This window comes from Marivivens sp. JLT3646 (assembly GCF_001908835.1).
Classification (GTDB): domain Bacteria; phylum Pseudomonadota; class Alphaproteobacteria; order Rhodobacterales; family Rhodobacteraceae; genus Marivivens; species Marivivens geojensis.
Window position 1 is genome coordinate 1,075,524 of record NZ_CP018572.1, and the last position, 54,883, is coordinate 1,130,406.

A 54,883-nucleotide genomic window follows, 5' to 3' on the forward strand; every position below is an offset into this window, starting at 1 on the left:
GAACGTCCTGTTCGTTTTTCAGCAAAGCACCGTGCAATTTAGGGAGCGCATTGCCCGAATCCTTTCGCAAATCTTCGGCGCTGAGGTCTTCGGCGAGGAGGAGCTTCAGCCAGTCGAGCACTTCAGAGGTCGAGGGTTTCTTTTTCAGACCCGGCGTTTCGCGCACCTCAAAGAAACGGGTGAGGGCGGTCGACAAAAGATCAGCTTTGATGTCGGGGTGATGGACGCTGATGATCTGGCGCAGCGTATCGGCATCGGGGAAACGAATGTAGTGAAAGAAACAGCGGCGCAGGAAGGCGTCGGGCAGTTCTTTTTCGTTATTTGACGTAATGATAACGATCGGGCGATTGGTGGCGCGGATCGTTTCGCCTGTTTCGTAGACGTGGAACTCCATCCGGTCGAGTTCTTGCAAGAGGTCGTTCGGAAACTCAATGTCAGCCTTATCGACCTCATCGATCAAAAGGACGACTTTCTCGTCGGCCTCAAACGCCTGCCAGAGCTTACCTTTTTTAATATAGTTCTTTACGTCATGGACGCGTTCGTCGCCCAACTGGCTGTCCCTAAGACGGCTCACCGCGTCGTATTCATAAAGACCCTGTTGCGCTTTTGTGGTCGATTTGATGTTCCATTCGATCATCCGTAGGCCAAGGGCCGCAGCGACCTGACGGGCCAGTTCTGTCTTACCCGTTCCCGGCTCTCCCTTGACCAAGAGCGGACGTTCCAGAGTAACAGCGGCATTCACCGCAACCTTAAGATCGTCGCCAGCCACATAAGAATCGGTTCCGTTGAACTGCATTGTCGTCCGTCCCTTCAAAGTCGTGTGACAGTATCACGACGAAAACGACCTGCAACCATTGAAGAAATTACCATTTTCGGGCGTGACACTCCTGTGCTGAAAGAGTAAAGGAGGGCGCGAGTTAGAGGGAGTGGCTGATGGCCGATGAACCCAACATGACGGCCGACAGCGCGATTAAGGGTAGTTCGATGAAAGCCGAGAATTTTCTTCCGGAAGATTACCGTCCCGCCGAGGACGAACCGTTTATGAACGAGCGTCAGCTCGAGTATTTTCGTCGCAAATTGATTGCTTGGAAAAACGACATCCTTGAAGAAAGCCGTGACACCATCACTGGCATGAAAGAGGGCACACGGAACATTCCAGATATCGCAGACCGCGCGTCCGAGGAAACCGACCGTGCGCTGGAACTGCGTACCCGTGACCGTGAGCGTAAGCTGGTGTCGAAAATTGACGCTGCGATCCGTCGGATCGACAACGGCGAGTACGGCTATTGCGAAATGACCGGCGAACCGATCAGCCTCAAACGTCTAGACGCGCGTCCGATCGCGACCATGACGCTCGAAGCACAGGAACGCCACGAGCGCCGCGAAAAAGTTCACCGCGACGACTAAGGCATGACCACCGGCGCAAATTCCGGCCGGCGGGTCGTTATCATTGGGGGCGGCATCGCGGGTCTCGCGGCCGCCCTTTGCTTTGCCCGAATGGGGGCAGACGTCCAAGTTTTCGAACAGGCCGACGAACTGCGCGAAGTGGGCGCAGGATTGCAGATCACGCCCAATGGTGGTGCTGTTCTGGCGGCGTTGGGGCTGGGAGCGATTGCCGATCAACGCAGTATTTCCGCCTCTGCCTTGGTGCCGGTCGATGCAATGACGGGCGAGACGATTGGGCGGTTCGATCTATCGCGGCTCCCCGGTCAGCCCTATCGATTTTTCCACCGCGCTGATTTGCTCGACTTGCTGGCAGAGGGCTGCGAACGGGCGAAGGTTACGATCACCTTAGGCGCAAAGGCGGTCGAGGTCGGAGAGACGCATGTTCGGTTTTCCAACGGCGATACGGCAGAGGGCGATCTGATCGTCGGTGCCGATGGTCTTCATTCTGTGGTGCGCCCTATCCTGAACGGTGATGATAAGCCGTTTTTCACAGGGCAGGTGGCGTGGCGGTCAGTGGTTAAGGTGCCGTCTTCCCAGCCCGAAGTGAAGATCTGGATGGGCGCTGGAAAACACGTCGTGACTTACCCGCTGGTGGGCGGGCGGATGAATATCGTCGCCGTGCAAGAGCGCAAGGAATGGGCCGCTGAGGGCTGGAACTTCTTTGATGAACCTGACGTGCTGCGCGAAGTGTTCTCTGACTGTCATCAGAGCCTGTTTGACCTCTTTGATCAGATGCAGACCGTCCGTCGCTGGGGCCTGTTCCGTCATCCCGTGGCCAAGGTCTGGCATGACCACAGTCGTGCGATCTTAGGCGATGCGGCGCATCCGACATTGCCGTTTATGGCGCAGGGGGCCAACCTCGCGCTTGAGGATGCCTTTGTTATGGCGCGCTGTCTGGATGATGACCCGTCGGTTCATTTCGGCCTCAAAGCGTATCAAGCGGCGCGGCGGTCGCGGGTCAATCGTGCGATTGAGGCAGCGAACCGCAATGCAGTGAACTATCACCTCACAGGGATCAAACGCCGCGTGGCTCATGCGGGTCTGCGGACCATGGCGCAACTCACGCCGAACCTGTTTTTGGGACGGTATGACTGGCTCTATAACTACGATGTGACGGCTTAGGCGTCCAATTCGAGCCAAACAGGAACGTGGTCGCTGGGTTTATCCTTGGCCCGTTCGTCTTTCTGAATGTAGCAATCGACCATGAGGTCGGCGCACTGCGGTGTCAGCAGGAAGTGGTCGATGCGGATGCCGTCATCACGGTTCCATGCGCCCGCCTGATAATCCCAGAAACTATAGTGACCGCCCCCGACGGTGCGGGCGCGGAAGGCTTCGGTAAAACCGAGGTTCAGGATGCGGCGGAACGCGGCGCGGCTCTCGGGTCGGTAGAGCGCGTCTTCGGTCCAAGCCTCTGGTCGCTTTGCGTCCTCTGCCTGCGGGATAATATTGTAATCGCCTGCCATGAACGCGGGCATTTCATCCGCCATCAGCGCTTGCGCACGTGCGTATAGGCGCTCCATCCACGCCAATTTGTAGTCGAATTTCGGACCAGGTGCAGGGTTGCCGTTGGGCAGATAGAGGCCACAAATGCGGACGGCCTCTTTGTCACCGATCACGGTCGCCTCGATCCAGCGGGCCTGTTCATCACTGTCATCGCCAGGCAGGCCGCGGGTCACATCTTCGAGCGGGAGGCGGGACAAGATCGAGACGCCGTTAAAGCTCTTTTGACCATGGGTTTCAACGCGGTAGCCCATATCCTCAAAATGTTCGCGAGGAAAATTTTCGTCGACCGATTTAATCTCTTGGAGGATGGCAACGTCAGGTTTGCTCTCTTCCAGCCATTCGGTCAGTCGTTCAAAACGCGCTTTGATCCCGTTGATATTGAACGTCGCGATTTTCATGGGCTGCCTCCTGCGTTGCGCCTGTTGTCCCCGTTAGAGCCATCAGGCGCAAGGGCTTTGTCACATGGAAAACGACGTTCCGCAGCCGCAAGAAGACGCCGCGTTTGGGTTGTCGATAGCAAAGCGGGCACCGATCAGTTCTTCGGTAAAGTCGATGGTGGCCCCAGCGAGGAACGGCAGCGATGTCGGGTCGATCACGACCTTTTCACCAGCACCTTCAAGGATCAGGTCATCCGCCGCAGGCTCATCCAATTCGATCTGGTACTGAAACCCAGAACAGCCGCCGCCCTCAACCGCGATGCGGAGGGCTTTGCCTTGATCAGCCGCGCCGATTTCGGCCAGTCGTTCAAAGGCACGTTGGGTCACGTTGGGCGGGAGGTTGAGCATTTTCGGGCCTATAAGTTGCAGCGTGTTTCAAATATAGAGGTCATAGGCAGACACAACAAGGCAGGGCAGATCACATGAGTGCGCCTTTTGCGACCGATCCGACGAAAACACGCGGACGTCTTTACCCCGAAGAAGAGAGCCATTTCCGGTCCCCGTTCCAACGGGACCGCGACCGCATCATCCATGCGAGCGCGTTTCGGCGGCTGAAACATAAGACGCAGGTCTTTATCGAACACGAAGGTGATTATTTCCGCACTCGTTTAACACATTCCATCGAAGTTGGGCAGGTTGGTCGAACGATTGCTGGGACTTTGGGTCTGAACCAAGAGCTGACAGAGGCGGTCGCGCTCGCGCATGACCTCGGTCATCCACCGTTTGGCCACACGGGCGAAGACGCGCTACACGAACTTATGGCGCCTTATGGTGGGTTTGACCACAACGCGCAGGCCATTCGGATCGTCACCAATCTGGAACGGCATTACGCAGAATGGGACGGGCTGAACCTGACGTGGGAAACGCTCGAGGGGATTGCAAAACACAACGGGCCTGTTGAAGGCGATATTCCGTGGGCGCTGCAGCAGTATAACGCGCTGCATGATCTCGAACTCCACACCCATGCGAGCGCAGAGGCGCAGGTTGCGGCGCTGTCCGATGATATCGCCTATAACAACCATGACTTGCATGACGGTTTGCGGGCAGAGCTGTTCAGCACCGATGAATTGGCGGACTTGCCGATCCTTCATGACTGCTGGGCAGAGGTCGATAAAAAGTATCCGGGCCTCAACTACTACCGCCGCCGGCACGAAGCCCTGCGCCGTTTCTTTGGCATTTTGGTCGAGGATGTGATCGCGGTGAGCCAGCGCAATTTGGCAGACCTCGACGCCCACGCGGTCGAGGATGTGCGCCACGCTGGACGGATGATGGTTCAGTTCTCTCCCGCTCTGTGGGAAGATTTAAAAGTGATCCGTAAGTTCTTGTTTACGCGTATGTATCGACACCCTAATGTGGTGGAGATGCGCCGCCACGTGACGGCTGCGGTAAAGGATTTGTTCCCGCTCTTTATGGCGGATCCGACCCATCTGCCAAAGCAATGGCGTAAGGATTTAGAGAACGTCAGTTCAGAGACGGACCTTGCCCGCATTGTCTGCGACTATATCTCGGGGATGACAGACCGCTTTGCCATTCAGGAACATGCGCGTCTGACCGGATCGGATATAATCGAGAGGACGCGCATTACAAATGTCGGTTGAAGGGACAGTAGGGCAGATGGCCCCAGTGATGGCGTTCGCACTCGTTGGCGCCTTGGGGGTCGGATCACAATGGTTGGCGTGGCGGCTACGAATGCCCGCAATTGTTCTGATGCTGCTCGCTGGGATCATCGTCGGCCCTGTGCTGGGCGTTTTTGATCCTTCCCGCGATATCGGTGCGCTCTTGTCTCCAATGATCGCGATTGCGGTTGCGATTATTCTATTTGAGGGCGGTCTGACGTTGGAACGTCATTCCCTGTCGGACGCGGCCAAGGGTGTGCGGAGACTGGTCTTTGTCGGGGCGCCAATGGGCTGGATCACCTCTGCGGCGGCATTGCACTACGCGGCGGGACTGTCGTGGGAAACCTCTGCCGTTTTTGGCGGTATTATGATCGTCACTGGCCCCACTGTGATCGCGCCCTTGCTGCGGCAGGCACGATTGTCGAAACGGCCTGCGAACCTCCTTCAATGGGAAGCCATCCTGAACGACCCCATCGGTGCGCTGGCCGCCGTCCTCGCGTTCGAGGTTGTGGTGGTTGCGCGGACCGCATCAGATGGTGGAGCCGCGACGTTCGAATTCATCACAGGCATCGGGATCGCCACGGCCTTGGGCCTTTTGGCGGGGTGGGGGGTGTCAAAGTCGTTCAAGCGGGCATGGGTGCCCGAATACATGAAGGTCCCCGTGATCTTTACTGTTCTGTTAACCGTCTTTGCGCTGGCCGATACCGTTCTGCATGAAAGCGGGCTTTTGACGGTCACGATCATGGGGATTTGGATCGCCAACGCCAAACTGCCGTCCTACGTCGAGCTGCGCCGTTTTAAAGAACACGCGACGGTTCTGTTGGTCTCTGGCGTCTTTATCTTGCTCGCGGCCAACCTCGATTTCGCGGCACTTGGGCGGCTGGATTGGCACGCGGGTTTGTTCGTGGTCGCCGTCATCTTGATTGCGCGACCTGTGGCCGTGTTCACCTCGTTGGCGTTTACGGATGTGCCGTGGCGGGAACGTATCTTGGTCGCTTTCACGGGGCCGCGGGGCGTTGTGCTGGTCGCGGTGGCGGGGCTTTTTGGGGAACGGCTTGCGCAGATAGGGGTCGAAGATGGGGCCGTTGTGGCACCGCTCGCCTTTGTCCTTGTCGCGACGAGCGTGGTTCTTCACGGATTTACGCTTGCGCCCTTTGCGCGGTTCCTTGGCCTGACAGGCGGGGAGCGTCCGGGGGTTATTATCGCGGGTGGGTCACGGTGGGCGACGGCTCTTGCCGAGGCGCTGAAAAAGGCTGATGTTCGCGCATTGATCACAGATCCAAACCATATCCACCTACGTCATGCGCGTGCCGCTGGGGTGCCAACCTTTACGGGTGATATTCTTTCGGAGGCGGCAGAGGACCGACTGGAATGGGTGGGCTATCAGACCATCATCGCGGCGACTGACAATGATGCCTACAACACGCTGGTCGCGACCGACCTTGGCCCCGAATTCGGGCGGGATCGAGTCTATCAGGTACAGCGCGAAAAAAGTGATAGCTCCCGTCATGCCTTGCCCAATAGCTTGGGCGGGAAACCCTTTGGTCCCGAAAAGACAATGCGCGATCTAGAGGCGATGATGCGTGAAGGATGGCTGTTCCGTGTCACGCGATTGACCGAAGAATTCACCGCCGATCATTGGCGCGAAAAGCGGCCAGATGCGGTATTGATCGCGCGGGTTAGTGCCTCGGCTGATATTCGTTTTATTCGCCGCGATGATCAGATTAAGGGCGCGCCTGATGTTCAGATCATCTCTATGTTGCCACCCGGTAGCCTAGAGAGCGAAGCGTCCAAAGTGCGCCCGAACCTGCCAGGCGATTTACCTGCGTGAACTAAAAAGGCGCGGAGCAAAAAGGCCCAAGAGGATTACCACGACCAGAACCGCGGCCCCGATGCTCGACATGAGGTGGAGAACGGGGAACTCATTGGTGGAGTCTGGCATATGCCGCATACCGCCCCGTTGCCCGATGGTCATCATCGGGATGTAAGTCAGCAAAAGTGCCAAAGCGAGTGCGCCAGAGTGGACCCAGAGACACCACTGCGGACCCATCGGCAATTTCCATCGGAACCAAGCGGCGAAAAACGCAAAGAGCATCAAGCCGTGCTGCGCAAGGTGGTTGTTTGCGATGAAATAATAGCTGCGTCCGAGGTACATATCGTCGGCCAGCGTCGACACAAGGTCAAAGGCCATGCCCGTGATCAGAACCAACCCGATGCCGACCGTTAGGTGCGGCTCATCGGGACGCATCGGGTCGATCATGACAATCGCGAGGATCGCCAAAAGGATGACCTCGGGCACGATAAAGAGCGACAATCCGATGTCAGCGCCCGTGTGCAGGCGGAAGAAGTTAAAGAGACCGAAGGTCATCAAGGTGATGACCGCAAGGAGGGCAGACCCTAGCTTGTAGGGTTTCGACGTGCAGACGTGCGATGCGCTCGCGAGGATGGTGAGTGTAAGAGCGGTCATCCGAAAATAGTCTTCGGAGAGGAACATGGCACCTGCAGAGAAGTCTTTGATCTCTGCGTAGTTTTCCAGACGAAGTGGATAAGTCGGGAAACTCGCTGGCCAGAGCATCGCGCCTGTTTCCCACAGCGCAAGCAGCAATTGAATGGACGCAATAATCAGCGCCGTATTGCCCCAAAGTTTGCCGAGCGGTGCGCCGCGCATGCCAGCGGTGAACCCAAGGAATGAGGCTGACAGGAGAAACAGCGTTGTCGCGAAAAGCCCGTGGACGTGGCTGATATTCTCATAGGCCGCTTTTACATCGGGTTCGCCAATCCAACGGGTGAGGGCCATAATTCCGGGGAACGCGAGTTCGATCCTAATGTAGGACACTAACCCGAGCGTGATTAAACCAACAAAAGCAATGAGCGAAACAGTAAAGCGTATCATGCTGAATCATCGCTCTACTGGATAGGGTTGGCAAGTGGTAAGATCGCTTGACCGTTGACCTTAGCGCATTGCGTGGTAAACCCGCCTCGAACCCGAGAAAGACGATAAAATGAACCTGTTTTCCGATATCCGTGCGCTTGTCATTAATTGCCTCGACACCCTCGTAACCGAAGGCGTGCTGCCTGCTGGTCTCGACTTTGCCAACGTTGCGGTCGAACCACCACGCGACGCGCTGCATGGGGACATGGCGACGAACGCTGCGATGGTATTGGCAAAGCCCGCGGGCAAGAACCCGCGCGAAATCGCAACGGCTCTCGTTGAAAAGCTGCTTGCGGATCCGCGGATCGACAGCGCTGATGTGGCGGGGCCGGGGTTCCTCAATATGCGTCTGGCGGGTGCCGTTTGGCCGCAGATCGTGTCGGCGGCTCTGACCGATGCGACCTATGGTCAGTCGTCTTTGGGCAAGGGCATTAAGGTAAACGTCGAATACGTGTCGGCCAACCCGACAGGCCCGATGCACGTAGGTCACACTCGTGGCGCGGTGTTCGGTGACGCGCTGGCATCGCTCTTGGCCTATGCAGGCTACGACGTGACCCGTGAATATTACATTAACGACGGTGGTGCGCAGGTCGATGTTCTGGCGCGCTCTGCCTTTGAACGTTACCGCGAGGCGAACGGCCAAGAGCCGCATATCGCCGAAGGACTATACCCCGGTGACTACCTGATCCCCGTTGGTCAGGCGCTGAAAGAGAAATACGGCGATAGCCTTCTAGGTCAGCCTGAAGAGGTGTGGCTCGCCGATATCCGTGAAATCGCGACCGCTGCGATGATGGACATGATCCGTGATGACCTTGCACTGCTTGGCGTCAAAATGGATGTGTTCTCGTCTGAAAAGGCGCTCTATGGCACGGGTAAAATCGAAGGCGCGATTGATCAGTTGCGCGGCGATGGCCTGATTTACGAAGGCGTTCTGGAACCACCCAAGGGCAAACTGCCTGAGGATTGGGAACCGCGCGAACAGACTTTGTTCAAGTCTTCCGATTTTGGCGATGATGTCGATCGTCCGGTCAAGAAATCGGACGGCGCGTGGACCTATTTCGCCCCCGATATCGCTTATCACTTCGACAAGGTTCAGCGCGGCTTTGATCAGTTGATTGACGTCTTCGGTGCCGACCACGGTGGTTATGTGAAACGGATGAAGGCAGCTGTTGCCGCGCTCTCTGGCAATCGCGTTCCTCTGGACATCAAACTCATCCAGTTGGTGAAGCTTTTCAAAAACGGTGAGCCGTTCAAAATGTCGAAACGGGCAGGGACCTTTGTGACCCTGCGCGATGTGGTCGAACAAGCGGGCGCTGACGTGACCCGTTTCCACATGCTGACCCGTAAAAATGACGCGCCGTTGGACTTTGACTTTGATAAGGTGCTGGAGCAGTCGAAAGACAACCCAGTGTTTTACGTCCAATATGCCAACGCGCGGATCAATTCTGTCGTGCGTAAGGCGACTGAGGCGGGCGTGGATGTATCGGACGCGGCGCTTCGGTCTGCCGATCTGACCAAGATCGGCCATGAAGCCGAGGTGACCTTGATCAAGAAGCTGGCTGAATGGCCGCGTCTGGTTGAAATCGCCGCGAAAGGCCATGAACCGCACCGGATTGCGTTCTACCTCTATGAATTGGCCTCTGACTTCCATGGTCTCTGGAATAAGGGCAACGATGATACGTCGTTGCGGTTCCTCCAAGAGGGCGATGTTGCAACATCTCAAGCGAAAATCGCACTGATCAAGTCCGTGGCGGTTGTCATATCGCACGGATTGGGTATTTTGGGCGTCAAACCGGCAGAAGAGATGCGCTAAAGCGTCCGATTGTCGGCAAAGCAGGCAACCAAAATGGATCGTCGGGGCAGACGGAAACCCGACGGCGATGAGGCAACGATGGCAGCGTACTCAGACATGAACGCCCGGCAAAACGGGCGTGCACTCGATACGGGTAAACTCGTGAACGTCGCTGGGGGATTGGTGTCCCTCGGTCTCGTGATTGGGATTGGCGTATGGGGCTATAAGCTCGTGATGCGCGATGTCACTGGCGTACCTGTGGTACGGGCGATGGAAGGTGCTATGCGCACTGCGCCCAGCAATCCCGGTGGCGATATTGCCGATCACGTAGGACTGTCGGTGAATGAAGTGGCCGCATTGGGCGGTGCTGCTGCGCCCGAAGATGCAGAAACGCTCTTACTTGCACCTCAGATGGTGGCTCTCCCTGCGGAAGATTTGGTGATCATGCCCACCGCAGAAGCGGGTGAAGTGATCCCCGAAGGTGTCGATACGCGCGCACCTGCGCCCGAGGCTGACGCCGTTGGCGTGCCGAGCGTTGCTGTGACCGACCTCTCTGCCAGCGGCATCCAACCGATGAGCGCTGATGATATCCTCGCGATGGCCGATCAATTGGCAGCGGGCGCAACACGCCTCGAAGACTTGGATACCACTGCCGTGCCGCCTGTTGAAACCGCGATCAATGGTGTGTCCTCTGCGGTGATCGCCGATATTATTCCTGCCTCTGTTCCCGGTGTGTCGCGGTCCCCGCGTCCGATGGCGCGTCCCGAAGGTCTGAACCCGATTGCGGCGGCTTTGGCGGCTGCTGCGGCGGCTCCCGCAGCCGCGCCGCGCACTGTGGCGACCGATGCGACCGTGACCACGACCGCGATCCCCGTTGGCACGAACCTCGTCCAGCTCGGCGCCTATGACTCGGTCGAGATTGCAGCCCGCGAGTGGGTCCGTTTTAACGACCGTTTCCCTGATTTTATGGCGAACAAAGACCGCGTGATCCAGCAGGCTGAACGCGGTGGCCGTACGTTCTTCCGACTGCGCGCAATGAACTTTGCTGATCTGTCGGATGCTCGTCGGTTCTGCGCGGCTCTGACGGCTGAAGGCACAGACTGCGTTCCTGTCGTGGTGCGCTAAGTGGCGCATGGGGCGTTTATCCTTGCACCTAAAGGGAGCGAAGTAACTGACTGGGAACGCGGGTTTTTCAAGGATGCTGACCCTTGGGCCTTCATCCTCTTTGCCCGCAATATCGATACGCCCGACCAGCTGCGCCGTTTGACGAATGACCTGCGGGATACCGTAGGGCGCGATGCGCTTGTCCTGATTGATCAGGAGGGCGGACGTGTTCAGCGGATGCGCAGCCCGTACTGGCGCGAATGGTTGCCGCCATTGGATCAAGCAGAAACAGCGCAGGATGCGGCGCGAGCGTTTTGGCTGCGCTATCGGATCATCGCTGATGAACTGCGCTCCGTCGGGATCGACGCGAACTGTGCGCCAACTTGTGACGTAGCCCAACCTGATACTCATCCGTTCTTGCGCAATCGCTGCCTTGGCACGGATGCCGCCACGGTCATTGCCAATGCGCGGGCCAGTGCAGAGGGGCATCTGGCAGGAGGCGTTCTGCCGATCCTAAAACACATGCCCGGACATGGCCGTGGAAAGGTGGACAGCCACCTTGGTCTACCTGTGGCTGATGTTACGTTGGTTGAGGCCTCCGTCACTGACTTTGCCCCATTTCGGGCCTTGAACGATCTGCCTTTGGGGATGTCCGCGCATATCGTTTACCCTGCAATGGGCGACCGTCCCGCGACGCAGAACCCCGATATGATCCGCCTCATCCGCGAGGATATAGGGTTCAACGGCCTTCTCATGACGGACGATATTTCGATGGAGGCCCTCAACGGCACCGTCGATCAGCGCGGTCTGGTGTCGCTGCAGGCAGGCTGCGACGTGGTGCTGCACTGTAACGGTGAGGCCGCAGAGATGGAGGCAATTGCCAAGACCTGCGGTCAAATGTCAGAGGCGGCAATGACCCGCGCAGAGGCGGCGGCGGCCTGTCGGAAAACGCCGGAACCCGTTGACATCGAAGCGATTGAAGCCGAACTTAACGCGCTATTAGCGTAGGGACGGCATGGCCGAACAACAGCAGTTATTCAACACCGACCGCGTGAGCGTATCAGAGCGCCTAGCTGCCGAGGCGCTGGTGGTTGACGTGGGCGCGTTTGAGGGGCCGCTCGACCTCTTGCTGACGCTGGCGCGGACTCAAAAGGTCGACCTTCTGCAGATTTCGATGGTTGCGCTGGCAGAGCAGTATCTGGCCTTCGTCGAAAAAGCCAAGGAACTGCGGCTCGAACTGGCGGCGGATTATTTGGTGATGGCAGCGTGGCTTGCGTTTCTAAAGTCGCGCCTCTTGCTGCCTCCTGATCCGACCGAAGAAGGCCCATCGGGTGAAGAGCTTGCCGCGCACCTCGCGTTCCAACTTGAACGGCTAGAGGCGATGCGAACCGCTGCCGCTAACCTGATGGCGCGGGACCAAAAGGGCCGTGATTTCTTTGCCCGCGGTATCCCAGAAGATGTCGAACGTGTGCGGTCGGTGCGTTATACCGCGACGCTGTTGGACCTCATGCAGGGCTATGCGCGGATCAGAACCAAGGACGAATTCCGTCCCTTTGTCTTTGACCGCGAACATATTGACACAATGGAGCGTGCGCTAGAGCGGATGAAACCGCTGATTGGGTACGCGAAAGAATGGACCGATCTGGTGATGTATATGCCGGATGGCTGGCAGGGCGACAGCATGCGGACACGATCCGCTACGGCTGCGACCTTTGCCGCAACGCTGGAATTGGTCAAAGAAGGCAAGATCGAATTGCGGCAAGGCGAAACCTTTGCCCCAATCCAGATCCGTAGGAGAGCGCCACGCGATGGTTGACGAGACTGAAGCCACACCCAGCGATATCGAGAGCCAAGAGGCAGAGATCAGCCTCTTTGACGCGCCGCCGATTGGTGAACAAGAGCGCATGGTCGAAGCGATCCTTTTCGCCAGCTCCGAACCCGTCACGATCCGCGAGCTGGAGGGACGTATGCCGCATGGGTGTGATCCAGCCGAGGCCATTGCCCACCTACGCAAACGCTATGAGGGACGGGGTGTTCGTCTTGTGCGGGTTGGGGAGGCATGGGCGCTCCGCACGGCGCCTGATCTGGGCTATCTGATGCAGAAAGAAACGATCGAAGTGCGGAAAATGTCCCGCGCAGCGATCGAAACGCTGGCGATCATTGCCTACCACCAGCCTGTCACACGGGCCGAGATTGAAGAAATCCGTGGCGTGTCCGTATCGCGCGGCACCATCGATCAGTTGATCGAGATGGAGTGGATCCGCTTTGGTCGTCGTAAAATGACACCGGGTCGTCCTGTGACATTCGTGGTGACACAAGAGTTCCTTGACCACTTCGGACTAGAGAGTGCGCGCGACCTGCCAGGTCTCAAAGAACTGCGGTCGGCGGGTCTGTTGGATAACCGTCCACCGCCAGGAATGGGGCAACTGTCTGGTGAAGACGACGATGATGATGATCAGGGCGATCTGTTCATCGAAGAGTGATGTTGTGCGCGTTGGGGTTGTGCTAAACTGTCCATGAGGCAGTAAAGGATCAGCAATGAACCAAGACCAAATGATGCGGACGGTGATGCGCCTGTTGATGCGTGTCCTACGACAACGCGGCGTGTTTCAACGGCTTTGGGCAAAGGTTACGGGCAACCGTAGTGACACGCCAGAGGCGCGGGCACGGTCCCGTCAGATCGGTGAAATGACAGGGCGAATAGGCAAAGCAACGCGAGTTCTGCGCGGTATTTCACGGTTCCGCTAAAAGGGTGAGGTCGCGGGGCGCTGCCCCGCACCCCGAGATATTTTCAGCACAAAGGCATTAGTCCTCTTCGTGCAATTTTTTCCATGCGTTCAAGCCGCCGCCGATAAATTTGGCATTGGCATATCCCATGTCGCGTAGGCTTGCCGCGGAGAGAGCGCCACGGTTGTAGGCGTTGCAGTAGCAAAGAATGGTGGCGTCGAGATCGGTGATGATGCCTTCGACGTTCATTTCCAGCTTGCCTCGGCTGATGTTGAGCGAGCCGGGGATATGGGTTTTCGCGTGTTCGTCGGGATCGCGGATATCGAGCGCGATGGCACCGCCAGCGATCAGGGCATCAACGTCTTCGGGGGCGACTTCATCGACGCGGGCGCGGGCGGCGTCGGACATGGCTTGGAATTTTTCGGTATAGGCCATTAGGGGCTCCTTTGATTGCAGCCCCTTATACATATATTTAAATTATAATGTGTAAATATGTGGTTTATCGGGAGCCACTTTGCCGCAGCCCCCTACGTATCAAGCGCGGAAGTGTTTGGAGAGTTTCAAACCCTGTCCCTGATAGTTGGATTTGATTTCGCGTCCGTAAAGCTGATCGGGCAGGGCTTCCATTTGTTCGTAAACGAGGCGACCGACGACTTGACCGTGCTCGAGGACAAAAGGGGCCTCGTGGCAGCGGACCTCTAGCACCCCGCGCGAGCCTTGGCCGCCTGCATCTGCATGGCCGAAACCTGGGTCAAAGAAGCCAGCGTAGTGGACACGGAATTCGCCGACCATTGCCAAATAGGGCGCCATTTCAGCGGCTTGCATCGGTGGGATTGTAACGGCCTCTCGGCTGACTAGAATGTAGAAGGCACCCGGATCGAGGATAATCTTACGGTCTTTTGTGTGCACTTCTTCCCAGTATTCGCTGGGGTCGTAGTGGTTCAAAAGATCCAGATCGATCACGCCCGTATGAGGCTTTGCACGGTATCCGACGAGGGTGCCAGAGGCAGGGGCGAGGTCGACCGAGAAGCCCAGACCGTCGTCAATTACCGCCTCACCGTTCACCAGCGGGGTTTCAGAGTGCAGCGTGCGAAGTTCGTCGTCCGACAGCACGGCTTGACCTGCGCGGAAGCGGATTTGGTTCAGGCGCATTCCAGGCCGTACGAGGACCGAGAATGAGCGCGGGCAAATTTCAGCGTAGAGAGGGCCAGTATAGCCAAGCGCGATGCGGTCAAATTCCACACCGCCATCAGTGATCGTGCGGGTCAAGAGATCCAGACGGCCGGTGGAGGATTTCGCATTAGCAACAGCCTGAATGCCGTCGGGGAGAGCGAGGCTCTCCATCAACGGGACAACATAGACGCAGCCTTTTTCCAGAACAGCGCCATTCGTGAGGTCCACGCGGTGCATTTCGAATTCAGAGAGGCGGTCCGCGACGGTGCGGCCTTCGCCCGCAAGGAACGAGGCACGAACGCGGTAAGCCACGGTGCCGAGGCGCAGATCGAGGCTCGCAGGTTGGATTTGTCCGTCTACGTAGTCAGTCGTCGCCGTGATCGCGCCCGATTGCATCAGGTCACGGATACGTTGGCTGGGCAGTACACCGGTCATTTTTGCCTCCCATAGCAAAACGCCCGCCCAGAGCGGGCGGGCGATTTTGTTGGTCGGGCTAGCAGGACTCGAACCTGCGACCTTCCGTCCCCCAGACGGACGCGCTACCAGGCTGCGCTATAGCCCGACGTGGAGGCCTAAATACCCGATTTGCCGATAAGGGCAAGGGGCAAGGCCACGAATTATTGCAGCGAGGCAATGATTTCCGGCAAGGCGCGAAAATCGTCAAATGTCGCCGCGTGGGTGAGGTCGGAAATGGGCGCTTTGCGGTAGCCTTCGGTAAAGAGGACAAAGGGCACCTCTGCCGCAGTTGCCGTTTCGGCGTCCACCTCGCTGTCGCCAATATAGATGTGGTTTGCGCGTCCCATTACCTCGAAAGTCGCTCGGAGCGGCGCGGGGTGCGGCTTGCGTTGGGGCAGGCTATCGCCTGAGATCACAACGTCAAAGAGGTCAGTCAGACCGAGGTGATCCAGAACGGCCTGTGTCGCGGAGCTCGGTTTGTTCGTGCAGAGACCCAAGGCATATCCCGCAGCGCGAAGGCCCTCCAGCGTGTCGACCATGTGGTCAAATGGGATATTGCCGTCATGCGCCGCCGCGTAATGACCCATCATCGTGGAAAGTGCGTTATCGAAGGTATCGTCGGGCAGTCCTGCCGCCGCAATCGACAGTTTGACGAGGTTCGGAGCGCCCTTGCCGATGAAACCGCGAATCTTTGTAACGGGCAGAGGGGCACATCCCATATCGGCGAGCATGGCATTCACAGAGCCAGAGATCGCGGGCAGGCTGTCGATCAGCGTGCCGTCGAGGTCAAAGACGAGAGCAGTATTGTGAGGCAAGGATCAGTCCTTCAGCATCCGCGCATGGACGTCAGAGAGACGGGCCAAGAGCGGCGCGATTTTGGCGCTCTTGTTGGCGACTTTGGCGGCGTCTGCACGGGCAATCGCGCTCAGGATCGACGCGGAACCAACTGACATCGGGGTCGGTGCGATAGGCTGCTGCGGGGCGTGCAGAGGCACAACATTTGACGACGGATCAAGCGCGCCAAAGAGGTCGCCGATCGCGGCGGTCTCATCGCGCTTGCTCTGCTCGATCTCTTTCTTAGACGTCTTTTTCGCGGGCTTCGCATGCTCGGATGCATCCGCCACTGGCTTTGCCACGGGGGCCTCGATCACAGAGGTTGACACAGGGGCAACAACGGGACCTTCGGCCTCGGCAGTTGCTTCGCTGCCGATGCTGACAACATGCTTAATGCCTTGTTCCCGCAGCAATTTCTGCGCTTCTTTGATCGACAGGCCATCACCGTGCAAAAGCTGTTTCAGCCCCGCAATCAGCTGGATGTCTTGGGGGCGATAGTAGCGGCGACCGCCCGCACGTTTCACGGGCTTGATCTGGGAAAACTTGCTTTCCCAGAACCGCAGGACATGCGCGGGCGTGTCTAAAAGCTCTGACACCTCGCTGATGGTGCGAAAGGCGTCATGCGACTTCTTCATCGGAAATTAGCCTTTGTTGCCAGCCGCAATGCGGTCTTTCATCAAGTGGCTCGGACGGAAGGTCAGCACACGACGCGGAGAGATCGGCACTTCTTCACCCGTTTTGGGGTTACGACCAACGCGAGCCGCTTTTTCGCGGACCGAGAAGGTGCCAAACGAACTGATTTTCACGGTCTCATTCTGGACCAATGCGTCGGAAATATGGGTCAGCACGCTTTCGACCAGATCGGCGCTATCGTTGCGCGACAGGCCCACTTCAGCGTGGACAGCTTCAGCCAAATCCATACGTGTCAGTGTTTTTTCAGACATCTCATCCCCCTGAGGTTTTCAGAAGCTTAGGCAGAGCGCAATTTAGGAGTCAATAACAACGACTTGCAGATCGCAGTTTCAGCGGCTCTTTACCACCGTACGACGACTGAACCCCAAGCGAGTCCGCCGCCGATGGCTTCGGTCACGACCAGATCGCCTTGTTTGATCTGCCCATTGGCCACGCCAACCGACAGAGCGAGAGGAATCGAGGCGGCCGACGTGTTGCCGTGGTCCTGAACGGTCACTACAACGCGGTCCATGCCAACGCCCAGCTTTTTCGCGGTCGATTGGATGATACGGATGTTCGCCTGATGCGGCACAACCCAATCCACGTCGTCAGAGCCGAGGCCGACCTTGTCCAAGGCGGTATGCGCGGTCTGAGCGAGTTTTTCGACGGCATGGCGGAAGACTTCTTTGCCTTCCATGCGCAGAACGCCTGTCGATTGGGTCGACACGCCACCATCCACATAGAGAAGGTCACGATAGCTGCCGTCAGAATTCAAATCAGTCGAAAGGATGCCACGATCATCGGTCGAACCTGTGCCCTCTTGGGCCTCAAGGATCAGCGCGCCAGCACCGTCGCCAAACAGGACGCAGGTGCCGCGGTCTTGCCAGTCCATGATACGGCTAAATGTTTCTGCACCGATCACCAGAACGCGTTTTGCAGAGCCAGCCTGAATCAGCGCGTTCGCATTGGTCAGGGCAAAGACAAAGCCCGCGCAGACCGCTTGAAGGTCAAAGGCAAAGCCACGGGTGTTACCGATATTGTGCTGAACCATCGTCGCGGCCGACGGAAAGGTCAGATCAGCGGTCGAGGTCGCTAGAACAATAGCATCGATGTCGTTGCCCGTCAGACCAGCGTTTTCCAGCGCGGCTTTGGCGGCATTGGTGGCTAGGTCGGATGTTGTCTGGCCTTCGGCGGCAAAATGACGGCGTTCGATGCCAGAGCGCGAGACGATCCAATCACTGGACGTGTCGAGTTTGTCTTCGAAGTAGCTGTTGGGGACAACGTTCTCGGGCAGGTAGTGCCCGACACCTTTTACAACAGCACGTATCGTCATTTAGTTTTGCTCGCCTTCTTGGCCGGAGGTCGGGACCGGCTCACCCTCGTGGAGGATATCTTGGGGGAGGGTGGCCGCAGATGCAACCCGTGCCGCGAGTTTGTCGGCAAATCGGTTCTGACCCAGCGTGTAGGCCAGTTTAAATGCGGCTGCGTTGCCTTTGGCATCTGCGCCACCGTGGCTTTTGACCACAGTGCCGTTCAGGCCGAGGAAAACGCCACCGTTCACATTGCGCGGGTCGATCTTTTTCTTCAAACGGCTCAGCGATGTGTAGGCAAAGGCTGCGGCCAATTTGGACCAGATCGAATAGGTGAACGATTCTTTCAGGGCGTCTGAAATCAGGCGGGCTGTGCCTTCGCCGGTTTTCAGCGCGACGTTGCCGGTAAAGCCATCGGTCACGATCACATCAACGCGGTCAGATGGCAGATCGCCACCTTCAACAAAACCGATGTATTCGAATTCGCCTTTTTCAGCGGCGGCGCCGATCAGTTCATGCGCGACCTTCAGTTCGGCACGACCCTTATGTTCTTCGGTTCCGACGTTCAGCAGACCAACGCGGGGACGGGTCAGGCCCATACCGTTACGGGCATAAGAGGTGCCCATCAGCGCGTAGGTCAATAGGTCGTCTTCATCGGCCCGAATGTCGGCACCCGCATCGAGCATCACATTGAACCCGTTGGGGTTCCGCGAAGGCCAGAGGCAAGCGATGGCCGGGCGGTTCACACCTTCGGCCTTGCGTAGACGCAACATCGACAATGCCATCAGCGCGCCAGTGTTGCCGCAAGACACGGCCGCATCGGCCTCGCCACTGCGCACCGCGTCAACGGTGGCAAGCATAGAGGTGCCTTTGGAGTTACGCAGAACCTGTGCGGGTTTGTCATCCATGGTCACGGCCCGCTCCGCATGGCGGATGGTGACACGTTTAGACAGGCGACGCTTTTCAACGAGCGGCGCAAGCACGGCTTCATCACCGTGAAGAATGACTTTGGCGAGCGGTTCTTCTTCGAAGAAATACGCAAGGCCCGCAACAACAGCTGCAGGCCCTTTATCGCCACCCATGGCGTCGATTGACAGCACTACGGATTTCGAGGCGGTTTTGGACGTATCCATCCCGTCAATTCCCCACCCGTAATGGCAAGCCCTTAGGCTGCGTCTTCGTCCAGATCGACGTCGTTCGCTTGAGCGATGACTTCGCGGTCAGCGTACGAGCCACAGGACGGGCATACGTGGTGCGGACGGCGCAGTTCGCCACAGGACGGGCATTCGTTCGGGTTTGCTGCAACCAGAGCGTCGTGTGCACGGCGCATGTTGCGGCGCGATTTGGAGACTTTGTTCTGCTGAACGGCCATGTCTCTACCTATTATCTAAGGGGCACAGGGCCCGTTGTTTCGTTATCTCGGTGAAGTTCGTGGGCGTCATAGATGATATGGCGCGGCCTGTCGACCCTCGTTCGAAAGAGGTCGCGAACATACTGCGAATCCGCAAATGTTCAACCCCATTTGATGTGGGGGCTTATGCGCCAGATTCGTCCTTCTTTTCAAGCGCATCTTTTAGCGAAGATAGACCTGCGAACGGACGGGTGTCTTCGTCGCGCATCGGGGCCACGCCTGGCTCTGTGAAAATCGCTTCGCCCAGCTCTGCGCCATCGGCCCGCGGGAAGTCGGGCAGGGCGAGCGCGAGCGCTTCGGTCATGACATCAACGAGGTTCAGCGTCGTTGGAAGTTCCTCAACTGTGTCGTCTTCGGGCATCTCTACTTCACCGATCAGCGGATCTTCGATGTCGCTGAGGTAGGTGCGCTTGATCTTCTGGTCGATCCGTGTGGTCACAGGTTCGAGAGTGATCACGCAATCCTGAACAACTGTCGCACCCAGATCAGCGAACAAAACCCAGTCATGTTTTCCCTCAGCGCGGATCAAACCATTGAACCGCAGCTTGCGAATGGCAGGGATTCCTAGGCTTTCGGCGATTTCCGCACGCTGCGCTGCATCGGGTTCAATCGCAAAAGTCGTATCGGCGCGATTGGGAAGATCGGCGAACCGTAATGTGGTCTTAGAGGTCTCCATGGCGCTTCAATCCTTGAACATTGGGTCTGTGGTGATGTAAGCGGATTAAAAGGCTCGGGCAGGCGATACAAGGGGGCAGCTATGTTCAAATCAGGTCGCATCATCCGCAAAGGTGTTTTCGTGGTCGCAACAATGGCTGCGGTCGCCGGTCTGTCGGGCTGTGTTGAGCGGGTCGCCAACCACGGCTTTGCGCCGAAGGCAGAGGCCATCGCCACGGTCACCCTTGGCAGCGACACCCGCGAATCTGTCATTGAAAAGCTGGGCCGCCCGACGATGGGTGGTGTGCTAGAGGATGGCGGGCTTTATTATGTGTCTTATCAGATGCGCCACTACGGTGCGATGCCCCCCAAAGAGATCGACCGCACTGTCGTCGCTGTGACCTTTGATGCAGGCGGCATTGCGCGCAACATCGAAACCTTTGGCCTTGCCGACGGTCAGGTGGTGTCTCTGTCGCGCCGTGTGACCGACGATAACCTGCGCGACAATGTGTTCCTGCGTCAGTTGCTTGGCTCTATCGGTCGCTTCAACGCCGCTGATATCTTTGGCTCTGATTAAAATCGCTTTGCGGCGTTGCCGTTCAGGATCAATATACCTGTTACATCCCGCGCCTATGGTGGCGGGAGCATGAGTGCAGAGGGTGATCCCATGCGGGTGATGTTGCGTAAGGGACGCTATGCGGCCCGATTGGCAGAAACTGATCAAGACCTAAAGGCAGCGCAACGCCTGCGCTATGCCTGTTTCATTGCAGACGGTGGGCAAGACGACGGGATCGAGGCGGATGATTTTGATGCCCGCTGCCAGCACATGCTCGTTGAGGATACGCGCTCAGGCGATCTCGTCTGCTGTTTTCGCCTTATGCCGCTCTCTGGTGGCGCAGAAATCGGTCAGAGCTATTCCGCGCAATATTATGAACTTTCCGCGCTAAAGGCCTTTGACGGGCCGATGGTCGAGATGGGGCGGTTCTGTATCCACCCTGATCACAAAGATCCCGACATCCTGCGTGTCGCTTGGGGTGCCATGACCCGATTTGTCGATGACAATGGTGTTGAGATGCTGTTCGGCTGTTCGTCCTTCTGGGGCACCGAAGCCGAAACCTATCTGGATGCCTTTGACATGCTAGCCGAAAAGCACCTTGCGCCAATACGCTGGTTGCCCAAAGTCAAAGCGCCCAAGGTGATCCGTTTCGCCGCTGAACGTCTACGCAGGCCCCTTGACCGCAAGAGGGCGATGCTGGGAATGCCGCCCTTGCTCAAGACCTATCTGCTGATGGGCGGTTGGGTGAGCGATCATGCTGTGGTTGATAATGACCTGAATACGCTGCATGTTTTCACGGGCCTCGAGATCCGCGCGATCCCGCCTGCACGGGCAAAGGCACTGCGGATGGTGGCGGGGTAAGGGGGCTTTGCCCCCTGCACCCCCGGGATATTTAAGGCACAAAGGCAGGGGCGATGGACCTAGGCGTGATGCGTCATTATATCGGGGCTAAGTCGAGCCAAGGAGAGCCCCATGCATCGCGTTACAATCGGAAATCTAGAAGTTGCCAATGATCTGCCGTTTGCGCTGATCGCGGGGCCGTGCCAGCTCGAGAGCCTTGATCACGCACGTATGTTGGCGGAAAAAATCGCTGAGGCGTGTGCGGCGACGGGCACGGGGTTCGTGTTCAAGGGGTCCTACGATAAGGCGAACCGTTCGTCGCTGGGTGGTAAGCGCGGGATTGGCGCAGAGGCTGGCCTGACGATCCTTTCGAAAATCCGCGAAGAGTTCGGCTGCCCCGTGATCACTGATGTGCACGAGACACACCATTGCGCGATGGCGGCCGAGTTTGTCGATATCCTGCAAATCCCAGCGTTCCTTTGCCGTCAGACCGACCTTTTGTTGGCTGCGGGCGAGACGGGCAAGGCCATCAACGTCAAGAAGGGGCAGTTCCTTGCGCCTTGGGATATGAAGAACGTCGCGGCCAAGATTGAGAGTACGGGTAACACCAACATCATGCTCTGTGAGCGTGGCACGTCGTTTGGTTACAATACACTTGTCAGCGATTTCCGTGGTCTGCCGACGATGGCTGAAACGGGTTATCCGGTGGTCTTTGATGCGACCCACTCGGTGCAGCAACCGGGCGGCAATGGTAATTCCTCGGGCGGTGATCGTCGCATGGTGCCGCCTCTTGCACGTGCTGCGGTTGCTGTTGGCTGTGCGGCTTTGTTCATCGAAACCCACGAAGACCCTGACAATGCGCCCTCTGATGGCCCAAACATGGTGCCGATTGAGCAGTTGCAGGGGCTTTTGGCACAGCTTCGGGCTCTGGACACTGTGATGAAGGGCTAAGGCCTGAAAGTAAAAAAGCCCGCCGATTGGCGGGCTTTTGTTTTCCGTTCGATCCGATCAATCGAGGAAGGCTTTTTCCACCACGTAATGTTGTGGGTTGGAATTCGCGCCCTCAACCAGTCCATACCCTTCGAGCATGTCTTTGATCTCGAGGTTGAAGGCGAGGTTGCCACAGACCATCGCGCGGTCGTCGTTCGGGTTGATCTGCGGCACGCCGAGATCCGCAAACGCTTCGCCCTTGCGCATCAGGTCAGTGATGCGGCCCATTTTTGGGCTCTCTTCGCGGGTGGTGGTCGGGTAGTATTTGATCTTCTTCCAGAAGCCTTCACCGATCACCTCGTTCAACAATTCGTCGGTTTTCAGGCTTTCGATCAAATCGCGACCATAGGTCAGTTCGCCGACTTCGCGGCAGGTGTGGGTGATGATGACTTCATCGTAGTCTTGGTAGGTTTGCGGTTCACGCAAGAGCGACGCGAACGGCGCAAAGCCCGTACCAGTCGCAAAGAACCAAATCCGTTTGCCGGGCAGCAGCGCATCATGCACCAGAGTGCCGACCGGTTTCGGACGCAAGATCACCTCATCACCGACTTCGATGTGTTGAAGTTTCGAGGTCAGCGGGCCGTCTTGAACCTTGATCGAGTAGAACTCCAGCTCTTCGTCCCAAGAAGGCGAGGCGATGGAGTACGCGCGCAACAGCGGCTTTTGTTTGCCCGTTGCGGGATCAGGATCACCCATGAGGCCGATCATCACAAACTCGCCCGAGCGGAACCGCATCGACGCAGGACGGGTGCAGCGGAACGAAAACAGGCGGTCGGTATAGTGCTTAACCTCAGTGACGACTTGAGCGTCAGGCAGGTGTGGCTTTGCAGCGGCTTCTTTCACAGGGGCGTCTTTCACGAGTGTCGGTTCGGTCATATATGTCATATGGGCGGCTTAAAGCCCAATCCATCATTAAACTTTGATCTGTGTCAGGAAAGGGCAAATCAGCCCCGCATGCGCGCCTGATAATCGTTTGCTTGCCAATTTGCACGTGTCAGCCACAGGTTTTCAGGCTGACGTGCGGCCAATTCGTCACTGATCGCGACTTCGTCAAAGCCCGAACGGCGGGCCATGGCGTATTGTTCGCAGATCACGTGACCTTGGGCGCGGAGGCGACCTTTGAACCCGAGGCGGCGCAGTTGTGCCGCAAGGGTGAACCCGCGACCGTCTGCAAAGGACGGGAATTCGACCGCGATAACCGAGGCGGAGAGCGCCTTGGGCAGATCGGCAGGGTTGGTGTTCGACGGGATCAGGATTGCGGTTTCACCTGCGGCTTCACCCAATGCGATGAACGGTGCGTTGTGGTCATCGGCCGCAAAGCCAGTATCGGTGACGATTACAGTCATGTCAGTCTCCTTAGGCGGCTTGGCCGTTGCGCACGACCTTGCCATCTACGATGTGGATGCCACATTCGGTTTTGTTCGAGTTGCGCCAGCGACCAGCGCGTGGATCTTCGCCTTCTTTAACAGGGCTGGTGCAGGGGGCACATCCGATGGACGGATAGCCTTGGGCGACCAGCGGGTGACGCGGTAGACGGTTCTCGGTCATATAGTCCTGAAGATCGTTCACATCCCAATGGCAGAGCGGGTTGATCTTGATCCGGTGGTCGTCCTCGTTCTCAAAGAACTCGAGCGCAGAACGTGTCGTGCCCTGATACCGTTTCCGACCAGTGATCCATGCGTCATAGCCTTTGAGCGCGTCTTGCAACGGCTGGGTTTTGCGTAGGTTACAGCAGGCGTCAGTGTTGAACTGATGCAGTGTGCCATCGGGGTCTTCAATCCGTTTTGCCTTGTCCGCCGCACGAATGATCTGAAGGTTTTTCAGGTTCAACCGTTCGGTCAGCTCCTGCTGATAAGCCAGTGTTTCAGCAAACAGCATTTCGGTATCGATAAACAAGACGGGTGTCGTGTTATCGATGACGGACACGAGGTGCAAAAGCACGACGGACTCGGCCCCAAAGGACGACACCATCGCCGTTTTGCCGACCTGAGCATCCTTTAGCGCATGTTCGAGAACCGCAGTCGCACTGTGGTGTTTGTAGCGGGCATTCAAAGCGTCAACCCGTTGTTGGACGGGTTCACTCAGCGGCATGAGCTGCGGCCTCCTCGTAGAGTGCGGCTTTGAACGGCTCTAGACCAAGACGTTTATATGCGTCGAGGAACGTCTCGGCAGGCGTTTGGCGAAGGGCGAGGTAAGCCATCACGATCCGTTCAATTGCATTGGTAATGTCCTCAGCCGCAAATCCTGGGCCCGTTTTATCACCGATGACCGCGTCTTGGGTCCCGTCACCGCCTAGCGTGATCTGGTAGTTTTCAATCCCAGCGCGATCGAGGCCCAGAATGCCGATGTGACCAACGTGGTGGTGACCACAGGCGTTGATGCAGCCCGAGATTTTGATCTTGAGCGGACCAATATCGTGTTCCAGCTTCAGATCGTCAAAGCGCTGCGCGATCTCTTGTGCGATTGGGATCGACCGAGCCGTCGCGAGGGCGCAATAGTCCATACCGGGGCAAGCGATGATGTCAGAGATCAGGCCAACGTTGGCGGTCGCCAGATCAGCCACCTTCAGCGCGTCATAGATTGCGGGCAGATCGGCCTTGTGAACGTGTGGCAGAACAACGTTTTGTTCGTGGCTAATGCGCAGTTCGTCGTGACCATAAGCCTCGGCAAGGTTTGCCATAGCGCGCATCTGATCAGCGGTCGCATCACCCGGAGTTGCCCCATGCTTTTTCACCGAAATAGTGACGATGGCATAGTCGTCTGCCTTGTGATCGCTCAGGTTCGTATCGACCCATGACCGGAACGCAGGGTCCGTCGCGTAGCGTGCATCGAACACATCTTTAGATTTAGTTTCGTACACAGGCTCACGAAAAAATTGTTCGATTTCTGCAAGAATTTCCTGATCAACGCCTGTAAATCCTGCCCGAATTTGTTCGAAACGTTCATCCGTAAGTTGAGAGAACTCTTCCAGACCGTTCTCGAACACGGTGATTTTGATCCGTGCTTTATACTTGTTGTCGCGACGACCTAGAAGGTTCCAGACGGACACGACGGCCTCAACGTAGGGCAGTAGGTCTTCTTTGGGCAGGAAGTCACGAATGACCTTGCCGATCATCGGGGTGCGGCCCAAGCCACCTCCAACGATGATCTGATAGCCGATCTCGCCTGCAGCATTACGGACGATCCGAATACCGATATCATGCGCTTTGGTCACGGCGCGGTCTTGTTCGCCGCCAGAGACCGCGATCTTGAACTTGCGCGGCAGGAACTGGAACTCTGGGTGGTCAGTGGACCACTGACGCAGCAGTTCGGCCACAGGACGCGGGTCCGCAACCTCATCGGCGGCAGCGCCAGCAAAGTGGTCGGCGGTCACGTTGCGGATCGTGTTGCCCGAGGTTTGCAGTGCGTGCATTTCCACATCGGCCAATGCCTCGAGGATATCAGGCACGTCCTGCAGCTTCGGCCAGTTGAATTGGATGTTCTGACGGGTGGTGAAGTGGCCGTAGCCCTTGTCCCACTTTTCCGCAATCATCGCGAGTTGGCGCATTTGACGGCTGTTGAGCGTGCCATAGGGGATCGCAACGCGCAGCATATAGGCGTGCAGTTGCAAATACAGACCATTCATCAGGCGGAGTGGACGGAATTCGTCTTCGGTCAATTGCCCTTTGATACGGCGTTCCACCTGATCGCGGAATTGCTCAACGCGAGAGCGGACAAAGGCTTCGTCAAAGTCATTATACTTATACATTAGTTCAGCTCCACCTGTTTGCCGTGGGCATAGTTCGACGGGCCACGGGTGCGGAATTCTTCGCGGAAATGGGTCGGTTCGGGGCCGTTCGGACCAGCCTTCGCATCAGCAAGGTACGGACCAACGACGACGTGTGCTTGGCCATTGGCAAAGAGAATGCGGATGTCAGCGTGAGCCTCATCCTCAATTAACTCGGCCTCTGACATTGATTTCGACCAACGGTCGTCTGCGGTCAGCCAGACAGCATCCCCATCGAGGAGAAGGTTTGCGGTAATCACTTTTGGGGTAAAGCGGCGGCTCATTGTGCGGCCTCCTTTTGTGGTGAAGAACGGGCGACCTGAACCGCATGGCGCGGCGCAAGTCCATAAAAGGTGAGGGCAGGGCCAGTGAGGCCAGAGGTCGACATGGTCGGCTCTAGCTCGGCCAAGGTTGTGGCGATCACGCGACTTTCAGGACGAGAAACGTTTTCGATGATGGTGACGGGCGTGTCTGCTGATGCGCCGTGCATCAACAGGCGACCCTGAACAAAACGCGCGGCGCGTTTGCCCATGTAGATCGCGGCGACTTCGCCATCGCGGGCTAAACCACGCCAGTCCTGCTCGGCAAAGCCCTTCATGTCGTGACCTGTCAGCAGACGAACCGATCCGTTGCGACCGCGTTTCGTCAGGCTCTGCCCAATTTGGGCAACAGCAGCAGAGGCCGCAGTGATGCCAGGCACGATACGGTAGCTGATCCCAGCCGCCTCAATCGCTTCGATTTCTTCGTCCAAGCGGCCAAAGACAGTCGGATCGCCCGATTTCAGGCGTACAACATGGTGGCCGTCTTTCGCGTGCTCGACGATCAGACCGTTGATGTCGTCCTGAGAGGTCGAAACGCCGAAACCCTCTTTGCCCACATCGACCATGATCGCTTCACGGCGGGCCAGTTCGAGGATTTCAGGTGCAACCAGACGGTCGTAGATCACGACATCAGCCTCATCCAGCGCCTTGCGAGCCTTGAGCGTCAGCAATTCTGGATCACCCGGACCTGCGCCAACGAGGTCAACATGACCTTCGAGGGACTTTGCCATCACATGACGATCTAGCGTAGCCTCAAGCGCCGATTGCGCACCAGCCTCACCGTCTGTCTCAACAGCCTTGGGGCCGGTGTTGAAATAGTAATCCGCCCAGAAATCGCGGCGCTTGCGGCCCATCGGCAATATGTCCACCGCATGACGGAACGCTTTACCCACCCGTGCCAAAAGGCCGAGGTTGGATGGCAAGCGTGCCTCTAGGTCTGCCTTGATCGCGCGCGCCAGAACAGGGGCCGCGCCCTCGGTGCCAATCGCAATCGTTACAGGATCACGGTCCACAATTGCAGGCGTGATAAAGTCCGACCCATGTAAATCGTCCACGATATTCACGATCGCACCTTCGCTGCGGGCAATGCGTGCGACACGGGCGTCTTCGACGGCATCTTCGTTCGCCGCGTAAACCAACCGTGCGCAGAGTGTATCACCATGATCGAATGCCCGCTGAACCAGCGACAGGCGACCCTCAGCCGCCATGCGCAGAAGATCAGGATGCGGTGCATCTGTGAAAACGGTGATCTTACCCTCAGTCTTGAGCAAGAGACGCAATTTCGCCAGTGCCGCCTCGCCACCCCCCGTCAGGACGATGCGGCGGTGTGTGACCGATAGAAAGATTGGAAAGTGCTGCATGGGACGCTCCGGTTTCTATCCGGATATATAGAATAATATCCCCCTTTTTGCCTATTGCGTCCGATGAATAAGGACGTATGTTCCCCCTATGCGTACAGTGGTGACGTTTGTTCCAATCCAGCGAGGAATACAGAATGGCGTTTCGGTTAGACGATATGGATCGGAAAATCCTCAAGGAGCTTCAGGCCGACGCAGCGCAGTCGCTCGACGATATTGCCCGCAATGTGGGGTCCTCAAAGACGCCTGTTTGGAATCGTATCCGCAAGATGAAAGAGGCCAATATCATTGGTCGTCAGACGGTGTTTCTGGATGCAGAGGCTCTTGGGTTCGAGGCTTGTTTCTTTGTCCTGATCCGTACGAGCGAACACGAGGCCGATTGGCAGCGCAAATTCCTCTCCGCGTTGCAGGCCCGTCCCGAGGTTCAAGAGGCGCACCGCCTTGCCGGGGACATCGACTACATCCTTAAGGTCCGCGTGAAAAACGCCCGCGCTTATGACGAATTCTATCAGGCTCTGATTTCAGAGGTACGCATCCACAACGTGACTGCGCTGTTGTCTATGGAAGAGATCAAGTCGACGCTTGAGCTGCCGTTGTAACCATCAACCGATCCAAACCGTGGAAATGATAGAGATCCGCGTAGGTCGCGGACTCTGTCATCCTTAGGTCAGGGCAGCGGGTGAATAGCGCATCGAGGGCGAGATGAACCTCCATCCGTGCGAGTGGTGCACCGACGCAGAAATGGATGCCGCCGCCAAAGCTGGCGTTCACGGGGCCGTTGCGATCAGGATCGAACGTGTTGGGGTCGGGGTAGGCCGCAGGATCACGGTTCGCGCTTGCCAACAGACACCCCACTTCATCCCCGCGTTTAAAGTCATGACCAAAAATCGTCACGTCCTCATAGACCGAACGCATGAACATATGGAGCGGTGGGTCGAAGCGCAGGATTTCTTCGGCAGTTGCGGGCGTCAAATCAGGTTTGTCATTTTCAATCAAGGCCTTGATGCCATTTCCTAGCGTGTGAACCGTGGCTTCATGCCCAGCGTTCAGCAGCACCATGACGGTCGCAATCAATTCGTCCGAGGTCAGCTTTTCCCCTTCGGCCTCAGCCGCGATGAGGTCGGACAAGAGGTCGGATTTAGGGGCCTTCCGTCGAGCCGCAATATAGTCGGTCAGGAAGGCGCGGAATTCGAGCGTCGCAGCGACGGCGGCCGCTTCAATCGCGGGAGTGCGGCGTGCCTGATACATCGCGACCATATCGTTTGACCAGCGCAACAAGTCAGAGGCGCGATCCTCTGGCACGCCGAGCAATCGGCAGATCACGATCACAGGAATTGGCCGCGCAAAGGCGTCGATAATGTCAAACGGTCCCTCAGGGAACTGATCAATCAGATCGTTCGCCAGTTCACTGATCATCGGCCCCAAGGACGCAATCCCGCGCGACGTAAACGCTCGTATGACCAGTGCTCTCAGCTTTGTATGTCGTGGCGGTTCCAATTCCAGCATTGAATGCGCTTCGACGTCATAGAAGGGGCGCAGGTGGTCAGGAACGGCACGCGCGAATTCGGCGGGTGCCTCGCGCCCAAACCGTCGGTCCTTTAGGATTGTCGTCACGGCCTTGTGGGATGTGGCGCAAACTGTGTTGTAGTCGGACCAATAGACCAAATCACCGGCCTCACGCATCCGATCATAAAGCGGATAAGGGTTTTGGACAAAATCGGGATCAGTCGGGGATTGGTCGAAACGTTGCATAGCGCAACTTTGACGATCCTCTCTGGTCAAGACAAGCGGGATTTTCTACTCTGCCCCAATGCGTTCGAGCCTCTCTCACCGTCTAATCGCCGTTGCCCTGTTTTCGGGGTTTTTGGGCGTTTTGACGGGCGCTGTGTGGTGGTGGGGCTATGGCGCGGCCTTGGATCAATTGGCGCGACGGGGGCGGTCGGACTTGGCCTTGGCTGCCGACCGATTGACCAGCGAATTACAGAGCTTTCGTGAGCTCGCGGCCCTCGTGTCGGATCATCCTGTGGTCGGAGTCGCCTTGGCTGGGTGGGACGCGAAATCCACGCTTGCGCAGATTGCCGATAAAACGGGCGCTCTCGATGTGACGGTGTCGAACACGGAGGGCGACGTTCTGGCCAGCGCCCGTGGGATAGCGGCGCCACAGGTCGATCGCTACGGGTTCAAACGCGCAATGAGCGGCGCACTAGGCGTCGATCACTATTTCAGCGAACCCTTCGGGCGGCGTGTGTTCACCTTTACCTCGCCCGTGTTCAGCACCGAAGGTCCCGTTGTGGGCGCGGTAACTGTCACCGTCGACGTCGAAGCGATCGAAGCCTCGTGGCGCGGCGATCGTCCTGCGGTTCTGTTCACCGATGAGCTGGACGTTGTCTTTGTCTCAAACCGTTCCGAATTGGTGTTCCGTTCGCGATCGAATGACATTTCCGCTGCGGCTGACAGCGATGACTACCGCGCCGACGACATTGCGCCGTTCTTTGACTACGACAGCAGGATGCGTGGCCCACATGATATCTGGGCAATCGATGGCGGGCGTTACCTCCCGAATGAAGCGCTGCATTTGACGCTCAGTATGCCAACCGTTGGCCTGATGGGGGAGGCACTGTTGGACGTGGCCCCTGCAAGGCAGATCGCGGGGCTTCAAGCCGCAGTTGCGGCGGCGTTGTCACTGGCGTTCGGCGCATTGTTGTTCCTGGCGACTGAACGGCGGCGGACATTGGCGCGGGCAAACCAATTGCTTGAGGCGCGAGTGAAACGGCGGACGTCAGAGCTAGAAGCCGTCGCTGTGAACCTTCGTCGTGAGGTGGCTGAACGCACCGCAGCAGAGGCGCGGTTGAAAAAGGCGCAGGATGATCTGGTGCAGGCGGGCAAGCTATCTGCCTTGGGGCAAATGTCGGCTGGCATCAGTCATGAATTGAACCAACCGCTCATGGCGATCCGATCTTTTGCTGAAAACGCCGAAGCGTTTCTTGAACGGGGCAAACCCGAACGGGCCGCCGAAAACCTGAACCGTATTTCTGAACTTGTCCGCCGCATGGGGCGCATCATTCGCAACCTGCGGGCCTTTTCTCGTCAAGAGAGCGAACCGCTCACCGATGTTGAGGTTGGCGCCGCGATTGAAGCCGCGATGGAGATGGCTGCGACCAAAGCACGCCAAGAAGGCGCGGTTTTGCACTGGAAAAAAACCGATGTGCCGATTTGGGTTAGGGCAGGGGAAGTGCGCTTGCAGCAGGTGGTGTTGAACCTCATTTCCAACGCCATCGACGCGATGGAAGGCCAAGATGATAAGGCTGTGCATATCGACGTGATGGTAGGGGATCGTGTGACGGTTTCTGTGCGTGATACAGGGCCCGGGATTGCAGAGCCTGAAAAGATCTTTGATCCGTTCTATTCGACCAAACAGGTTGGTGCTGCAGAAGGCATGGGGCTGGGCCTTTCGATTTCCTATGGTCTGGTGCAGAGTTTTGGCGGCGCAATCCGTGGTCGCAATCATCCCGAGGGCGGTGCCATATTCACCGTTGAATTGGACGCTACAAAAGGACGGGACGCAGCATGAGCGCGAGACATGTTCTCTTGGTCGATGACGACAAAGAAGTGCGCGAGGCACTGGGGCAGACGCTCGAACTGGCTGATCTGAAACCGATCCTTGCGGGGTCGTTTATTGAGGCCAAAGACCACATCGCAAAGTCGTTTAACGGTGTCGTCGTCACTGATGTGCGGATGCCCGGCAAGGACGGGTTCCAGCTTTTGGAATTTGCGCAATCGGTCGATCGTGAACTGCCCGTGATCCTTTTGACGGGTGAGGCTGACGTGCCGATGGCGGTGCGAGGTATCTCTGGTGGTGCGTTCAGTTTTCTGGAAAAACCATGTTCGCCCAAGGATTTGCTCACCACTGTTGAACGTGCGCTCAAAACCCGAAACCTGATCCTAGAGAACCGTCGTCTTCGCCGCGAGGTCGAGACGGGCGATGCGGCGGCACGGCTGTTGCGCGGGCAATCGGAACACTCTCATAAAATGCGAGAGGCCGCGCGTGCGGTTGCGCGGACGACTGCCGACGTGTTGATTACGGGCGAACCGGGGGTCGGGACGGCTAAGATGGCAGAGGTGGTGCACCTCTTGTCTGTTGGGTCGAACGCGCCGTTCCTTAAATTCTCGGCGGCCTCCATGACGGGCGAGACGCTGGCGGTCGCGCTGCGGGATGCGGCGGATGGGTCGATCTTTTTGGACGAGGTGTTGCGGTTGTCACCCGCCGCGCAATTTGCGCTCCTTGACGCAATGGAAGGGCATGATCGGCCTCGTATCATTGCGGGCACTTATGCCGACCTTTCCAAAGAGGTAGAAGAGGGACGGTTTTCGCCCGACTTGTTCTATAGGTTGCAGGCGGCAACCATTCGTATTCCGCCGCTGCGGGAACGTCCCGAAGATATTCCAGTGCTCTTTCGTCACTACGTTGATATCGCCTGTGAGCAATCTGACCTTCCTGTCCCAGAGATCACGCCAGAAGTGATTTCAAAACTTATGGCCCAAGATTGGCCGGGCAATGCACGGTCCCTGATGAATGCGGCTATGCGCTTTGCTATGGGGCTGTCGGATGGCGAAGGGACACATGCCGAAGAATTGGGTCTTGCCGAACAAATGGCACAGGTTGAACGGTCACTTATCATTGCAGCGCTGACCCGTCACAACGGCAATGCGACTGTCGCGGCAAAGCACCTGAAACTGCCGCGCAAGACTTTCTACGACAAACTCGCAAAGCACGCGATTAAGGCTGAGCTTTACCGCGATTGATCACGGTTTGATCTCTTTTTGGTGATTCACACTTCGTTTGGGGTGTGCGGATTTCCGCACATCCAGCGCTAACAGTGTGTGTGGATTTCCGCCACTTTGCATCTGCAGAATGGGTGAGTGGTAAAGTTGACTGCTGTCAACTTGCTGTAAATAAAAGGTTAATAGCGAAGTATGCGTCCCGCGCAATATAGCCTTGCGTGGTTTGCCTAGCTGTCGCTTTTTATTGTCACCCGCCCTCAATGGGGCGATCGAATATCCTTTGGGAGGAACAAATGAAATTCATGAAATACGCGGTATCCGCCGCTGCTTTGGCTGTTGCTGCAAACGCTGCTTATGCTGACCCGATGGGCTGTGACGAAGGCGAGATCGTCGTCAAATTCGCGCACGTGACCAACACCGACAAGCACCCCAAGGGGATCGCTGCAAGCCTGCTCCAGTCGCGTGTAAACGCTGAGATGGACGGCACGATGTGCGTCGAAGTTTACCCGAACTCGACCCTTTACAACGATGACCAAGTTCTCGAAGCGATGCTTCAGGGTGACGTTCAGCTCGCTGCACCGTCGCTGTCGAAGTTCGAAACCTTCACCAAACAATTCCGCATTTTCGACCTTCCGTTCATGTTTGTGAACATCGAAGCTGTTGACGCATTCCAGTCGTCTGACACTGGTCAGGCAATGCTCGATTCCATGCAGCGCCGTGGCCTGCAGGGTCTGGGTTTCTGGCACAACGGTCTGAAGCAGTTCTCGGCGAACGTTCCGCTGATCGCACCTGAGGATGCTGCTGGCCTGAAATTCCGCGTCCAGACCTCGGACGTTCTGGTTGCTCAGATGGAAGCACTGAACGCGTCGCCGCAGCCGATGGCATTCTCCGAAGTTTACGGCGCGCTTCAGACTGGCGTTGTTGACGGTCAAGAGAACACTTGGTCGAACGTTTATGGTCAGAAGTTCTTTGAAGTTCAGGACGGCACCACTGAAACCAACCACGGTGTTCTGGACTACCTTGTTGTGGCTTCGGTTGACTGGCTCGACAGCCTTGATCCGGCGACCCGTGATCAGTTCCTGACCATCTTCAACGAAGTGACCACCGAGCGTAACGCTGCTGTTGGCCAAGTCGACGCAGAAGCACGTCAGGCGATCATCGATGCTGGCGGCGAAATCCGCGTTCTGACACCAGAGCAGCGTCAGGCTTGGGTTGATGCGATGCAGCCGGTGTGGGCGAAGTTCCTTGAGGACGTAGGCCAAGAAAACATCGACGCTGCACAGGCATTCAACGCTCAGTTCGGCGGCTAATCTATCTGGGCTGGCTTCGGCTGGCCCAGCTCTATCGGCGGGCGCTGCACTGGTGCCCGCCTTTTTTACATCCAATGGTGTAGGGGACTGTCATGGCGACAAAATATGTGCCCAAGGGGCCCGTATCGCGGGCAATCCACGAATTCGAAGAGACCTTTATCGCGCTCCTCTTGGGGCTGATGACATTGGTGACTTTTGCGAACGTGGTGCTGCGATATGCATTTAACTCTCAGTTGATCTGGGGGCTTGAGCTGGTTTTGATCCTGTTTGCGTGGCTTGTGCTGTTTGGCATCAGCTATGGTTTCAAGGTGACGATGCATTTGGGCGTGGACGCTATCTTGGCGATCGTGAACCCGCGTGTTCGGTTCGTTATGTCGTTGATAGCGGCTCTGATCACCTTGGCGTATATGCTGCTCCTGCTCAAAGGGGCTTGGGATTACTGGGCGCCGTTTGCGGGCTTTGATGCCACCAGCGGTCGTTGGTTCCCCACAGGGTTCGAAAACACCCGCGATCAAGGCTGGTATGAAACCGAGCAGATCCCGATCCCGTTCCTGCAAGGCTGGCTGGAAAACACCTTTAACGTAGGCGAACCCTACGAAAAGATGCCCCGCCTTGTTCCGTATTTCATTTTGCCGTTCGGCGCATTCCTGATGGTTGTTCGTGTGATCGAAGCCACCCTGCGTCTGATCAAGGCCGGTGACGGCTCCCTGATCGTCAGCCACGAAGCCGAGGATGCCGTCGAAGAAGTCGCGGCCCTCAATAAGGAGAACTGATCCGATGACCGTCGCACTCCTCTTTTTGATGATCGTCGGGCTGTTGCTCTTGGGCGCGCCGATTGCGGTGTCGCTGGGCTTCTCGTCGATCCTGTTCCTGCTGTTCTTCTCGGAAACCTCGCTCGCCTCAGTGGCGCAGTCGATGTATCAGGCGATGGCTGGGCACTATACGCTCTTGGCGATCCCGTTCTTTATCCTCGCATCGTCGTTCATGTCGACGGGTGGCGTGGCAAAGCGGATCATCCGTTTCTCGATCGCCTGTGTAGGTCACATGCAGGGCGGTCTGGCGATTGCGGGCGTGTTTGCCTGTATGATGTTCGCAGCCCTGTCGGGGTCGTCGCCTGCGACAGTGGTTGCCATCGGCTCTATCGTGATCGCGGCGATGCGTCAGGTTGGCTACACCAAGGAATTCGCGGCAGGCGTGATCTGTAACGCGGGCACCTTGGGCATCCTGATCCCGCCGTCGATCGTTATGGTGGTTTACGCCTCTGCAACCGACGTATCGGTGGGTCGCATGTTCCTCGCTGGTGTGATCCCAGGCATTTTGGCTGGCGTTATGCTTATGGTCACCATCTACGTCATGGCGCGTGTAAAAAACATGCCCAAGGGCGAATGGCAGGGCTGGGGCGAGATCGGTGCGTCGTTGAAAGATGCACTCTGGGGCCTGTTGCTGATCGTGATCATCATGGGCGGTATCTATGGCCACCCTTGGATCCGCTTTGAAGAAGGGGCGAGCCTGTTCTACTGGAAAGGTGGCGCGTTCACCCCGACCGAGGCTGCTGCCGTTGCTGCGATCTATTCGTTCATCGTTGCGACCTTTATTTATCGCGACATGGGCCCACTGGCCGGCGAAAACGGTGCGATCCCTCTTTGGAAGAAACCACAGGCTTTGGTCACGGCGTTCTTCCACAAGGACACCCGCCGCACCTTGCTCGACTCGGGTAAGCTGACCATCACCCTGATGTTCATCATCGCGAACGCGCTGATCCTGAAACACGTGCTGACCGACGAACAAATCCCGCAGCATATCGCGGGTATGATGCTCGACGCTGGCTTTGGCCCGATTATGTTCTTGATCATGGTGAACGTGATCCTGCTGATCGGTGGTCAGTTCATGGAGCCGTCGGGTCTGATCGTGATCGTCGCACCGCTGGTGTTCCCGATTGCCATGGAGTTGGGCATCGACCCGATCCACCTCGGTATCATCATGGTCGTGAACATGGAGATCGGCATGATCACCCCGCCCGTTGGTCTGAACCTCTTTGTGACCTCGGGTGTGGCAGGGATGCCGATGATGAAAGTGGTCAAGGCGGCACTGCCTTTCCTCGCTGTGCTCTTTGTCTTCTTGATCCTGATCACCTACGTCCCATGGATTTCGACGGTCTTGCCGACCAGTCTGATGGGACCAGAGATTGTGGTCCGCTAAAACGACAAACGGCGCCTCTAGGGGCGCCGTTTTTTATTGGAAAGGGTGGGGAAATTAAACTGCAGCTTCGAGCGCGTCGATGATCCCGCCAAAGTCTGCGGCCTTAAGGCTCGCGCCACCGACCAAGGCACCGTCCACATCCTGAACAGCGAAAATCTCTGCCGCGTTCGAGGGTTTTACAGAGCCACCGTAGAGCACGCGGAACGCATTGCCCGCGTCGCCGAACCGTTTCACCAATTCCGCACGAATAAAGCCATGCACTTCGGCGATTTGGTCGAGGGTCGGAACCTTGCCCGTGCCAATCGCCCAAACTGGTTCGTAAGCGATTACGGTATTCGCGCCTGTTGCCGTATCGGGGGTAGACCCAGAGAGCTGCGTGCCGACGACATCAAGGGTTTTACCGCCTTCGCGTTCATCGAGCGTTTCACCGATGCAGATTACAGCAATCAAGCCAGCCGCAATCGCCGCCTCTGATTTGGCCAGAACGACGGCGTCCGTTTCACCGTGGTCGGTGCGACGTTCAGAGTGGCCGAGGATCACATGGGACGCGCCTGCATCAATCAGCATCTCGGCAGAGATATCGCCCGTATGCGCGCCGTTCAATTTCGCGTGGCAGTCCTGACCACCAACCGCAATCGCGCTGCCTTTGGCCGTGTCCGCCATACGCGCGACAAGTGTGGCCGGCGGGCAGAGGAGGAGGTCCACTTTGGGCGCAGGGTAGGCCGCTGAGAGGGCTGTGACCTCTGACAGGCTGCCTCCGGTTCCGTTCATTTTCCAGTTTCCGGCGGCGAGTTTGCGGCGCATGGGGGTCTCCTCAAATATGGTTGAACTAGGGTTAGCAACTGCCGCGAGAATGGAAAAGCCCTTGCGTTCGCTGGCCATATCTTAAAAAACGCGCCCCAACGTAAACCGGAGAGTGCCATGATCCCGCGTATTGACGCTGCAGCATTGATCGATCCCACGCATGAAGGCCATGCACAGGCCATCGCGGATGTGAGGGTAGGGGCGTCGGATGTCGGGTTCCTGACCATCTACAACACGCCGATTTCTGGGGATCGCGTGCGTGAGGTCATCGAAGGATACCGCCAGTTTTTCCATCTGCCTGCTGCGGCCAAAGAAGCGGTGGATATGGCAAAAACGGGGTCCAACCGTGGATGGGGTGCTGCTGGATCTGAACAGGTCGACCCCGATGCGAACCCTGACTACAAACAGGTTTTCGATTGTGGTTTGGAGCTTCCTGCCGGTGATCCACTTTCTGAAGTGTCGGCCTATGCGCCGAACCAATGGCCAGACACACCAGCGGGATTTGCCGATCTGCTGCGTGACTATTACCGTGATGCGACTGCGTTCGCGCTTGATTTACTGAAATCGGTTGCGGGTGCGATTGGCGAAGATCGGGACTATTTCACCGACAAATTCTCGACCCCAATGGCGCTGTTGCGCGGGAATTTCTACCCAGAGCGGCCTGAGTGGGCGACCGAAAAGGATTTTGGCATCGGCACGCATACGGATTACGGCTGTCTGACGCTCCTTGCTACGGACGGGTCAGATGGGTTGGAGGTGCGTCAGCGCGGCGGTGGCTGGATCGCGGTCAGCGCTGAACCCGGTGATTTCATCATTAACTTTGGTGAGATGCTGGAAATGTGGACCGATGGCCGCGTTGTTGCGACCCCGCACCGTGTGGTCGGGCAGGATCATGAACGAATTTCGGTGCCTTTGTTCTTTAACCCGAACCATGACACCAATGTTGCGCCGATCGGGTCGGGCAAAGTGATCCGTGCGGTCGATCATTTGCAGAAACGGTTCGACGAGACCTACCTGCACCTAAAGCGCGCGTAGGTCACAGCGATCAGTCTGACTTGGTCAGGCTCTCGTCGAATTTGATCGACTCGCCGCAGCCGCAGGCATCGACGACGTTCGGGTTCTTGAATTTGAAGCCGGATTCGAGGAGCGAAACCTCGTAGTCGATCTCTGTTCCAAAGAGGAACATCTGTGCCATCGGAGCGATCATGACGCGAGCGCCGTTTTGTTCGACGACTTCGTCGAGCGGGTTTACTTCGTCCACGTAGTCCATGGTGTATTCCATGCCTGCGCAGCCGCCTTTTTTCACGCCAATGCGCAGCCCTTGATGCCCGTCTTTGGCCATCAGTTTCGCGATTTGCGCGGCAGCGCGGTCGGTTATGGTTACGGCCTGTTTGCCAGGAATGCCGAACATCGGTCTCTCCTTGCCCCTTGCAGCGGGGCGGTCAGCTTACATAAAGCCCAGTTCGAGGCGGGCTTCGTCGCTCATCATGTCCATGCCCCACTGGGGTTCCCATGTCAGTTCCACGTCGACGGATTTAACACCAGCCACAGGGCTGATCGCGTCGTAGAGCCAACCGGGCATCTCGCCTGCAACAGGGCAGCCGGGGGCGGTGAGGGTCATGATGATCTTAACATCGTTTTCGTCATTAATCTTGATCGTGTAGACGAGACCAAGATCGAAGATATTCACCGGAATTTCGGGGTCAAACACGGTGCGGCACGCCTCTACCACGCCGTCATAAAGAGGGTGGTCAGTTGTCGATGGTTCGATCAGCGGTGTGCCTTCGAGTTTGGCTTGAGAGTCAGTCATGTCACGGCCCTGTAAATTCCTGACCATTCATATAGGTTTTAATCCCGTCAGGGTAAAGACCAGCAATGCGCCGTTATTGTTTCTGTGGTAGCAATAAATTTCGTGCCCGAGTAGCATTATGAAATAGATTGATACAACTTTTTGAGATTCTCCCTATTTTCGCCACAACTTATTGGTAAATATTAACCACGGGTGAGGGTAGAGATATGTTTGCATTGTCTTTCGACGGGTTTGTGTCGCGACATGGAATTGCTGGAGCTCTTCGGCAGCTCCAGATGGAACGCTTTGGTGATTTCGACGATATCGCCCGTTTTGCGGGGATGGCATCGCATCGTGCGGCCGCGAGCGTTTATTTGTGTTGGGAAAACGAAATCATCGTGATCGGCGGCTATAACCTCAAGCGCAGCCAAGTTCGTCGCACCGTTCCCGACTACGATTTCAAAGACGGTTTCGCGGAATACGAAGATGCGATTTGTCAGTTGAAATTGGGTAACAACTTCAGTGCATTGGCGCCTGATGTTCGTGCGTTGGCATTGTGCGAGATGAAGTATGAGGGCCAATCGATTGGGGGCATAGCGGTGCATTCACCACGTGTCCTAGACCCGTTGACGGAAAACCAGAGGACTGTTTTGAAAGACCTTGCGCAGACCGCACAGGAACTGGTCATGCGTCGGGCACGGTTGAAATTCATCGCCTATCAATTGCATTCCGAACCTGTCTCATACGGAGCGTAGCATGCCGAGAACGCGTATCATCACAGCACAGAGCACTCGGGCGAAACTGGCGGAATTGGGGATCCAGCGGACCGAAAGCTATGATCGTGCCGCGCGGATTGCGACCCTGTCGGTCGATGGGGAGCATGGCGCGATTTGGCTGTATTTGCCCGATAACGAGCACTTGATGATTGGTGCGCATAAGGTTCCGAGCAATATCGTGATGCTCGATCAAACCCGCCTGACCAATGCAGAGAAGATTTTCCTTTTGGATTTGGACCCAAATGCTCACCCAGATCATCCGATGATCAATGGTGCTGCGGGAAACTGTCGGTCTGTCATGGCAATCCCATTGGTCGATATGGCGGTGGTGGTTGGTCAAATCACCATTGGATTTGAGAGGCCAGCCGAAGAGGTCGGTGACGAGGCCGCAGAGATTGCGGCGCTCTGGGCCGAGATCGTGGTGTCAAATTTGGTGGAACATTCGAATATAAAGGCAATGCTGAATGATCTAACCGCGGCCTTCAGCGCCTGATCATCTTTTCATCTGGCTCGGAACGGCGTATCAGCACACGGTCCGACCGGAGAGAGATATGACCCGTTTTTCATTCGACCTGAACGCAACTGATGGCAAGGCCCGCACCGGTGTGATCCACACGCCGCGCGGCGATATTCGCACACCGGCGTTTATGCCCGTAGGGACGGCGGCCACGGTAAAGGCGATGATGCCCGAAAGCGTTGCGGCAACGGGTGCGGATATCCTTCTCGGGAATACCTACCATTTGATGCTGCGACCGACAGCAGAGCGGATCGATCGTTTGGGCGGGCTGCACAAGTTTATGAATTGGGACAAACCGATCCTGACCGACAGCGGCGGGTTTCAGGTGATGTCTCTCGCTGATCTACGAAAACTGACCGAAGAGGGTGTGACTTTCCGCAGTCATGTGGATGGATCAAAACATTTCCTGACGCCAGAACGGTCGATGGAAATCCAAAAACTACTCGGTTCTGACATTGTCATGTGTTTTGACGAATGTCCTGCGTTGCCAGCAGATGATCAGCGTGTCGCTGAATCGATGCGCCTGTCGATGCGGTGGGCACAACGGAGCCGTGATGCATTCGGTGACCGTCCGGGGCACGCCCTGTTTGGGATTATGCAGGGTGGGGTGACGCCGCATCTGCGCGAAGAATCCGCTAAGGCCTTGGTCGATATTGGCTTTGATGGTTATGCGGTGGGCGGTCTTGCCGTGGGTGAGGGGCAGGAGGCGATGTTTGGCGTTCTGGACTATGCGCCAGATTATCTGCCGACGGATAAGCCGCGTTACCTGATGGGCGTTGGGAAACCTGACGATATTGTCGGTGCGGTTAAACGTGGGATTGATATGATGGACTGCGTGTTGCCGTCACGGTCGGGACGCACGGGGCAGGCTTGGACGCGTCGTGGTCAGGTGAACATCAAAAACGCACGCCATCAGGACGATCCGCGTCCGCTCGATGAACATTGCACATGCCCGGCGTGCCGAAATTACAGCCGCGCCTATCTGCACCACGTTTTCCGTGCGGGTGAGATGATTTCTGGGATGCTGCTGACGTGGCACAACCTGCATTATTATCAGGAAATCATGCAGGGCATGCGCGACGCGATTGCTGAGGGACGCTTTGCTGCATGGGAGGCCGCGTTCCATGCGCAGCGTGCTGAGGGCGATATCGAACCCGTTTAGGGCTTATCGCTTAACAACAGCCTGCATTTCACCTAACATTTTGCGGGCATTGGCGCGCCCTTGCAGGACAGAGATCGTCAGGTCGCGCAGCGAAAACAATGTATCGACCATTTCTGGCGAAGGCTCTCCCACGCGGGTTTCAAACGCCATCGCGACATAGCCGACTTTTTGTTTTTTGTAGGTGATGTCGAGGTAATATCCGCTGCGCATGCTGGCCAGTTCGCCGTTGATAAGCGGATATTTGATCACTGCAGCCTGTTCGTCAGAGATCGATTCATAAAAGACCTTCCCGCCGAGATCGCGATGCAAGAAGGGCGGCTCTGGGAGAGGTGACGGTGTGTTATGTGATCCAATAAGAAGCTGTTCGCCTTTAAGTACCAGCCAGATCGCCGACATATCGGCACCAGTCGCATGGGCAAACATAGCCGCGATGTTATCATAATGCTCGCCTGGATCGATCCCGACTTTGATGAGCTCGTGTTCGCTATCTGCTTTGCTGAGCAGTTCTAAGATGTCCATGATCGTCCGTTCTAAAAGTTCGAAAGACTAAAGGCGTTCATGAGCGTCGTCTTTAATCTGGCTTTGGTTTCGATCACGCAGGCGGCAAGTTGGGCGGCTTGAATAAGGAAGTCCTTCTGCGACTCTGTGAGGGTAGAACATTCCTGATAATCGTGGACGCTGATACCGCCGACCGTTTCACCAGCGACGTTGATGGTCGCCATAGTGAACGATTTCATCTGGGCTATCGTTTGCGTATCCGAATGAGTGCTCTGAAGAACGAAATCAGACAGTTCGATAATCGGCTTTTGCAGGATCGGTCCGTAAAGAGTCCGCTTCATCCGCATACAGACGGGGTTGTAGCTGCCTATCGTATACACTTCGTCTGCGGAGTAGAGAACGATGTTAACATGTGGGCGTTTTGTGACTTTAGCACAGCTCCGCGCCAATTTGTCGAGGACGGGCGAATTGGTCAATTCGATCTTTTCCAAGACATCTTGGGGCGTCGCAACAGCGAGCATATCGTCAAGGGTGATCGATGTCATGGCAGTTCGGCTGTCCTGTGCGACGGTTTGTTACGACTGGCCATGGTATACCACATCGGGTTGAGAGTTTAGTGTTCTAACGTATAGTCGTTTGGGTGGAATAGTGTATTTTAAATATTTGATTTTTTGGTGAAATTTTCGCGATCGGTTTGGTTATTTGCTGTGCCTCGTCGTAAACTTACATTGATTATACGTATTTTGGGGCAGTCAAATTTTGCCTCTGTCGTAGTTTCATCGCGCGTTTTCCCTTGAGCGCTGCGGACACGCCATCGATGCTCATCCCGATTTGATTGTCAAACCAGCGGGCGAGGGCGATGCGTGGGGGTAGGGCATCTTGTTTGATTTCGGTCTCAACGAGGCAGAGGCCGTCGTCAATCTCTGCAATGGCGATTGTCACGGTCATATCGTCCCGACCGAGGGGTTCGTCGCGTTCGAGGAAATAGCGACAGTAATTCCCAGTCGTTTTCGAAATGAAAGTGAGTGTCATCTCTTCGGCGAGCCCCGTTTCGTCGCGAAAGCGAAGGTAAACTGTATCTGGGTCTTCGGGATCGCGGTTGTAGTCGATCAGGTCAGGGTTCCAGAAGTCAGAGGGGTGCCCTTCGGCTGGCACAAGGCTGATCCAGACGTCTTCGGCTTGGCCGCCAAGTTCGCCCTTGTGTTGCGCATGCACAGAGAGGCTGAGGCCGAGCGCATCGGACCAGTGGCCGTACAAAATGCTGTGAGACAGAAAGGCGAGGCCGACGATGGCGGGGGGGAGGGCATCTGCAGGGATCGGGATCAATGCGGCGACGAACAATCCCACCGCGCCGCTTTCGCAGGCTTTGCGATATTTTGGCATAGCGTAGACCATGTAAACCGCGGCGATCGCAGCCGCAAACCCAGCCGTCAGAGCGGCCAAAGTTGGGCCAGATATCAATACTGCGCCAAAGAGCGTGAAGACCGCCGGAACGCGACGCGCCGATAATGATGGCTCAAGAACTCTATCATATGATTGACCTGTCTCGCTTAGGGGTAATGAAATCAGAATTAATCACCCAAAAGTTGCGTATAAATGTGTCCCGCAAAGGGCAAAAGGGCGGTATTTTGCGGAACTGGCTCTTGCTCCTGTTCGCAGCAAAAGGCACATTGGGCCAAACGGGGATGCTTGAAATCATGGTCACTTCGACCCATGTGTATCCTCTAGTGGAAACGGTTGCGGTTGCCGACTTGCGGGACCTGATCGTTTTGCCAAAAAAAGGACAAGAGCATGGAAGAAACCTTCAGCACCTCCTATCCCGTCCTGCCGCTGCGCGATATCGTTGTGTTCCCTCACATGATCGTGCCGCTGTTCGTCGGGCGTGAGAAATCGGTGCGGGCACTCGAAGAAGTGATGCAGGACGACAAGCAGATTTTGCTGTCGAGCCAGATTGACCCCTCGCAGGACGATCCAACCACCAAGGACATTTACCAGACGGGTGTTCTGGCGAATGTGCTGCAACTGCTGAAACTGCCTGATGGCACCGTGAAGGTGCTCGTCGAGGGTAAAAAACGCGTACGGATCACCGAATTTATCGAGAACGACAACTTCTTTGAAGCGATGGCCGATGAACTGATCGAAATTCCGGGTGCCGAGGACGAATTGGCGGCCCTTGTGCGGTCGGTTGGCGAGGAATTCGAACGCTACGCTAAGATCAAAAAGAACATCCCCGAAGAGGCGCTGGCTGCGGTCAGCGACACGACAGAGCCTGCAAAACTTGCGGACCTCGTGGCGGGCCATTTGGGTGTTGATGTTCAGCAGAAACAATCGCTGCTTGAGACGTTGCCGATCAGTGAACGACTGGAAAAGGTCTATGGCCTGATGCAGGGCGAAATGTCTGTGCTGCAGGTCGAGAAAAAGATCAAAACCCGTGTGAAGTCCCAGATGGAGCGGACCCAGCGCGAGTATTATCTGAACGAACAGATGAAGGCGATCCAGCGTGAGTTGGGCGATGGAGAGGACGGCGCGAACGAAATCGCCGAACTCGAAGAAAAGATCGCTGCGACGAAGCTGTCGAAAGAGGCCAAGGAAAAGGCCGACGCTGAGGTGAAGAAGCTCAAGAACATGTCGCCGATGTCCGCAGAGGCAACGGTGGTGCGCAACTACCTCGATTGGATGCTGAATATTCCGTGGGGCACCAAATCCCGCGTGAAGAAGGACTTGGGGCGGGCCGAGGAAACCCTCGATGCCGAGCACTACGGTCTGGAAAAGGTCAAAGAGCGGATCGTCGAATACCTCGCCGTGCAATCGCGGAGCGCGAAATTGAAGGGGCCGATCATGTGCCTCGTCGGTCCTCCGGGTGTGGGTAAAACCTCGCTAGGTAAATCGATTGCAAAGGCCACTGGGCGCGAGTTTATCCGCATCAGCCTCGGCGGTGTGCGTGATGAATCTGAAATCCGTGGGCACCGTCGGACCTACATCGGCTCTATGCCCGGTAAGATCATTCAGGCGCTGAAAAAGGCGAAGACCACGAACCCGCTTATCCTTCTCGATGAGATCGATAAGATGGGACAGGACTTCCGTGGCGACCCTGCGTCGGCCATGCTTGAAGTGCTCGATCCGGAACAGAACTCGACCTTTGTGGATCACTACCTCGAGGTGGAATACGACCTGTCGAACGTAATGTTCCTGACCACGTCGAACAGCTACAACATGCCTGGTCCGCTTCTTGACCGGATGGAGATCATCCCGCTCTCTGGCTACACCGAAGATGAAAAACGCGAGATCGCGAAACAGCATCTTTTGGCCAAGCAGATCAAGAACCACGGCCTCCACGCCAAGGAGTTCGAGATCACAGACGATGCGCTGACCGCGATCATCCAGACCTACACCCGCGAGGCTGGTGTGCGTAATCTTGAGCGCGAGATCGCTAAAGTTGCCCGCAAGGCCGTAACCAAGATCGTGAAAAAGGAAACTGATCGCGTTCAAGTGACGGCTGAGAACCTCGATGACTTCCTCGGCGTGCCGCGTCACCGCTTTGGCCTCGCTGAGAAAGAGGATCAGGTCGGTGTCGTGACAGGGCTGGCCTACACTTCGGTCGGTGGTGAGCTGTTGCAGATCGAAGCGCTGCGTTTGCCGGGTAAAGGTCGGATGAAAACCACTGGTAAGCTCGGCGATGTGATGAAGGAGTCGATTGAGGCGGCATCGTCTTATGTTCGGTCCATTTCACCACAACTTGGTGTGAAACCGCCGCGTTTCGATAAGCTGGACATCCACGTTCACGTGCCCGATGGCGCAACGCCCAAGGATGGTCCGTCGGCTGGTCTGGCGATGGTCACTGCGATTGTGTCGGTTCTGACCCAGATCCCTGTTCGCAAGGACATCGCGATGACGGGTGAGGTGACGCTGCGTGGTAATGCGACCGCGATTGGTGGGTTGAAAGAGAAACTCTTGGCGGCGCTGCGCGGTGGTATCAAAACCGTGCTGATCCCCGAAGAGAACGTCAAAGACCTGCCAGAGATTCCGGACAACGTGAAATCTGGGCTTGAGATCATTCCAGTCACCCACGTGTCTGAGGTTCTAAAGCACGCGTTGATCGCTGAACCGGTGCCTGTCGAATGGGACGAAGAGGCGGAAGAAGAAGCCGCCGCCGCCCGTGCCCTCGCAAGGGGCGAAGATGGGGCAGGGGCCATCGCACATTAATGGAAAGGGGCGCCGTGTGGCGCCCTTTTTTATTGGAAAATCATATCATTTTCATTGAATACCCCCTGCACAACCATCAGCGGAGTTACTAGGGTAGAAACAATCAATCTATTTGAGGCAATTTATTATGGCGACCACCGCTAAAACCACCAAACGCAAACCTGCCGCGGTTAAAGAATCCCCCGAAGCGACGCCTGCGTCGGAAGGTGAAACAACAACCGTTTTGGTGAAGAAGCCGGAGTTCATCGACCGCGTTGTTGCGCGCTCTGGACTTAAGAAGAAAGATGTCAAACCCGCGCTTGAGGCGATCCTCGCGCAATTGGGCGAGGAACTGACCGAAGACAAAGAGCTGTCGCTGCCGCCCTTTGGTAAGATCATGGTGAACCGGACCAAAGACACTGCAAACGGTACTGTAGTCATCGCCAAAGTGAAGCTGTCAAAGCCCGTTGTGAAGGTTGATGCAAATTCTTCCGAAACCCCTCTTGCGGATGAAGACGAGTAAGGGTAATCACGCCGCCACGGGTCGTTAGCTCAGTTGGTAGAGCGCTTCGTTTACACCGAAGATGTCGGGAGTTCGAGTCTCTCACGACCCACCAGAATACAAGGCGCATCCCACGGGTTGCGCCTTTTGTTTTTTGGTGGATAAGTCACGCCATGACCCTGCCTGAGCTCTACATCATCCGCCATGGTGAAACCGAATGGAACCGCGCTGCGCGTATGCAGGGCGGGTTGGATTCGGCGCTGACAGAGCTAGGTCGTGCGCAGGCGGATCAGGTAGCCGCCACGCTCGCGGGCGTTATTCATCCAGACACCCATGATTTATGGAGCAGCCCTCAAGGTCGCGCCTTGGCCACTGCTGAGCCGATTTCCAAAGTAACAGGTTGTCCAGTCGTTGCTGTCGATGGTTTGCGCGAAATCCACATGGGAGACTGGGTCGGGCTGTCGCGATCAGAGATCGACGCGAAATGGCCTGCACCGTCGCCAGATGAACATTTCATCGAATTCTACCGTCGCGCGCCCAATGCGGAATCCTTTCCAGCATTATGGGATCGTGTCGGTCAGGTGTTGGACCAAATCCAGCGTCCCACGGTGATTATCACCCACGGTTTTACCTCGCGCTTCTTGCGGACGCGGGCATTGGGGCTGAGCCTTGACGATATTGGCCGAGTCGACGGCGGGCAGGGCGTTATTTTTCGGATAAAAAACGGCCAACATGAGATTTTTGAAAAATAGATGACATTGGGGTCTTGCCCCTTTGAGAATCTGCGGCTACTTACGCCGCCACGGGTCGTTAGCTCAGTTGGTAGAGCGCTTCGTTTACACCGAAGATGTCGGGAGTTCGAGTCTCTCACGACCCACCATTTTCCCCACATTCATAACCGACTATCACTCGTCAATTCGTGTGCGTTGCGCATTGACGCGTCTGGCACAGGATTGTAGCAAGCGGGCGGGGGCCTGTAGCTCAATGGTTAGAGCAGAGCGCTCATAACGCTTTGGTTGCGGGTTCAAATCCTGCCGGGCCTACCAATCCTTCCCCACTTGTCGATAAACCATAAGCTTGCTCGCTTTGGGGGCCATTTCATGTGGTTTGCGGTTGGGGTTTGGGTATATCTATATGATTTTGCTCATCTATCTGGATTCTGTGGTGAGCAATTATTTGGTCTGTCTATCGACCATTTCATCGCGGATTCTATCTACGGCTGCTCTCGACCCTGAGCGTACCTTCGCGTTACAAATGTCTGCATTATGAGGTCTGTGGGTTATTGCTCTCTGTATATCGATGATTGGTTAGAGTCACATCAGTCGTGATCGGGTCTTAACGAAGGAAAAGTCACATCTGGGACTTGTATTTGTGTAAGAAAATAGGGCAAATAAAACATCTCAATTATAGAATGTTAATGCGCTACCAATGCCTCGCGATCTAAAGAAGCCTATTTTAGAACTACTTTCAGGCTCAGCGGCTCGAACTATGCGGGTTTCGTCAGGGCTTGCGTTGGGCTCAAACATGATCTGGCTTTTGCAAGCATATTTGATTGCGTCGGTCGTGTCGGGCATGCTCGCTGGTGACAGTTTCTCTTGGACCCAGCCTGAAATCGCCGGTTTTTTGGTCTTGGGTTTCATTAAGGTCGCCTTATCATATCTATCAGACAAAAAAGCAGCAGAAGTTGCCGACGCTATTCAAGATGATCTTCGCCGTGAAATCATCGGGCTTGAAGTATCTGTAACAGGTGCCTCCTTCGGTTTTGGTGCAGGGGCGACCGCAGCACTCCTTATTGAAAAAGTCGCCTTACTTCGTCCTTATTTGCTTCGCTACTTCCCCGCTCGCATTCGAACAATGGTCGTGCCTGTAGTGATCGTTTTCATCGCTTTTTATTACAGCTGGGCGGTTGGGGTCATTCTGCTGATTACTGGTCCATTGATACCATTGTTCATGGCTTTGATTGGATGGGCTGCGCAGAACGCTAGCGAACAACAGATGCAGGAAGTCTCTACTATGAACGATCTTTTGGTCGATCGGGTGAGCGGGCTAGTGGATATCCGGCTACTAAACGCTTCTCGGCGTGTCTTATCGGATTTTGAAACACATGCAGAGGAACTGCGCATACGAACTATGGCAGTTCTTAGGATTGCCTTTTTGTCTTCGACAGTCCTTGAATTGTTTGCGGCGATCGGCGTTGCTCTTGTTGCGGTTTTCTTGGGATTTAGCCTTCTTGGCGAAATCAATTTTGGCTCCACTGGAGCTCCTGTCACGGCATTTGAGGTCGTTTGGCTGCTACTGCTAGCTCCTGAGTTTTATCAGCCATTGCGAGACCTATCTGCTGCTTGGCATGATCGCGCATCAGCGGCAGCCGTTGCGCAAGATATTCACGACTGGAGGGACCAAGTACGCGCCGAAATCGTACGACCGACTGGGAAAGACGGTGGCGCGTTTTCAGGTTTGCGTGCTCGATCATTGTCGGTAAGGCGCGGTGAGGCTGTGCTTAAGTTTCCAGACATTGATATTTTGAGCGGCAGTTCAGTCGCGATCATGGGGCCATCGGGAAGTGGGAAAACGACATTGCTAAAAGCGATGGTCGGCCTTGTAGAACTCTGCAGTGGTGAATTGCGTAGTGGTGATGTCGTTCTTTCTCAAACGACTATAGATAGTTGGCGAAGCCGGATTGGCTGGATGCCACAAGCGCCTAGTTTTTTGAATGAAACACTTCGCTACAATGTTGCTTTCGATGAAACCGCAGATATTTGGCCTTCATTGAAAGTTGCAAAAGTGGACGGCGTTGTATCACGCCTACCGGATCAGGATAGGACGTATCTGGGTGAAAACGGCGCAGGACTTTCGGGCGGTGAGGCGCGACGTATTATGTTGGCTCGGGCAGTGTTTGCATCGCCTCAGATATTAATCGCGGATGAACCGACTGCCGATCTTGATCGAGAGACCGCCACCCTCATTGTCGAGAGCCTGAAGATGCTAAAACGTTCGGGCGTCACCGTCATTGTTGCAACGCATGATGAAGTCCTAGCTCGGCAAATGGATCAGTTGATCCGCATCGGAGGCGCCGAATGAAGGATTTGTTTGCCTTGTTTCGGCTCATGCTGCGTCTGCGACGCAAGTCAATGTTGCAGGGCGCCGTGTTGACGATTGTTGTGTTGACCGCGGGTGTTGGCCTGCTGGGTCTATCTGGTTGGTTCATTACTGCAGCTGCAGCCGCTGGTTTGGCTGGTGTCGGTGCAACCTTCGATGTGTTTCGCCCATCTGCTGGCGTAAGGATGCTCGCATTGGGGCGAACAGTTGCGCGCTACGGCGAACGTCTTACGACGCATGATGCTACGTTGAGAGTATTATCAGCTTTCCGTGTGCAACTATTGAACGGTATTTTGGGATCAGAATTTTCTGAACAAGTGAAGCTGCGTGGCGCCCAAGCTCTTAACCGATTGGTGGCTGATGTAGACGCCTTGGACAACATACCACTCCGTCTGATTTTGCCGGTGGCAGCGGCGATTTCGACGACCCTAATCACCTTCCTTATGCTTTGGTGGCTGACAGATTTCTGGATCGCTCTGCCAATCACATTTGGGATGATAACGGGGGGGCTTCTCGTCAGTTTTATAGGGATGTTGAGGTCTTTGTCACATTCGGCTGCCGAAGAAGAAACGGGCCAATCACTTCGTGCGCACCTCGTAGATGTTATTCGGTCGCGGGATGATTTGATAATTTATGGACAAATCGAAACCCAGAAAATCCGACTACTTGAGCAGCTGAATGAGTTCCATTTTCATCGTAGGAAGATCGACAAAATTGATCGACAGACAGGTGCATTTCTGTCGGTACTTTTAACAGTTTTGACCACATACGCACTTTGGGCGGGTTATCAGTTCGCAATAGAAGGCGTTTTTTCGCCAGCACTTTCGGCGCTTGGTATCTTCGCGACCCTTGGCCTCTTTGAAGCGATTGCTCCGCTGCGCCGGTCGGCAACCGAGATGGGCCGCATGGTTGTGGCTGCTGCGCGAGTAAGACCTAACCTCATCCAAAAGGCTCCTCTGGCATCGGTTCAAGATCTTCGAATTGATGTCGTGACCCCTCTGTTTCAGGCCCATGCCGGAGAGAGTATTGCTTTGGTTGGGCCGAGTGGGTCAGGCAAAAGTACACTGCTCAATCAAATTGCAGGTTTAATTCCCGCAGAAACAGTGACCGTTGGCGGTCTGTCACCCGCATTCATCGACGAAGTGGAGTTACGGAACGTTGTTGGTTTTGTCCCACAACGTATTCGGCTTTTCTCGGGGACACTTAGAGACAATCTAAGTCTCGGTGTTGAGAACGTGAGCGACCAAGAATTGAAAAAGGTTTTGCAACTCCTGAAATTAGGGACTCTGCTACAAGAACGTGATGCTCTTGACCTAAAATTAGACATCCATGCTTCGGGATTATCGGGGGGGCAGGCGAGACGAGTTGCCTTAGGGCGAGCGCTCTTACGTAAGCCCAAGATACTGCTCCTTGATGAGCCGACTGAGGGATTGGACCAATCTATGTCTCTGGAAATAATGCAAAATATTCGGGATTACTTGCCAGATTCTCTTGTTATTTATGCAACCCATTCAGCAGAAGAAGCTCAGTGGGCCCACCGAATTGTGAAAATTCAGGAAAATTGATCAAGATATTTTATTTTTGACATGGATCAAAGTTATATCCCTGATACAGGATTAAATAGACAATGACTTTTTCTCGGGGCCGCCTTCTGGCCCGTATTTAAAGGAGCCTAAAATGGACTTCGGGATCGTAGAGCTGTCACGGCTACAGTTTGCCATGACAGCCTTATACCATTTCCTGTTCGTGCCGTTGACTTTGGGTCTGTCAATCATCGTAGCGATCATGGAGACGGTCTACGTGATGACAAACCGCCCTATCTGGCGGCAGATGACCAAATTCTGGGGTACTCTCTTCGGTATCAACTTTGTCCTTGGCGTTGCCACCGGTATCACCATGGAATTCCAGTTTGGCATGAACTGGAGCTACTACAGTCACTATGTCGGCGACATCTTTGGTGCGCCACTCGCGATTGAAGGTCTTATGGCTTTCTTCCTTGAGGCGACGTTTGTTGGCTTGTTCTTCTTCGGGTGGGACAAGCTTTCGAAGGTAGGGCACCTCATTTCTGCTTGGCTTGTTGCTATAGGGTCTAATTTCTCTGCTTTGTGGATTCTTATTGCGAATGGCTGGATGCAAAATCCAGTAGGTGCAGAGTTCAATCCAATGACGATGCGTATGGAAATGACCTCGTTTACGGAGGTGCTATTCAATGAAGTTGCCCAAGCAAAATTCGTGCACACAGTGTCAGCCGGCTATGTCACCGCTGCCGTTTTCGTGTTGGGTGTTTCTGCTTGGTATCTTTTGAAGGGTCGTCATACGGAGTTGGCGCGTCGGTCTATTGCTGTTGCGGCGTCGTTTGGTCTTGCCGCAGCATTATCAGTGGTCGTTCTGGGCGACGAATCTGGATATTCGGCCAGCCACACACAGAAAATGAAATTGGCTGCGATTGAAGCGATGTGGGAAACCCATCCCGCTCCAGCGCCGTTTACTGCGTTTGGCCTTCCCGATCAGGAAGCCCGCGAAACGAAGTACGCAATAGAAATTCCGTGGGTTATGGGCCTGATTGGGACGCGTTCCCTGACAACAGAAATACCAGGCATTGAAGAGCTAGTTCACCAAGCGGAGGATCGTATTCGTTCTGGCCTGATCGCATATGATGCTTTGATGGAAATTCGAGCTGATCTGAACAATGTCAGTGATGCGGCACGCGCTCAGTTTGAAGAACATTCTGATGACCTCGGCTTTGCACTTCTTCTGAAACGGTATGTCGATGATCCTCGCGAAGCGACCGAAGAACAGATTTTGATGGCTGCAGATGATACTGTACCGACAGTGTGGCCGTTGTTCTGGGCTTTCCGCATCATGGTGGCGCTTGGGTTCAGTTTCATTGGCCTGATGCTTTACTTCTTCTATCTAGCCTCATTCAAAGGCATGAAGTTCCCAAAATTTGCACTGCGTCTAGCTGTGATTATGATCCCGGCGCCTTGGATTGCTGCCGAGTTGGGATGGTTTGTTGCCGAGTTCGGTCGCCAACCTTGGACCGTAGATGGCGTTTTGCCAACAGCGTTGTCGGTGAGCTCTCTTTCGGTAACTGAAGTTGCAATGACGCTTGCAGGCTTTGTTCTATTCTACACCGTCCTCTTCATCGTCGAGATGGGCCTGATGATCAAATACATCAAAAAAGGCCCATATATGGACGTGAAAGAAACGGATGAATGGATGGATGTTCATCGGCGTCGCATGATTACTGTCGGTGAGCCCGATGCAATCGCAACCCCAGCGGAGTAATAGCTATGATCCTGCATGAACTTATCAGCTTTGATATCTTGCGCCTGATATGGTGGGTACTTCTTGGAGTTCTCCTGATCGGGTTTGCATTAACCGACGGATTTGACATGGGGGTGGGAGCGTTGCTTCCATTTGTAGCCAAGTCTGACACAGAACGACGCATGGTTATCAATACTGTTGGACCGGTTTGGGAAGGCAACCAAGTTTGGTTCATTCTCGGTGGTGGAGCAATCTTTGCTGCTTGGCCGCCTCTTTATGCGGTTAGCTTCTCGGGCTTCTACCTTGCAATGTGGGTTGTCTTGGCGGCACTCATTGTGCGTCCAGTTGCTTTTAAATACCGCTCCAAACGGGAATCCACTTCCTGGCGTTCCGCTTGGGACTGGGCATTGTTCGCGGGCGGCTTTGTCCCTGCGCTGATTTTCGGTGTGGCAGTCGGTAATGTCCTTCAGGGTGTGCCATTTCACTTAACCCCCGACCTTCATTCGATTTATGAGGGCGGTGTTGCAGGTAAGTTCTTTGGACTTTTGAACCCGTTTGCATTGCTCACTGGCATCGTCTCTGTTGGCATGTTGGTCATGCATGGCTCTGCCTGGCTCTCACTCAAATCAGAGGGGGTTATTGTAGAACGTGCCCGTACCTACGGTGCGTATGGGGCAACTGTTGCAGGTTTGGGCTTTGTCATTGCCGGCGTATGGTTGGCCTTCGGGATTGATGGCTACAGCTTTGTGAATGCCGTTGATCCTGCTGGCCCTTCGAACCCGCTTTTGTCTGAAGTGTCTAAGGGCGGAAGCTGGTTGAATGCGTATAATGATCGTCCTTGGATAATGGTCGCCCCAATCATGGGCCTCACGGGCGTTTTATTGACGATCCGTGGGCTTCGTGCAGGGCACGAAGTATCAACACTCCTCACCTCCAAAATGGCCATCTTGGGGATGATTTCGAGTGTCGGCCTAACCATGTTTCCGTTCATCTTACCGTCATCGTCTGATCCAAAATCATCGCTGACCGTTTGGGATGCATCTTCTTCTCACATGACATTGTTCATCATGTTGGTTGTGACATTGATCTTCATGCCCTTGATCCTCGCTTACACAGCTTGGGTCTACAAAGTGCTTTGGGGAAAAGTCACCGAGAAAGACGTGATCGAACACGGTGACTCTCTCTACTAAGGAAAGGATATCTCTATGTGGTATTTCGCTTGGATCCTCGGACTTCCGCTCGCCGCTATCTTTGCAGTTATGAACGCCATGTGGCTCGAACTGCGTGAAGATAAACGGTTGGCTGACGAAGCTTAATCGTCACGCGTTCCCTGTGGCGCTCTACGGAGGCGGGTTCACTCGCCTCCGTTTTTTGTTGCCGAATTGAACGTAGCATATTTGCGATAGGCATAGACCCGCAGATACGACCGATCAGGTAGTTTTGGTAATCAATGGACAGTCTTGAGTGTTCCTAAAACACCTACTGTATGTTGGTTGGAACTTCAGGAAATAATCACCTGCTAAACTAATTCGCATAATTGTTATCCATTGTCGTTGGATACAAAAAAGCCCCCGAGCAGATGTCTCGAGGGCTTTATTTGCAAACAAATTATTCAGGTTTTTGGGGAGGCGATAATAGGGATTCGATCGTGTACACGAGGATCGCTGCCCCGATTGCGCCGCCGACACCGACCAGCAAAAAGACAATCAAATCGACGGGCCCACCAAGGTCTGTCAGATGCGAATGGGTCATGGCCATTACGAACCAAATCGCGCCGACAAAACCAAACGGCATCGAGATTTGAGCAAACAGGAATTTCTTCCAAGATACTGCGCGGTCTCTGATCAGAACGAAAAGGTAAAGCGCGGTCACAATAACCGCGGCAACGACCATGGCCCAAAACAGTCCTCTGCCAAAAATCTCTTCGAAAACTGCGAGGAAGGTTGATAGTGTCATCTCTTTCATTTGACGTCTCCTTAGGCTTTGCCGCGCAGCATGGCGTTATAGGTGGCTTTGAGTGCAACCTCTTTCATCAGCCACGAAATCCAAAGCTCTTCTAGCGGGGCGATGATGCCGGGGAAGGACGGCGTGAGGTTGTT

General features: G+C 55.8%; 60 protein-coding genes and 4 tRNA genes (2 of these 64 only partly in view). 35 read left to right on the top strand and 29 right to left on the bottom strand.

Annotated features, from left to right (window positions below):
• Positions 1–796 carry the 5' portion of a MoxR family ATPase gene (locus BSK21_RS05355; RefSeq protein WP_067548839.1) on the bottom strand. The gene continues 44 nt to the left of window position 1, outside the view, so only the first 796 of its 840 coding nucleotides appear in the window; the start codon lies at positions 794–796; its stop codon lies off the left edge, out of view.
• 188 nt (positions 797–984) lie between these two features.
• Between BSK21_RS05355 and dksA the strand changes: the two genes are divergently transcribed.
• Both dksA and BSK21_RS05365 read left to right on the top strand, forming a co-directional pair.
• Positions 985–1,407 (top strand): RNA polymerase-binding protein DksA, encoded by a 423-nt coding sequence (gene dksA / locus BSK21_RS05360; protein ID WP_067549703.1) that lies wholly within the window; start codon positions 985–987, stop codon positions 1,405–1,407.
• 3 nt (positions 1,408–1,410) lie between these two features.
• Positions 1,411–2,568 carry an FAD-dependent monooxygenase gene (locus tag BSK21_RS05365; protein ID WP_067548837.1) on the top strand — a complete coding sequence of 386 codons (1,158 nt, stop codon included), beginning with the start codon at positions 1,411–1,413 and terminating at the stop codon, positions 2,566–2,568.
• On the opposite strand, the gene xth is transcribed toward BSK21_RS05365, so the two are convergent.
• The gene (xth, locus tag BSK21_RS05370; protein WP_067548834.1) at positions 2,565–3,347 is read right to left on the bottom strand and encodes an exodeoxyribonuclease III; all 783 of its coding nucleotides are present in this window, start codon (positions 3,345–3,347) and stop codon (positions 2,565–2,567) included. The two genes, BSK21_RS05365 and xth, sit on opposite strands and share 4 nt — an antisense overlap.
• Before the next feature lie 60 nt (positions 3,348–3,407).
• Positions 3,408–3,734: an iron-sulfur cluster assembly accessory protein gene (locus BSK21_RS05375; RefSeq protein WP_067548831.1), complete on the bottom strand. Its 327-nt coding sequence runs from the start codon at positions 3,732–3,734 to the stop codon at positions 3,408–3,410.
• Positions 3,735–3,808: 74 nt separating this feature from the next.
• Between BSK21_RS05375 and BSK21_RS05380 the strand changes: the two genes are divergently transcribed.
• Together BSK21_RS05380 and BSK21_RS05385 are read left to right on the top strand one after the other, a co-directional pair.
• Positions 3,809–4,984 (top strand): deoxyguanosinetriphosphate triphosphohydrolase, encoded by a 1,176-nt coding sequence (locus tag BSK21_RS05380; RefSeq protein ID WP_067548828.1) that lies wholly within the window; start codon positions 3,809–3,811, stop codon positions 4,982–4,984.
• Positions 4,974–6,833 (top strand): sodium:proton antiporter, encoded by a 1,860-nt coding sequence (locus BSK21_RS05385; RefSeq protein ID WP_067548825.1) that lies wholly within the window; start codon positions 4,974–4,976, stop codon positions 6,831–6,833. The genes BSK21_RS05380 and BSK21_RS05385 overlap by 11 nt, the downstream gene beginning before the upstream one ends.
• On the opposite strand, the gene BSK21_RS05390 is transcribed toward BSK21_RS05385, so the two are convergent.
• Entirely contained in the window at positions 6,822–7,895 is a 1,074-nt protein-coding gene (locus tag BSK21_RS05390; RefSeq protein ID WP_156529559.1) for a hypothetical protein, read from the bottom strand. The two genes, BSK21_RS05385 and BSK21_RS05390, sit on opposite strands and share 12 nt — an antisense overlap.
• A gap of 109 nt (positions 7,896–8,004) precedes the next feature.
• Between BSK21_RS05390 and argS the strand changes: the two genes are divergently transcribed.
• The 6 genes from argS (at position 8,005) to BSK21_RS05420 (ending at position 13,578) form a co-directional block, all read left to right on the top strand.
• Positions 8,005–9,747: an arginine--tRNA ligase gene (gene argS, locus BSK21_RS05395; RefSeq protein ID WP_074038976.1), complete on the top strand. Its 1,743-nt coding sequence runs from the start codon at positions 8,005–8,007 to the stop codon at positions 9,745–9,747.
• Positions 9,748–9,825: 78 nt separating this feature from the next.
• Positions 9,826–10,851 carry an SPOR domain-containing protein gene (locus BSK21_RS05400; RefSeq protein ID WP_067549701.1) on the top strand — a complete coding sequence of 342 codons (1,026 nt, stop codon included), beginning with the start codon at positions 9,826–9,828 and terminating at the stop codon, positions 10,849–10,851.
• Positions 10,852–11,838, top strand: coding sequence for a glycoside hydrolase family 3 N-terminal domain-containing protein (locus BSK21_RS05405; RefSeq protein WP_067548816.1), 987 nt, complete (start codon positions 10,852–10,854; stop codon positions 11,836–11,838).
• A 7-nt stretch (positions 11,839–11,845) separates the two neighbouring features.
• Positions 11,846–12,646: a ScpA family protein gene (locus BSK21_RS05410; RefSeq protein WP_067548813.1), complete on the top strand. Its 801-nt coding sequence runs from the start codon at positions 11,846–11,848 to the stop codon at positions 12,644–12,646.
• Complete coding sequence (gene scpB, locus BSK21_RS05415) at positions 12,639–13,313, top strand: SMC-Scp complex subunit ScpB (protein WP_067548810.1); 675 nt, start codon at positions 12,639–12,641, stop codon at positions 13,311–13,313. The genes BSK21_RS05410 and scpB overlap by 8 nt, the downstream gene beginning before the upstream one ends.
• Positions 13,314–13,368: 55 nt before the next feature.
• The gene (locus BSK21_RS05420) at positions 13,369–13,578 is read left to right on the top strand and encodes a hypothetical protein (protein ID WP_067548807.1); all 210 of its coding nucleotides are present in this window, start codon (positions 13,369–13,371) and stop codon (positions 13,576–13,578) included.
• A gap of 57 nt (positions 13,579–13,635) precedes the next feature.
• Here the strand turns inward: BSK21_RS05420 and BSK21_RS05425 are convergent, their stop codons facing one another.
• From BSK21_RS05425 to BSK21_RS05470, 10 genes are all read right to left on the bottom strand, one after another.
• Entirely contained in the window at positions 13,636–13,992 is a 357-nt protein-coding gene (locus BSK21_RS05425) for a rhodanese-like domain-containing protein (RefSeq protein ID WP_067548804.1), read from the bottom strand.
• Between the two features lie 99 nt (positions 13,993–14,091).
• A complete protein-coding gene (locus tag BSK21_RS05430) occupies positions 14,092–15,165 on the bottom strand; it encodes a 2'-deoxycytidine 5'-triphosphate deaminase (protein ID WP_067548801.1) in 1,074 nt (357 codons plus the stop codon).
• Positions 15,166–15,215: 50 nt separating this feature from the next.
• A tRNA-Pro gene (locus BSK21_RS05435) sits at positions 15,216–15,292 on the bottom strand.
• Between the two features lie 55 nt (positions 15,293–15,347).
• Entirely contained in the window at positions 15,348–16,001 is a 654-nt protein-coding gene (gph, locus tag BSK21_RS05440) for a phosphoglycolate phosphatase (RefSeq protein WP_067548798.1), read from the bottom strand.
• 3 nt (positions 16,002–16,004) lie between these two features.
• Positions 16,005–16,655, bottom strand: coding sequence for a MerR family transcriptional regulator (locus BSK21_RS05445; protein ID WP_067548795.1), 651 nt, complete (start codon positions 16,653–16,655; stop codon positions 16,005–16,007).
• 6 nt (positions 16,656–16,661) lie between these two features.
• On the bottom strand, positions 16,662–16,964 hold the full coding sequence (ihfA, locus tag BSK21_RS05450; RefSeq protein ID WP_067548792.1) for an integration host factor subunit alpha: 303 nt from the start codon (positions 16,962–16,964) through the stop codon (positions 16,662–16,664).
• A gap of 89 nt (positions 16,965–17,053) precedes the next feature.
• Positions 17,054–18,025, bottom strand: a complete 972-nt coding sequence (locus BSK21_RS05455; protein ID WP_067548789.1) for a beta-ketoacyl-ACP synthase III — start codon at positions 18,023–18,025, stop codon at positions 17,054–17,056.
• The gene (gene plsX / locus BSK21_RS05460) at positions 18,026–19,135 is read right to left on the bottom strand and encodes a phosphate acyltransferase PlsX (protein WP_067548786.1); all 1,110 of its coding nucleotides are present in this window, start codon (positions 19,133–19,135) and stop codon (positions 18,026–18,028) included.
• Between the two features lie 32 nt (positions 19,136–19,167).
• On the bottom strand, positions 19,168–19,374 hold the full coding sequence (gene rpmF, locus BSK21_RS05465; protein ID WP_067548783.1) for a 50S ribosomal protein L32: 207 nt from the start codon (positions 19,372–19,374) through the stop codon (positions 19,168–19,170).
• Between the two features lie 163 nt (positions 19,375–19,537).
• Complete coding sequence (locus BSK21_RS05470) at positions 19,538–20,089, bottom strand: DUF177 domain-containing protein (RefSeq protein ID WP_067548780.1); 552 nt, start codon at positions 20,087–20,089, stop codon at positions 19,538–19,540.
• Between the two features lie 81 nt (positions 20,090–20,170).
• Here BSK21_RS05470 and BSK21_RS05475 point away from each other — a divergent pair, with 81 nt between their 5' ends.
• The 3 genes from BSK21_RS05475 to kdsA all read left to right on the top strand — a co-directional run bounded on the left by BSK21_RS05475 (position 20,171) and on the right by kdsA (position 22,414).
• Positions 20,171–20,644: an outer membrane protein assembly factor BamE gene (locus tag BSK21_RS05475; protein ID WP_067548777.1), complete on the top strand. Its 474-nt coding sequence runs from the start codon at positions 20,171–20,173 to the stop codon at positions 20,642–20,644.
• Between the two features lie 90 nt (positions 20,645–20,734).
• Positions 20,735–21,484: a GNAT family N-acetyltransferase gene (locus BSK21_RS05480; protein WP_082959401.1), complete on the top strand. Its 750-nt coding sequence runs from the start codon at positions 20,735–20,737 to the stop codon at positions 21,482–21,484.
• Positions 21,485–21,595: 111 nt separating this feature from the next.
• Positions 21,596–22,414: a 3-deoxy-8-phosphooctulonate synthase gene (gene kdsA, locus BSK21_RS05485; protein WP_067548772.1), complete on the top strand. Its 819-nt coding sequence runs from the start codon at positions 21,596–21,598 to the stop codon at positions 22,412–22,414.
• A 57-nt stretch (positions 22,415–22,471) separates the two neighbouring features.
• On the opposite strand, the gene BSK21_RS05490 is transcribed toward kdsA, so the two are convergent.
• The 6 genes from BSK21_RS05490 to cysG all read right to left on the bottom strand — a co-directional run bounded on the left by BSK21_RS05490 (position 22,472) and on the right by cysG (position 27,900).
• Entirely contained in the window at positions 22,472–23,329 is an 858-nt protein-coding gene (locus tag BSK21_RS05490) for a ferredoxin--NADP reductase (protein ID WP_067549699.1), read from the bottom strand.
• Positions 23,330–23,397: 68 nt separating this feature from the next.
• Complete coding sequence (locus BSK21_RS05495; protein WP_067548770.1) at positions 23,398–23,799, bottom strand: DUF934 domain-containing protein; 402 nt, start codon at positions 23,797–23,799, stop codon at positions 23,398–23,400.
• 10 nt (positions 23,800–23,809) lie between these two features.
• Entirely contained in the window at positions 23,810–24,544 is a 735-nt protein-coding gene (locus BSK21_RS05500) for a phosphoadenylyl-sulfate reductase (RefSeq protein WP_067548767.1), read from the bottom strand.
• Entirely contained in the window at positions 24,531–26,201 is a 1,671-nt protein-coding gene (locus BSK21_RS05505; RefSeq protein ID WP_067548764.1) for a nitrite/sulfite reductase, read from the bottom strand. Before BSK21_RS05505 ends, BSK21_RS05500 begins: the two co-directional genes overlap by 14 nt.
• Positions 26,201–26,503, bottom strand: coding sequence for a DUF2849 domain-containing protein (locus tag BSK21_RS05510; RefSeq protein ID WP_067548761.1), 303 nt, complete (start codon positions 26,501–26,503; stop codon positions 26,201–26,203). Before BSK21_RS05510 ends, BSK21_RS05505 begins: the two co-directional genes overlap by 1 nt.
• Entirely contained in the window at positions 26,500–27,900 is a 1,401-nt protein-coding gene (cysG, locus tag BSK21_RS05515) for a siroheme synthase CysG (RefSeq protein ID WP_067548759.1), read from the bottom strand. Before cysG ends, BSK21_RS05510 begins: the two co-directional genes overlap by 4 nt.
• 134 nt (positions 27,901–28,034) lie before the next feature.
• Here cysG and BSK21_RS05520 point away from each other — a divergent pair, with 134 nt between their 5' ends.
• Positions 28,035–28,496 carry an Lrp/AsnC family transcriptional regulator gene (locus BSK21_RS05520; RefSeq protein ID WP_067548756.1) on the top strand — a complete coding sequence of 154 codons (462 nt, stop codon included), beginning with the start codon at positions 28,035–28,037 and terminating at the stop codon, positions 28,494–28,496.
• On the opposite strand, the gene BSK21_RS05525 is transcribed toward BSK21_RS05520, so the two are convergent.
• Complete coding sequence (locus BSK21_RS05525; RefSeq protein WP_067548753.1) at positions 28,468–29,649, bottom strand: cytochrome P450; 1,182 nt, start codon at positions 29,647–29,649, stop codon at positions 28,468–28,470. The genes BSK21_RS05520 and BSK21_RS05525 overlap by 29 nt on opposite strands.
• A gap of 58 nt (positions 29,650–29,707) precedes the next feature.
• On the opposite strand from BSK21_RS05525, the gene BSK21_RS05530 reads away from it, so the two are divergent.
• The 5 genes from BSK21_RS05530 (at position 29,708) to BSK21_RS05550 (ending at position 36,188) form a co-directional block, all read left to right on the top strand.
• Entirely contained in the window at positions 29,708–31,468 is a 1,761-nt protein-coding gene (locus tag BSK21_RS05530; protein WP_067548750.1) for an ATP-binding protein, read from the top strand.
• Positions 31,465–32,700 (top strand): sigma-54 dependent transcriptional regulator, encoded by a 1,236-nt coding sequence (locus tag BSK21_RS05535; RefSeq protein WP_067548747.1) that lies wholly within the window; start codon positions 31,465–31,467, stop codon positions 32,698–32,700. Before BSK21_RS05530 ends, BSK21_RS05535 begins: the two co-directional genes overlap by 4 nt.
• Positions 32,701–32,972: 272 nt before the next feature.
• Entirely contained in the window at positions 32,973–33,989 is a 1,017-nt protein-coding gene (locus tag BSK21_RS05540; RefSeq protein ID WP_067548744.1) for a DctP family TRAP transporter solute-binding subunit, read from the top strand.
• Between the two features lie 92 nt (positions 33,990–34,081).
• Positions 34,082–34,762, top strand: coding sequence for a TRAP transporter small permease (locus BSK21_RS05545; protein ID WP_067548741.1), 681 nt, complete (start codon positions 34,082–34,084; stop codon positions 34,760–34,762).
• A gap of 4 nt (positions 34,763–34,766) precedes the next feature.
• The gene (locus BSK21_RS05550; RefSeq protein WP_067548738.1) at positions 34,767–36,188 is read left to right on the top strand and encodes a TRAP transporter large permease; all 1,422 of its coding nucleotides are present in this window, start codon (positions 34,767–34,769) and stop codon (positions 36,186–36,188) included.
• Positions 36,189–36,242: 54 nt separating this feature from the next.
• Here BSK21_RS05550 and tpiA read toward each other — a convergent pair whose 3' ends face one another.
• Complete coding sequence (gene tpiA / locus BSK21_RS05555; protein ID WP_067548735.1) at positions 36,243–36,992, bottom strand: triose-phosphate isomerase; 750 nt, start codon at positions 36,990–36,992, stop codon at positions 36,243–36,245.
• 117 nt (positions 36,993–37,109) lie between these two features.
• Between tpiA and BSK21_RS05560 the strand changes: the two genes are divergently transcribed.
• Complete coding sequence (locus BSK21_RS05560; RefSeq protein ID WP_067548732.1) at positions 37,110–38,027, top strand: isopenicillin N synthase family oxygenase; 918 nt, start codon at positions 37,110–37,112, stop codon at positions 38,025–38,027.
• A 10-nt stretch (positions 38,028–38,037) separates the two neighbouring features.
• Here BSK21_RS05560 and BSK21_RS05565 read toward each other — a convergent pair whose 3' ends face one another.
• Complete coding sequence (locus BSK21_RS05565; RefSeq protein WP_067548729.1) at positions 38,038–38,403, bottom strand: iron-sulfur cluster assembly accessory protein; 366 nt, start codon at positions 38,401–38,403, stop codon at positions 38,038–38,040.
• Between the two features lie 36 nt (positions 38,404–38,439).
• Positions 38,440–38,802, bottom strand: coding sequence for an SUF system Fe-S cluster assembly protein (locus BSK21_RS05570; RefSeq protein ID WP_067548726.1), 363 nt, complete (start codon positions 38,800–38,802; stop codon positions 38,440–38,442).
• 206 nt (positions 38,803–39,008) lie between these two features.
• On the opposite strand from BSK21_RS05570, the gene BSK21_RS05575 reads away from it, so the two are divergent.
• Genes BSK21_RS05575 through tgt form a run of 3 tightly spaced genes read left to right on the top strand, consistent with a single transcriptional unit; the run spans position 39,009 to position 41,236 of the window.
• Positions 39,009–39,536, top strand: a complete 528-nt coding sequence (locus tag BSK21_RS05575; protein ID WP_067548724.1) for a GAF domain-containing protein — start codon at positions 39,009–39,011, stop codon at positions 39,534–39,536.
• A gap of 1 nt (position 39,537) precedes the next feature.
• Positions 39,538–40,050, top strand: a complete 513-nt coding sequence (locus BSK21_RS05580) for a hypothetical protein (RefSeq protein ID WP_067548721.1) — start codon at positions 39,538–39,540, stop codon at positions 40,048–40,050.
• 58 nt (positions 40,051–40,108) lie between these two features.
• Positions 40,109–41,236 (top strand): tRNA guanosine(34) transglycosylase Tgt, encoded by a 1,128-nt coding sequence (gene tgt, locus BSK21_RS05585; RefSeq protein WP_074038977.1) that lies wholly within the window; start codon positions 40,109–40,111, stop codon positions 41,234–41,236.
• A gap of 3 nt (positions 41,237–41,239) precedes the next feature.
• Here the strand turns inward: tgt and BSK21_RS05590 are convergent, their stop codons facing one another.
• The 3 genes from BSK21_RS05590 to BSK21_RS05600 form a co-directional block, all read right to left on the bottom strand.
• Complete coding sequence (locus tag BSK21_RS05590) at positions 41,240–41,755, bottom strand: hypothetical protein (RefSeq protein WP_067548718.1); 516 nt, start codon at positions 41,753–41,755, stop codon at positions 41,240–41,242.
• An 11-nt stretch (positions 41,756–41,766) separates the two neighbouring features.
• A complete protein-coding gene (locus tag BSK21_RS05595) occupies positions 41,767–42,279 on the bottom strand; it encodes a GAF domain-containing protein (RefSeq protein ID WP_067548715.1) in 513 nt (170 codons plus the stop codon).
• 187 nt (positions 42,280–42,466) lie between these two features.
• A complete protein-coding gene (locus tag BSK21_RS05600) occupies positions 42,467–43,195 on the bottom strand; it encodes a hypothetical protein (RefSeq protein WP_156529558.1) in 729 nt (242 codons plus the stop codon).
• A 98-nt stretch (positions 43,196–43,293) separates the two neighbouring features.
• On the opposite strand from BSK21_RS05600, the gene BSK21_RS16030 reads away from it, so the two are divergent.
• The 12 genes from BSK21_RS16030 to cydX all read left to right on the top strand — a co-directional run bounded on the left by BSK21_RS16030 (position 43,294) and on the right by cydX (position 54,100).
• A complete protein-coding gene (locus tag BSK21_RS16030; RefSeq protein WP_198039383.1) occupies positions 43,294–43,620 on the top strand; it encodes a hypothetical protein in 327 nt (108 codons plus the stop codon).
• Entirely contained in the window at positions 43,526–45,937 is a 2,412-nt protein-coding gene (lon, locus tag BSK21_RS05605; RefSeq protein ID WP_067548710.1) for an endopeptidase La, read from the top strand. The genes BSK21_RS16030 and lon overlap by 95 nt, the downstream gene beginning before the upstream one ends.
• Before the next feature lie 127 nt (positions 45,938–46,064).
• Positions 46,065–46,439 (top strand): HU family DNA-binding protein, encoded by a 375-nt coding sequence (locus BSK21_RS05610; RefSeq protein ID WP_082959400.1) that lies wholly within the window; start codon positions 46,065–46,067, stop codon positions 46,437–46,439.
• Positions 46,440–46,457: 18 nt separating this feature from the next.
• Positions 46,458–46,533 (top strand) — tRNA-Val (locus BSK21_RS05615).
• 58 nt (positions 46,534–46,591) lie between these two features.
• Positions 46,592–47,170 carry a histidine phosphatase family protein gene (locus tag BSK21_RS05620; RefSeq protein ID WP_067548708.1) on the top strand — a complete coding sequence of 193 codons (579 nt, stop codon included), beginning with the start codon at positions 46,592–46,594 and terminating at the stop codon, positions 47,168–47,170.
• Positions 47,171–47,222: 52 nt separating this feature from the next.
• Positions 47,223–47,298 (top strand) — tRNA-Val (locus BSK21_RS05625).
• Between the two features lie 90 nt (positions 47,299–47,388).
• Positions 47,389–47,464, top strand: a tRNA-Ile gene (locus BSK21_RS05630).
• Positions 47,465–47,942: 478 nt separating this feature from the next.
• Positions 47,943–49,499 (top strand): thiol reductant ABC exporter subunit CydD, encoded by a 1,557-nt coding sequence (gene cydD, locus BSK21_RS05635; RefSeq protein ID WP_231924765.1) that lies wholly within the window; start codon positions 47,943–47,945, stop codon positions 49,497–49,499.
• Positions 49,496–51,082 (top strand): amino acid ABC transporter ATP-binding/permease protein, encoded by a 1,587-nt coding sequence (locus BSK21_RS05640; protein WP_067548702.1) that lies wholly within the window; start codon positions 49,496–49,498, stop codon positions 51,080–51,082. The genes cydD and BSK21_RS05640 overlap by 4 nt, the downstream gene beginning before the upstream one ends.
• A 112-nt stretch (positions 51,083–51,194) precedes the next feature.
• Positions 51,195–52,805 carry a cytochrome ubiquinol oxidase subunit I gene (locus BSK21_RS05645; protein ID WP_067548699.1) on the top strand — a complete coding sequence of 537 codons (1,611 nt, stop codon included), beginning with the start codon at positions 51,195–51,197 and terminating at the stop codon, positions 52,803–52,805.
• A 5-nt stretch (positions 52,806–52,810) separates the two neighbouring features.
• Positions 52,811–53,974 carry a cytochrome d ubiquinol oxidase subunit II gene (gene cydB / locus BSK21_RS05650; protein ID WP_067548696.1) on the top strand — a complete coding sequence of 388 codons (1,164 nt, stop codon included), beginning with the start codon at positions 52,811–52,813 and terminating at the stop codon, positions 53,972–53,974.
• Between the two features lie 15 nt (positions 53,975–53,989).
• A complete protein-coding gene (cydX, locus tag BSK21_RS05655; protein WP_067548693.1) occupies positions 53,990–54,100 on the top strand; it encodes a cytochrome bd-I oxidase subunit CydX in 111 nt (36 codons plus the stop codon).
• Between the two features lie 292 nt (positions 54,101–54,392).
• Here cydX and BSK21_RS05660 read toward each other — a convergent pair whose 3' ends face one another.
• Positions 54,393–54,749: a DUF5368 domain-containing protein gene (locus BSK21_RS05660; RefSeq protein WP_067548690.1), complete on the bottom strand. Its 357-nt coding sequence runs from the start codon at positions 54,747–54,749 to the stop codon at positions 54,393–54,395.
• Between the two features lie 11 nt (positions 54,750–54,760).
• On the bottom strand, positions 54,761–54,883 hold the 3' end of the coding sequence (locus BSK21_RS05665) for an FAD/NAD(P)-binding oxidoreductase (protein WP_067549695.1). It continues 1,194 nt past the right edge of the window; 123 of the gene's 1,317 nt are visible here — the last part of the coding sequence; the start codon falls outside the window, past its right edge; it ends in the stop codon at positions 54,761–54,763.

Excerpts from the sequence above, each read along its gene's own strand:
- dksA (WP_067549703.1), top strand. The coding sequence starts at position 985 with ATGAAAGCCGAGAATTTTCTTCCGGAAGATTACCGTCCCGCCGAGGAC.
- BSK21_RS05365 (WP_067548837.1), top strand. The coding sequence starts at position 1,411 with ATGACCACCGGCGCAAATTCCGGCCGGCGGGTCGTTATCATTGGGGGC.
- xth (WP_067548834.1), bottom strand. The coding sequence starts at position 3,347 with ATGAAAATCGCGACGTTCAATATCAACGGGATCAAAGCGCGTTTTGAA.
- BSK21_RS05375 (WP_067548831.1), bottom strand. The coding sequence starts at position 3,734 with ATGCTCAACCTCCCGCCCAACGTGACCCAACGTGCCTTTGAACGACTG.
- BSK21_RS05380 (WP_067548828.1), top strand. The coding sequence starts at position 3,809 with ATGAGTGCGCCTTTTGCGACCGATCCGACGAAAACACGCGGACGTCTT.
- BSK21_RS05385 (WP_067548825.1), top strand. The coding sequence starts at position 4,974 with ATGTCGGTTGAAGGGACAGTAGGGCAGATGGCCCCAGTGATGGCGTTC.
- BSK21_RS05390 (WP_156529559.1), bottom strand. The coding sequence starts at position 7,895 with ATGATACGCTTTACTGTTTCGCTCATTGCTTTTGTTGGTTTAATCACG.
- argS (WP_074038976.1), top strand. The coding sequence starts at position 8,005 with ATGAACCTGTTTTCCGATATCCGTGCGCTTGTCATTAATTGCCTCGAC.
- BSK21_RS05400 (WP_067549701.1), top strand. The coding sequence starts at position 9,826 with ATGGCAGCGTACTCAGACATGAACGCCCGGCAAAACGGGCGTGCACTC.
- BSK21_RS05410 (WP_067548813.1), top strand. The coding sequence starts at position 11,846 with ATGGCCGAACAACAGCAGTTATTCAACACCGACCGCGTGAGCGTATCA.
- scpB (WP_067548810.1), top strand. The coding sequence starts at position 12,639 with ATGGTTGACGAGACTGAAGCCACACCCAGCGATATCGAGAGCCAAGAG.
- BSK21_RS05420 (WP_067548807.1), top strand. The coding sequence starts at position 13,369 with ATGAACCAAGACCAAATGATGCGGACGGTGATGCGCCTGTTGATGCGT.
- BSK21_RS05425 (WP_067548804.1), bottom strand. The coding sequence starts at position 13,992 with ATGGCCTATACCGAAAAATTCCAAGCCATGTCCGACGCCGCCCGCGCC.
- BSK21_RS05430 (WP_067548801.1), bottom strand. The coding sequence starts at position 15,165 with ATGACCGGTGTACTGCCCAGCCAACGTATCCGTGACCTGATGCAATCG.
- BSK21_RS05445 (WP_067548795.1), bottom strand. The coding sequence starts at position 16,655 with ATGAAGAAGTCGCATGACGCCTTTCGCACCATCAGCGAGGTGTCAGAG.
- ihfA (WP_067548792.1), bottom strand. The coding sequence starts at position 16,964 with ATGTCTGAAAAAACACTGACACGTATGGATTTGGCTGAAGCTGTCCAC.
- BSK21_RS05455 (WP_067548789.1), bottom strand. The coding sequence starts at position 18,025 with ATGACGATACGTGCTGTTGTAAAAGGTGTCGGGCACTACCTGCCCGAG.
- plsX (WP_067548786.1), bottom strand. The coding sequence starts at position 19,135 with ATGGATACGTCCAAAACCGCCTCGAAATCCGTAGTGCTGTCAATCGAC.
- rpmF (WP_067548783.1), bottom strand. The coding sequence starts at position 19,374 with ATGGCCGTTCAGCAGAACAAAGTCTCCAAATCGCGCCGCAACATGCGC.
- BSK21_RS05470 (WP_067548780.1), bottom strand. The coding sequence starts at position 20,089 with ATGGAGACCTCTAAGACCACATTACGGTTCGCCGATCTTCCCAATCGC.
- BSK21_RS05475 (WP_067548777.1), top strand. The coding sequence starts at position 20,171 with ATGTTCAAATCAGGTCGCATCATCCGCAAAGGTGTTTTCGTGGTCGCA.
- BSK21_RS05480 (WP_082959401.1), top strand. The coding sequence starts at position 20,735 with ATGCGGGTGATGTTGCGTAAGGGACGCTATGCGGCCCGATTGGCAGAA.
- kdsA (WP_067548772.1), top strand. The coding sequence starts at position 21,596 with ATGCATCGCGTTACAATCGGAAATCTAGAAGTTGCCAATGATCTGCCG.
- BSK21_RS05490 (WP_067549699.1), bottom strand. The coding sequence starts at position 23,329 with ATGACCGAACCGACACTCGTGAAAGACGCCCCTGTGAAAGAAGCCGCT.
- BSK21_RS05495 (WP_067548770.1), bottom strand. The coding sequence starts at position 23,799 with ATGACTGTAATCGTCACCGATACTGGCTTTGCGGCCGATGACCACAAC.
- BSK21_RS05500 (WP_067548767.1), bottom strand. The coding sequence starts at position 24,544 with ATGCCGCTGAGTGAACCCGTCCAACAACGGGTTGACGCTTTGAATGCC.
- BSK21_RS05505 (WP_067548764.1), bottom strand. The coding sequence starts at position 26,201 with ATGTATAAGTATAATGACTTTGACGAAGCCTTTGTCCGCTCTCGCGTT.
- BSK21_RS05510 (WP_067548761.1), bottom strand. The coding sequence starts at position 26,503 with ATGAGCCGCCGCTTTACCCCAAAAGTGATTACCGCAAACCTTCTCCTC.
- cysG (WP_067548759.1), bottom strand. The coding sequence starts at position 27,900 with ATGCAGCACTTTCCAATCTTTCTATCGGTCACACACCGCCGCATCGTC.
- BSK21_RS05520 (WP_067548756.1), top strand. The coding sequence starts at position 28,035 with ATGGCGTTTCGGTTAGACGATATGGATCGGAAAATCCTCAAGGAGCTT.
- BSK21_RS05525 (WP_067548753.1), bottom strand. The coding sequence starts at position 29,649 with ATGCAACGTTTCGACCAATCCCCGACTGATCCCGATTTTGTCCAAAAC.
- BSK21_RS05530 (WP_067548750.1), top strand. The coding sequence starts at position 29,708 with ATGCGTTCGAGCCTCTCTCACCGTCTAATCGCCGTTGCCCTGTTTTCG.
- BSK21_RS05535 (WP_067548747.1), top strand. The coding sequence starts at position 31,465 with ATGAGCGCGAGACATGTTCTCTTGGTCGATGACGACAAAGAAGTGCGC.
- BSK21_RS05540 (WP_067548744.1), top strand. The coding sequence starts at position 32,973 with ATGAAATTCATGAAATACGCGGTATCCGCCGCTGCTTTGGCTGTTGCT.
- BSK21_RS05545 (WP_067548741.1), top strand. The coding sequence starts at position 34,082 with ATGGCGACAAAATATGTGCCCAAGGGGCCCGTATCGCGGGCAATCCAC.
- BSK21_RS05550 (WP_067548738.1), top strand. The coding sequence starts at position 34,767 with ATGACCGTCGCACTCCTCTTTTTGATGATCGTCGGGCTGTTGCTCTTG.
- tpiA (WP_067548735.1), bottom strand. The coding sequence starts at position 36,992 with ATGCGCCGCAAACTCGCCGCCGGAAACTGGAAAATGAACGGAACCGGA.
- BSK21_RS05560 (WP_067548732.1), top strand. The coding sequence starts at position 37,110 with ATGATCCCGCGTATTGACGCTGCAGCATTGATCGATCCCACGCATGAA.
- BSK21_RS05565 (WP_067548729.1), bottom strand. The coding sequence starts at position 38,403 with ATGTTCGGCATTCCTGGCAAACAGGCCGTAACCATAACCGACCGCGCT.
- BSK21_RS05570 (WP_067548726.1), bottom strand. The coding sequence starts at position 38,802 with ATGACTGACTCTCAAGCCAAACTCGAAGGCACACCGCTGATCGAACCA.
- BSK21_RS05575 (WP_067548724.1), top strand. The coding sequence starts at position 39,009 with ATGTTTGCATTGTCTTTCGACGGGTTTGTGTCGCGACATGGAATTGCT.
- BSK21_RS05580 (WP_067548721.1), top strand. The coding sequence starts at position 39,538 with ATGCCGAGAACGCGTATCATCACAGCACAGAGCACTCGGGCGAAACTG.
- tgt (WP_074038977.1), top strand. The coding sequence starts at position 40,109 with ATGACCCGTTTTTCATTCGACCTGAACGCAACTGATGGCAAGGCCCGC.
- BSK21_RS05590 (WP_067548718.1), bottom strand. The coding sequence starts at position 41,755 with ATGGACATCTTAGAACTGCTCAGCAAAGCAGATAGCGAACACGAGCTC.
- BSK21_RS05595 (WP_067548715.1), bottom strand. The coding sequence starts at position 42,279 with ATGACATCGATCACCCTTGACGATATGCTCGCTGTTGCGACGCCCCAA.
- BSK21_RS16030 (WP_198039383.1), top strand. The coding sequence starts at position 43,294 with ATGAAATCAGAATTAATCACCCAAAAGTTGCGTATAAATGTGTCCCGC.
- lon (WP_067548710.1), top strand. The coding sequence starts at position 43,526 with ATGGAAGAAACCTTCAGCACCTCCTATCCCGTCCTGCCGCTGCGCGAT.
- BSK21_RS05610 (WP_082959400.1), top strand. The coding sequence starts at position 46,065 with ATGGCGACCACCGCTAAAACCACCAAACGCAAACCTGCCGCGGTTAAA.
- BSK21_RS05620 (WP_067548708.1), top strand. The coding sequence starts at position 46,592 with ATGACCCTGCCTGAGCTCTACATCATCCGCCATGGTGAAACCGAATGG.
- cydD (WP_231924765.1), top strand. The coding sequence starts at position 47,943 with ATGATCTGGCTTTTGCAAGCATATTTGATTGCGTCGGTCGTGTCGGGC.
- BSK21_RS05640 (WP_067548702.1), top strand. The coding sequence starts at position 49,496 with ATGAAGGATTTGTTTGCCTTGTTTCGGCTCATGCTGCGTCTGCGACGC.
- BSK21_RS05645 (WP_067548699.1), top strand. The coding sequence starts at position 51,195 with ATGGACTTCGGGATCGTAGAGCTGTCACGGCTACAGTTTGCCATGACA.
- cydB (WP_067548696.1), top strand. The coding sequence starts at position 52,811 with ATGATCCTGCATGAACTTATCAGCTTTGATATCTTGCGCCTGATATGG.
- cydX (WP_067548693.1), top strand. The coding sequence starts at position 53,990 with ATGTGGTATTTCGCTTGGATCCTCGGACTTCCGCTCGCCGCTATCTTT.
- BSK21_RS05660 (WP_067548690.1), bottom strand. The coding sequence starts at position 54,749 with ATGAAAGAGATGACACTATCAACCTTCCTCGCAGTTTTCGAAGAGATT.